Here is a 57,209-nt window from a genome sequence, read left to right on the forward strand (position 1 = left end):
CGCGGTCGTTTGTCCCGCCCGTGCACGTCAGCGCCTACCCGGGCGACGTGCGTAGGCAACCTGTGAGGTCCTACCGGAAAAACCCTGGTGCGGGCCACCCCTCGGAATGCGCTAATGTATTCCACGCAGCGACCGCCAGACGGTCCGACGCAATCCCGCATAGCTCAATTGGCAGAGCAGCCGGCTGTTAACCGGCAGGTTATTGGTTCGAGTCCAATTGCGGGAGCCATCGACAGCGCCCGCCGGTCCACCGGCGGGCGCTGTCGCGTATCCGGTCCGCCCCGGCTCACTCGCTCCCGGTCCGGGCCCAGAACTCCTGCCAGGACGGCCACTTCTCGGGCAGCTGCGCATCGGTGATCATCGGGTTGTCGGGGAAGTGGAAGCGCCCCGGCACGGCCAGCGGATGCTCCAGCACATCGGCGGCGTAGAAGGCCTCGGGCTTGCGGCTGCGGAAGTACCAGCGCCCGTCACGCCGTTCGTAGCGATCCCGATACTGCATCGGCATCACCACCCACAGATCGCCCACCTCGTGCTCGGGACGGCAGTACACGACACCCGTCGCGTGGTCCTCGTCGACCAGGTCGATCACGTGGTTCCCGATCAGGTGGAAGGTGATCCCGTACGGCCGCAACACCGGATCGAACCACTCGGCGAGCGCGGCCCGACCCACACCGCCCGCCCCCGTGCGCACGTCCGGCACGAACAGGTCGGCCAGCGCCGGCACGTCCCGGCTGTCCAGCGCCAGCGCGTAGCAGGCGGCCAGTTGGCGAATCTGCTCGTACGCCTCCAGGCGATCGAGCCGGGTGGTGATCGAATCCGACATGCTGCCTCCGTAAGCTGACGGTCAGTCAGATATCACGGTGTCAGACGACCGACCCGGACCACGCCCCGGGTCGGCCCGTCGAGACGCCCACCCCGTGGGGAGCGCGCGCATGGTCGACGTCGGCATCTATCTGGACCTGCGCAATCCGGTCGAGTGGCGACAGGACTGGTCCCGCCTGTACGCCTTCACGCTGGAACTGTGCGAGGAGGCGGACCGGCTCGGCGTGCACTCGATCTGGACCACCGAGCACCACGGCTTCGACGACGGCTATCTCAGCCAGCCGCTCACCCTGGCCGCCGCGATCGCCGCGCGCACGAAGCGGGCCCGGATCGGCACCGGCGTGACCATCGCGCCGCTGCGCCACCCCGCGCACCTGGCCGAGGAGGCCGCGATCGTGGACCTGGTCAGCGGCGGGCGGCTGGAGCTGGGCATCGGCACCGGCTACCGCAGGCCCGAGTACGACCTCTTCGACCGAGGCGACCTGCTCGCGACCCGATTCGGCGCCACCGACGCGAGCGCGCGCGAGATCCGCAGGTTGTGGGAGACCGGCACGATCAGCCCGCCGCCCGTGCAGCGCCGGCCGCGGATCTGGCTCGGCTACCAGGGGCCGCAGGGCGCGCGGCGGGCCGGACTGCTCGGCGAGTCGCTGCTCACCGCGAACCCGGCGATGGCCGCGCCATATCTGGACGGCCTGCGCGCCGGCGGCCACGATCCGGCGTCCGCGCGGATGGCCGGGCTGCTCAACGGCTGGATCACCGAGGACCCCGAGCGGGACTGGCCGGTGGTCTCCCGCCACCTCGCGCACCAGTGGGACGGTTACCACCGGTACGCGGCGGAGGGCACCGGGGCCGAGCCGCCGCGCCCGATCGACCCGGACCGCTGGCGGGCACGCGGGTTGTCCGCGGCGCCCGGCCACTTCCTGCACGCCACCCCGGAGGACGCGGCGCGGGAGATCCTGGCGTACGTGGCCGATACGCCGATCGAGACGGTGTGGTTCTTCGCCTCGCTGAGCGGGATGACCGAGGACATGGTCCGCGCCCACGTGAGCACGCTGTGCTCCCGCCTGGCGCCGCTGGTGGCATAGCGCCGCGCTTTGCCCTCGGCACCGCGCCCCCGCACCTCGCCCCCGGCGCCCGTCCCCTCGCCCCCGGCGCCATGAGGGGCGCGGGGGCGAGGAAAGCGGCGGGCGGATCGCGCCTGTGGCACGGACGATCGACTGTCTGCGATCGACGGCGGGATGCGAACGGTTTCGGGCAGGATGAGACCACGCCCGCGAGGATCCCCCCGGGCGTTGGTCGGGCCTGACCGGTTATGCTGCGTCAGGCTGTCCGGCAGCGGACGGCAAGGGGCGGTAGCTCAGCTGGTTAGAGCAGGGGACTCATAATCCTCTGGCCGTGGGTTCGAGTCCCACCCGCCCCACCCGTTCTTCTCGGCGCCGTCGAACGCCGACCGCATTCGTGCTCTCATGCCGTGCCCTCGTGCCGTGTGTTTGTGTGCCGGCTCGTCCCACCCGATGTCTTGGTTGCTGTGTGTTGTCGGGCGACTCTTTTCCGTAGTCGAGTCAGAGCTTAGCGGGCTCCTGCTGGATTCCGGGAGTGAAATCACTCGAACGGGCTATCCCCACGTATATCCCTGGCGGGACGTCACCTCGGCGAGCGTGCGCTGGCCGGACGCGCTCGGGTGGAACCAGTCCCAGTGGCTCACGTCGTTCTTGCCGAACCGCTGGGTGTTGACCACGCCGCCGTCGTAGCGGCAGTTGGCCCAGGTCGAACACACCTCGCGCAGCTTGGCGTTGTACGCGGTCACCCGGTCGCGGACCCGCTGTCGGCGGTCCAGCGCGTCGGGCTTGGTGGACTGCGGGTCGTCCAGCATCGACTGGCACACGTTGCCCACCGACCACACCGTGCGGGCCAGGAACTCGTCGTGCCCGGTCTCCCACATGCGACCCAGGTCCGGGATGCTGACCACGAGCACACGCGTGTTCGGCAGGCCGCTGCGCAGGATGCCCAGCGCGTCGCGGAACTGGCTCTCGTAGGTGCCCGGCGAGGTCATCTCGTCCACGGTGTGCCGACAGGCGTCGTTGGCGCCGATCAGGATCGTGACGTAGTCGACCCGCTGGCCGACCGCCTGTCGGGCCTGGCCCGCCAGATCGGTCATCTTCGCGCCGGTCTTCGCGTTGTTGAACACGGCCTCGGCCGGCAGGCCGAGCCGCTTCGCGTGGCTGTTCACATCGGCCGAGGTGCCCGTGGCCCACGACTTCTCCGGGCAGTCCTGGAGCGGTGAACAGGTATCGAACCCTCGGGTGATCGAGTCGCCCAGGGCCGCCATCGAACGGGGCCGGGGTGGCACGGTCGCGGTGGGCGGTTTCTCGGGTGCCGGCGACAGCACCTTGCCGTTGGGCTGTTCGGCCGAGGTCGGGTTGCCGGGTGTCGGGGTTTGCCCACCACTCGGCCCGGCAATAAGTCGATCCCCGGCAGCCGCCGGATCGGCCTTGTCGCCGTCGCCCGAATCCATGCAGGAGGACAACGTCAACAACGCCGCGACCATCATCGCGGTTGCCGCCCCTACTCGTCGTTTCCGACCCACGCCGCCCCCTCCGCCCCCTAGCATCGACACGACGATGTCCATCGACGGTATGTCACTCCTTCGTGTGAAGGCCGACAATGCCGGGAGTGGCGTCGTCGACGGCCGGGCACGTTGAGTGCAGTGGCTCACCATTCCGAGACGGTGAGTAACGAATTGTTCCTTCACATCGGACAATTGCCCACATGTGATTACGGACAGCAACTGGTGCCTGTGGTACATCCGTGGTCTGTGGGGCACAATGGAAAACCGGGATTCGAACAGGCAGTCCGAGACAAGGCTTGAGGCCGCTGGGGAAGGCGAACCTCGTCCTTGAAGCCTGGAGGTCCCGGTGACGACACGTGGAGTTCTGTACGTGCACTCCGCGCCGCGTGCGCTGTGCCCGCACGTCGAGTGGGCCGCAGCGGGCGTTCTTGGCGTGCGCGTGAGTCTGGACTGGGTCCGCCAACCGGTGGCGCCCGGGATGTTGCGGGCCGAGCTGTGCTGGCAGGGCGCGCCCGGTACCGCGTCGCGCCTCGCCTCGGCGTTGCGCGGCTGGCACCTGCTGCGCTTCGAGGCAACCGAGGAGCCCTCGGCCAACGCCGAGGGGGAGCGCTACAGCAACACCCCCGAGCTCGGCATCTTCCACGCCGTCACGGGGGCGCACGGCGACATCCTGATCCCTGAGGACCGACTGCGCGCGGTGCTCGGTCGGGCGGCGCGGGGCGAGGTCGATCTGCGCTCCGAGGTGGAGAAGCTGCTCGGCAAGCCGTGGGACGACGAGTTGGAGCCCTTCCGCTACGCGGGCGAGGGCACCCCGGTGCGGTGGCTGCACCAGGTGGTCTGAGCACGCGGGGGATCCCCGAGACGAAGACATGCGTATAGACATACCGATACGAGCGGCCCTCCCGAATCATCCGGAAGGGTCGCTCGCTTCTCCTGCTTGGGATCGAGAGCGGCCGGCGGAGCGGGTCGCCGGCGGATGCGCCCCGGGGGTACGGCGGGACGAACGATCGCCCTGGCGTGGGTGATTCGTCCCTCTTGTGGGTTGGCTCGGGCCGGTGGTCGCCGGTACGCGAGTACTCCCGAGCACGTCGATCACCGGGTCGGCGGCGCCGGGCTCGGCCGCGAACATTCGTGCCCCCGCCGCGAGATCCGCGACGGGGGCACGAACGGGTGTGCGACGGTGGGGCCTTACTCGAAGCTGCGGAAGGCGACCACGACGTTGTGCCCGCCGAAGCCGAACGAGTTGTTCAGCGCCGCGATCACGCCGTCGGGCAGCGTGCGCGGCTCGCCCCGCACGATGTCCAAGTCGACCTCGTCGTCGAGGTCGTCGACGTTGATCGTGGGCGGCGCGAGGCGGTGGTGCAGGGCGAGAACGGTGGCCACCGACTCGACCGCGCCGGTGCCGCCGAGCAGGTGACCGGTCATCGACTTGGTGCTGGTGACGGTGACCTTGTCGGCCGCCGCGTCGCCCAGCGTCGCGCGGATCGCCTTGAGCTCGGTGACGTCGCCCGCCGGGGTCGAGGTGCCGTGCGCGTTCACGTGCACGATCTCCTCCGGCTCCAGGCCGCCGTCCGCCAAGGCGAGCGCCATCGCGCGGGCGATGTCGCGGCCGGTGGGCTCGGGCTGGGCGATGTGGTGGCCGTCGGAGCTGAGCCCGGCGCCCGCGACCTCGGCGTACACGCGGGCCCCGCGGGCCGCCGCGTGCTCGGCGCTCTCCAGGATCAGGACGCCGGCGCCCTCGCCCATCACGAAGCCGTCACGGCCCTTGTCGTACGGACGGGACGCGCGCTGCGGCTCGTCGTTGCGCTTGGACATCGCCATCATGTTCGCGAACGCGGCCATCGGCAGGGGGTGGATCGCGGCCTCGGTGCCGCCGCAGACCACCACGTCGGCGCGGCCCGAGCGGATCATCTCCAGGCCGTAGGCGACCGCCTCGGCGCCGGACGCGCACGCGCTCACGGGGGTGTGCACACCGGCCCGCGCGCCCAGCTCGATGCCGACGTTGGCGGCCGGGCTGTTGGGCATGAGCATCGGCACGGTCAGCGGGCCGACCCGGCGCGGGCCCTTCTCGTGGAAGGTGTCCCACGCGTCGAGCAGGGTGGTGACGCCGCCGATGCCGGAGGCGATGACCACACCCAGGCGGGTCGGGTCCACCACGAGGGCGTCCGGGGCGTCCTCGGGCGCGGTGTTCTTCGCGGCGTAGCCGGCGTCGAGCCAGGCCTCGCGCGCGGCGATCATGGCGAACTGGCCGGAGCGGTCCAGGCGCCGCGCCTCGACCTTCGGCATGACCTCGAGGGGCTCGACCGCGATCCGCGCGGCGAAGGTGACCGGCAGTTGCTCGGCCCATTCCTCGGTCAGCGCCCGCGCGCCGGAGGTGCCCGCGAGCAGCGCGGACCACGTGGTCGCGACATCGCCGCCGACCGGCGTGGTCGCACCCAGACCGGTGATCACCACGGCCCGCGTGGCGTCGTTGCGCTCGGTCGACTTCACTGTCTTCTCACTCTCACGCTGTGGGTTCGGGCGGCCGGCGTGCCGAGGGTGCGGCGATGCCGGGGCCCGTGGTGTGACTGCGACGGACCGGGCCGGACGCGCGAACGCGGTCCGGCCCGGAGAACGACCGGCGCTACATCCGACCTAGGCGGCGGCCTTGACGATGTAGTCCACCGCGTCGCGGACGGTCTTGAGGCCCTTGACGTCGTCGTCCGGGATCTTGACCTCGAACTTCTCCTCGGCCGCCACGACGACCTCGACCATCGACAGCGAGTCCACGTCCAGGTCGTCGATGAAGGACTTGTCCAGCTCGACCTCGTCCTGGGGGACGCCGGCGATCTCGTTGACGATGTCGGCGAGGCCCTCGAGGACCTGCTCCTGGCTAGCCATGATGCTCCTTGATTGGAATCTTGCGGTGACGTGAAGCCGTACTGCTCGTCCGATCGGCGCCTCGCGGCGACCGACGGGGGACTACGGAAGCGTAATGACCTGCCCCGCGTACACGAGGCCGGCCCCGAATCCCATGATCAACGCGGTCCCGCCGCTGACCGCTTCGCCGCTTTCGAGCATGCGCTCCATGGCGAGCGGGATGGACGCGGCGGAGGTGTTTCCGTTCTCGGCGATGTCGCGGGCGACCGGCACCTCGGGGGGCAGCTTGAGCGCCTTGATCATCGCGTCGGTGATCCGCATGTTGGCCTGGTGCGGGATGAACGCGTCCAGGTCCTCGGCCTTGACGCCGGCGGCGTCCAGGGCCTGCTCGCAGACCTTGGCCATCTCCCACACGGCCCAGCGGAAGACCTTCTGGCCCTCCATCTTGAGCGTGGGGAACTCCTGCTCGCGGTCGTCGCGCAGGTCGTTCCAGTCGACGGTCTGGGTGATCGCCTCGGCCTGGGAACCGTCCGAACCCCACACCACGGGGCCGATGCCCGGGGTGGTCGAGGGGCCGATCACCACGGCGCCCGCGCCGTCGCCGAAGATGAACGCGGTGCCCCGGTCGGACAGGTTGGTCAGGTCGCTCAGCCGCTCGACGCCGATCACCAGGACGTACTCGGCGCTGCCGCCGCGGACCATGTCACTGGCGAGCGAGACGCCGTAGCAAAAGCCCGCGCAGGCCGCGGAGACGTCGAACGCCGCCGCCCGGCCGCCGCCCGCGCCCAAGCGGTGTGCGATCTCGGTGGCGATCGCCGGGGTCTGCTTGAGGTGGGTGACCGTCGAGACGATCACGCAGCCGACCTGCGAGGCGTCCAGACCCGCGTGCGCCAGGGCCTTGCCGGCCGCCGCGACGGACATCTCGGCGACGGTCTCCTCGGGGGAGGCCCAGCGCCGGGTCCGGATCCCGGAACGGGACTGGATCCACTCGTCGGAGGAGTCGATCCGGTCCACCAGCTCGGAGTTGGGCACGATCCGGGCCGGGCGGTAACCGCCGACGCCGAGGATGCGCGCGTGCGCGGCTCCGGCGCGGGGGGTGATGGTTGCGGTCACGCGTGGTCCTCCCGTACGGGTTCGAGGCCGGGTGGGTTCGCGGCCGGGTGCAGAGCGGGTGTCGCGACGGGGGTCACGACGGGCTCTGGGGGCCGGTCGGGCCGCCGTGCGCCTCGACCAGCTTCCGGGCGGCCTCGAGGTCGTCCGGAGTCTTCAGCGCGACCGTCTCCACGCCCGGCATGGCGCGCTTGGCCAGAGCGGTCAGGGTGCCGGCCGGGGTGACCTCGATCAGGCCGGTCACGCCGAGGTCCTTCATGGTCTCCATGCACAGGTCCCAGCGGACCGGGTTGGAGACCTGGCTGACCAGGCGCGCGACCACGTCGTGGCCGTCGCTCAGCACCGTGCCGTCGGCGTTGGACAGGAAGGGGACGCTCGGGTTGCGCACGCTCACGCCCGGGACCAGTTCGGCCAGGCGGTTCACCGCCGGTGCCATGTGCTCGGTGTGGAACGCGCCGGCGACGGCCAGCGGTCGAAGGCGCGCCTTCTCCGGCGGGTCGGCGGCGAACGCGGCCAACTGCTCCAGCGTGCCGGCGGCGACGATCTGGCCCGCGCCGTTCATGTTGGCCGGGGTCAGGCCGTGCTCCGCGATCTTGGCGAGCACCGTCTCGGGGTCGCCGCCCAGGACCGCGCTCATCCCGGTCTGCGTGACCGCGGCGGCGGCGGCCATCGCCCGGCCCCGCTCGCGCACCAGGGTCAGCGCCGTCTCGGCGGAGATCACGCCGGTGGCGGCCGCGGCGGTCAGCTCGCCGACGCTGTGGCCGGCGGCGGCGCGTACCGAACCGGGGACGTCGTCGGGCCGCGGGAACAGCGTGAACGCGGCCACCAGACCCGAGGCGACGAGCAGCGGCTGGGCCACCGCCGTGTCCCGGATCTCGTCGGCGTCGGCCTTGGTGCCGTAGTGGATCAGGTCGAGGCCGGTGACGGCCGACCACCAGCGGAGCCGGTCGGCCACGCCGTCGAGGTCGAGCCAGGGGGCGAGGAATCCGGGCGTCTGAGCGCCCTGTCCGGGGGCGACGAGTACGAGCACGAGGTCAAGCCTCTCTCCTGCGAGGGGTGGCAACCCCTTATCGGCAGGGACGAAGATCCGATGGTGACTTTGTTGGGTTCGTACAAATAGGTGCCGACTAGCTCTCGATCGCGGCCAGTCGGCCGAGGATCAGCGAGACCTGGAGGGTGAATGCGGAACGGGTCTCGGTCGGTACCAGGCCGGTGACGTCCACGACGCGTCGCAGCCGGTAGCGCACGGTATTGGGGTGGACGAAGAGCATCCGGGCGGCTCCTTCGAGACTCGCCGCCTGCTCCAGGTAGACGGAGAGCGTCTCCAGGAGCGCGGAGCCGGCCGCGTGCAGGGGTATGTAGATCTCCTCCACCAACTGCTCCCGGGCCTCGTCGTCTCCCGCGAGCGCGCGCTCGGGCAGGAGATCGTCCGCGGAAACCGGGCGCGGCGCGTCGGGCCAGGCCACGCACGCGCGGTGCCCCGACATCGCGGCCTGGGCGGAGCGTACGGCGGCCAACAGGTCGGGCACCTGGGGGCCGACCACCACCGGACCGGGGGCGAACTGGCCGATCAGCGACCGGGTCGCGCGGATCGGGTCGTCGGTGCCGCCGAGGATGACCACGAGCCGCTCGCCCTGCACCCCGGTGAGCACGTTCAGTCGGGCGTGTCGGCCCGCCCGGTGGATGCCGTCGACGACCTCCTGGGCGTCCGCGTCCGGGGCGTTGCCCACCACGACCATGACCGAGTCCGGCGAGCCCCAGCCGAGTGCCGAGGCCCGGGACAGGATGCCCTCGTCGGCCTCGCCGCGCAGCAGCGAGTGCACCACCAGGGCCTCCAGGCGGGCGTCCCACGCACCGCGCGTCTCGGCGGCGTGCGCGTACACCTGCGCGGTGGCGAAGGCGATCTCCCGGGAGTACAGCAGCAGCGACTCGCGCAACTCCTGTTCGTAGCCGGGCGCGGCCAGGGTGGCGATCTCCGCCTCGACCACCTCGATGGTGGTGCGGATCAACTCGACCGTGTGCGGCAGCGTGATGGTGCGGGTCAATTCGCGCGGCGCGGTGCCGAACACGTCGGCGCTGACCTTCTGCGGGGTCTCCGGATGCCGGAACCACTCGGTGAACGCGGAGATGCCGGCCTGGGCCACCAGGCCGATCCAGGACCGGTTGTCGGCGGGCATGTTCCGGTACCAGGGAAGCGCCTCGTCCATCCTCGCGAGCGCCGCGCCCGCCAGGGCGCCGGCGGACTTCTCGAGCCTGCGGACGGTCGCGGCACGAAGGTCGGGTTGGGGGCTCACGGGCCCATTGTCCTCTGCCCACCGGCCGACTCCGCCGCCGGCTCGCGCGGAGCTGCTTGTTGGGCGCTTCGCGCCGGCTCGCGAGGGACTACTTTTCTGCCCTCCCGCTTCGCTCCTCCGCAGAAAAGCGGCCCCTCGCTCGGGGCCGGGTGTCCCTCCGCTTCGCTCCGGGCCACCCAGCCCAAACTTGGCGGCTCCGCCGCTCTCCGCGCTGCGCGTCGATCTCGGGGGCGGCCTGAGGCGTGGGCGCTGACGCGCCTCGGGGTGGTGGGCCGACGGCTCGGATGTTTCGGGGGGCGGGGCGCGGTCATGCGGGGGCGTGGAGGGTGGTGGTGCGGCGGGATCGGTCGTTGTGGGCGCCGGTGAGGACTGCGGTGTGGACGGCTCGGGCCAGGCGGGCGCCCCAGATCGAGCGGGGGCCGGCGAAGGGTTCGACCGGGGCGTTCGGGTGGGGGATGGCGGCGGCTATGCAGATGGCGTCCGAAGGGGTGCCGGTGCATTGGTGGCCCGCTTCGAGGAGGGCTTGGACCTTGGCCTCGGTGGCCGTGGCGATCGCGTTGACCAGTGCCGCGTCGGACAGGGGGACCGGGATCGCGGCGATGATGTTGATCGTGCCGGGGGGCGGGGTGCCCGGCACGCCCGGGCCGGGGGCGGCGGCCCAGGTGGGGATGCCGATTCCGGTGGTGGCCAGGGCCTCGACGCCCTCGTCCGCGCCGTGGGTCCACGCGGTGACGTCGGCGGCGGTCATCAGGCCCACGCCGGGGCCGGTCAGGCCGAGCGAGGCGGCCACCTCGGCCAGGTGGGCGGCCGGGTCCATGCGGTCGTAGCCCGGGCGGACCTGGAGGTTGAGCACCCATGCGCGTTCGCCGATCCCGCCGCCGAGCAGGGCGGAGGAGATCATCCGATGCGGCCCGGCGCGCCAGAGCAGGGCCGGGCGACGGGTGCCGTCCTCGTCGCGGACGGGCCGCTCCGGGGTGAGCAGGGCGGACGGGGTCGGGCGCGGGTGCGGCGGTGCGGTCACGGGGCCTCCTCGGCGGTGTCTCGGGCCGGCCGGCGAGGGCGGACCGGGTGGACGCGGGGGCGGCCGTCCGGGCCCTGGTCGACGGTGACGGTCGCCTGGTAGTGCTCGGCGATCGTGTCGGGGGTGAGGACGTCGGCGGCCGGGCCGGAGGAGACCGCCCGGCCGCCGACCAGCATCAGCAGGCGGTCCGCGTACTGGGCGGCCACGCCCAGGTCGTGCAGCGTGGTCAGGACGGTCAGGCCGTCGGTGATCCGCAGCGTGTCGACCAGTTCCAGGACCTGCTGCTGGTGGCCCAGGTCGAGCGCGGTGGTCGGCTCGTCCAGGAGCAGCACCGGCGCCTGCTGGGCCAGGGCGCGGGCCAGCACCACCCGCTGCCGTTCGCCGCCGGAGAGCCGGCCCACGTCGCGGGCGGCGAATCGGCCCAGGTCGAGGCGGTCGATCACCTCGCTCGCGATGGCGCGGTCGCGGCGGCCCGGGCGGGCCAGATAGCCCAGGTGGGGGGTGCGGCCGAGGAGCACGTACTCGTGGACGGGCATCTGGTCGGGCACGACCGGGTTCTGGGCCGTGTAGGCGATGGTCCGGGCCAGCTCGCGGGCGGAGAGGCCGCGAACGGGGCGGCCCGCCACGGTGATCTCCCCCACGTGGGGGAGCAGGCCGGCGACAGCCTTGAGAAGGGTGGACTTGCCGGCGCCGTTGGGGCCGATCACCGCCACCCACTCGCCGGGCTCGACGTCGGCGCGCACGTCGCGCAACACCGGGACCCCGTCCCGGTCGACCCCGGCCTCGCGCAGCGACAGGCGCGCGCTCACACGTCCACCTTCCGGGTGCCGCGCAGCACGAGGACGAAGAACGGCGCGCCTACGAACGCGGTGACCACGCCGATCGGCAGTTCGCCGGGCGCGGTCAGGGTGCGGGCGAGCACGTCGGTCAGGACCAGGAAGGTGGCCCCGCACAGCAGCGACATCGGCAACACCCGCCGATAGCTGCCGCCGACGAAGCGGCGCACGAGGTGCGGCACGACGATGCCGACGAAACCGATCAGGCCGCTGATCGCGACCGCCGACGCGGTGGCCAGGGACGCGGCGAGCAGCACCACGAGCCGGACCCGGCCGGCCCGCACGCCCAGACCCGCGGCCTCCTCGTCGCCCACCGACATCACGTCCAAAAGGCGGCCGTGCAGGATCAGCACCACCGTGCTGAGCAGCGCGTACGGCAGGACCATGCGCAGATCGGCCCAGCCGATCCCGGACAGCCGGCCGAAGATCCACGAGTAGATCCGGCGCAGCTCGTCGGTGTTGGCGGACTGGACGTAGGTCTGCGCGGCGGCCAGGAACTGGGCGACCGCCACCCCCGCCAAGACCAGGTTCGCGGTGCCGCCGGAGCGGTTCGCGCCGGCGCCGATGGCATACGCGAGCAGCACCCCGCCCATCGCCCCGACGAAGGAGGCCAGCGGCACCACCGGCACGCCGCCCACGCTGTCCCCGTGCGCGTACACGATCACCAGCGTCGCGCCCAGCCCCGCGCCGGACGCGGCGCCGAGCAGGTACGGGTCGGCCAGCGGATTGCGGAAGACACCCTGATATCCGGCCCCGGCCAGGGCGAGTAGACCGCCCACGGTCACCGCGGCCAGCACGCGCGGCAGCCGCAGGTCCATCAGCACGGCGTGCTGCACCGGGGACAACCCGTGGTCGACGTGCACGAGCGGCAACTCGTCGAGCAGCGCGAGCACCACCCCGCGCGCGGGCAGGTCGGCCGCGCCCACGATCAGACCGAGCACGACCGCGCCGACCAGCGCGGCGCCCGAGCTGAGCAGGGGCAGCAGTGCCGGCCGGCGTCGGATCGCCGCAAGGTCCCGCATGGGCGGGCCGTCAGCCCTTCGCCGCACCGGCCTTGGTGACCGCGTCCGCCACGGCCCGGACCAGGTCCACCACACGCGGACCCCAGCGCGAGGCGACGTCGTCGTCCAGCGCGACCACACCGCCGTTGCGCACGGCCCCCAACCGGTCCCAGCCCGGGCGCTTGGCCACCGTCTCGGCGCTCTGGCCGCCGCCCTTGGCGTCGGCGAGGAAGATCAGGTCGGGGTCGGACTGCACCAGGGCCTCGGCGGACAGCTGCGGGTAGCCCGAACCGCTCTTGTCCGCCTCGTCGGCGATGTTCTTCAGACCGAACTGCGCGTACACCTGTCCGATGAAGGTCTTCGAGGTCGAGGTGAACAGCGTGTTGTCCAGCTCGTGGAAGTAGGTCAGCGGCTTCGCCGGCTTGGGTGTCGCGGCGACGACGGCCGCGATGTCGGCCTTCATCTTCGACGCCACCTCACCCGCCTCGCGGCTGTGGCCGGTGGCCACGCCCAGCGTGTTCAGCTGCGCGTAGGAGTCCTCGAAGGTCTTCGCGGCGGGCGTCAGCACCACCGGGATCCTCAACTTGTTCAGCGCCGCGACCACGCCGTCGGTGTCGTCGGTGGTCACCACCAGGTCGGGCGTGTAGTTGCTGATCGCCTCGACGTTCGGCTTGAAGCCGGACAGCTTGGTCTTGGGCGCGTTCGCCGGGAAGTTCGACTGGTCGTCGACCGCGGTGACCTGGCCGCCCGCGCCGATCGCGTACAACATCTCGGTCGCAGTCGGTGCGAGCGAGACGATCTTCTTCGGCGCGGCGGGGATGGTGACCTTGGCGCCGCCCGAGTCCACCGTCGCGGGGAACGCCTTGGCGTCGGGCCCCGACCCGGTGCCGGCGCCGGACGCCGCCGGCGTGCCCTGGGACTTGTCGTCCTTCGAGTCGTCCGAGCCACCGCACCCGGTGAGGACGAGCGCGCCGAACAGCAGCACGGCGGCGGAACGCAGCAGGGGTACGGATCTCAACGGAAGCTCCAGGTCCACGGGACGCGGCAGGCGTCGGGACCCGTGGGGACGGATCGCCCCTCCTGCGAGGCCGATGTCGTCGGCGCGGACGAGGCGACCCGGCTCGGCCGCGACCCCGGGGAGCGGGGTGGGCCATCACGGTTGCGGGACAGCGCCGGGATCACACCGGACTTCGCTGCGTTCGACGCCGTCGGCGACAAACCGGTCGCCGACGCGCGAACGATATCAACGCCCTCGTTCACCCTCGGTGATTGGGGGTGGTTTGCCGCCCTCGCCCACGCGGTCCGGCGCCGCCGCCGACTTGACCGACGCGTGAGACCGGGGGCTTGCTTGGAGTGCGCTCGAACTCCGTAGCGTTTCCGTCATGCCCGTCCCACCGGGGCGGGCCTCCCACCGGAGGCTTCTCGATGTCGGTACAGCAGACCCGGCCGTCCGCGGACTACGAGGTCGGCAAGTACTCGATCGGCGAGGTGGCCGAACGCACCGGTCTGACCGCGCACACGCTGCGCTGGTACGAGCGGATCGGCCTGATGCGGCACGTCAGCCGCCAGCGCCCCCGGACGGGAGGGGACGGTAACGGGCAGGGGAGTCGTCGTCGCTACAGCGACCACGATCTCGACTGGCTGGAGTTCGTCGGCAAGATGCGCCTGACCGGGATGCCGGTCGCGGACATGCTCCGGTACGCGGAGCTGGTCCGCCAGGGCGATCACACCCGGCGCGCGCGCCGAGAGCTGTTGGCGGACCACCGCGAGGAGGTCCGCAACCGCATCAGCGATCTCCAGACCTGCCTGCTCGTCATCGACCACAAGATCGAGATGTACGCGGACGCGGAGGCGAGCAACGACGATGAGCACTCTCAAGCTGGGTGAGCACGGCCCGGAGATCTTCCCCCAGGGCCTGGGCTGCATGGGCATGAGCGCCTTCTACGCGGGCGCCGAGCACGACGAGTCGGTGGCCACCCTGGAGCGGGCCCTCGACTTGGGGGTCGACCTGTTCGACACCTCCGACGTCTACGGCCCGCACACCAACGAGGAACTGCTCGGGGCCTTCCTGGCCGAGGGCGACCGGCGCGCCCGGGTCACCCTGGCCACCAAGTTCGCGATCAGCTACACCGCCGACGGCGCGCGGGAGATCCGCGGCGACGCGGCCTACGTCAAGCAGGCCGCCGAGGCCAGCCTGCGCCGGCTGCGCACCGATGTGATCGACCTGTACTACATGCACCGCCGCGACGTCCGGGTGCCGATCGAGGAGACGGTCGGCGCGATGGCGGAACTGGTCCGCGAGGGCAAGGTCCGGCACCTGGGCCTGTCCGAGGTGACCGCGAAGGAGCTGCACGCGGCGGCGGCCGTGCACCCGATCGCCGCCGTGCAGTCGGAGTGGAGCCTGTTCACCCGCGACATCGAGGAGAGCGTGGTGCCCGCCGTACGTGAGGTCGGCGCCGCCCTGGTGGCCTACTCGCCGCTCGGCCGGGGCTTCCTCACCGGTGCCTGGGCCAGCGCCGAGACGCTGCCCAAGGGCGACTTCCGCCGGCTCCAGCCGCGCTTCACCGGCGACAACGCCGCGGCGAACGCGGCGATCCTGGCGCCGCTGCGGACCATCGCCGAGGCACACGGCGTCACCCCGGCGCAGGTCGCGCTCGCCTGGGTGCAGTCGCGCACCCGGGCCTGGGGCCTGTCGGTGGTGCCGATCCCCGGGACCACCAAGCGGCACCGCCTGGAGGAGAACGTCGCGGCGGTCGACCTGGTTTTGACCGACGCCGAACTGGCCGCGCTCGAACCGATCGCCGGACAGGTCACCGGTGGGCGCTACCCGGACATGGCGGGCACCTTCAACGACCGCGACTGAGCCGAACTCCCGGCACGCGCTGAGGCCGCCCCGAGCGGGGCGGCCTCAGCGGCGGCGGCCCTCGCGCTCCAGACGGTCCACCACGTGCTGCCGCAGCAGGCCCTCGAACCCGGACTCGCGGATCCGCCGGGCCAGCGCCGTCGGCGTGGTGTGCAGGGCGGTCGCCGCCGCGTCCAGGGCCCAGCCGTGCGCGTGCAGCGTGGAGAGCAGGTGGCCCCGACGGACCTGCGCCGCGGACAGTCGAAACGTCTTGCAGTAGGCGAGCCGCCCGTCCCGGTGCACGATCCGCTCGCCGATGTGGTTCTCCTCGTCGAGCCGAAACGAGGGCAGGAAGCGGGACAGCTCGAACGGCCCCAGCCGGTAAACCGACTCGCTCGTGTAGGCGCCCTCGCCGGTGAGTCCGGACAACATCAGCTGGTGGAACCGCTCCCAGGCCCCGGCCTGCCCCGCCGCCGCCCGGCGCAGGTCGGCGAGCGAGGACACCCGCGCGGCCTCGATCCCCACCACGAAGTCCGGCACCGCCTCGACGTAGTTCGCGTAGTGGAACAGCACCTCGCCGTACAGGTCTTCGAGCAGCGTCGCGTGCAGGGCGCGGTAGTCGGACGGATGCGGCACCACGAACACGCTCGCGAGCGTGTCCGCGACGTAGAGCGCGACCCCGCACTGGTCCCGATGGATCTCGAACACCTTGAGCGCGTCGGCCAGTCCGCGCACCGCGTATCCGCAATACGCCTCCTCCATCCGCGGCGACAAACCCTCGCGGACGGCCCGATCGGTCCACTCCTCCCACACGATCGAGGGCCCGCCGAAGTGCAGCGCGAGATACCCCTCCATAGCCAGGTGCATCGGCAGGAAACGCAGCCGATCGTTGTTCACGCCGCGGGCCATCCGGCGCAGCGCGCGCCGGCCCGGCATCTTCATCCGCGCGTTGCGCGGCGTGACCGGGCGCTCCTGGAGCTGGGTACCGAACGCCGCCGTTCGATCCCCGTCGGGATCCCACGACGCGACGAAGGCGTGCGGAATGAAGGAGTGGTAGTAGGTGCCGTCGCCGACCTCCACGATCGAGGGATCACCGACCTCGTAGACCCGCCGGTCCAGCCGCAGGCCGACCAGCGGCTCCTCGCGTACCAGCGGCACCACTCGCACCGCGCCCCACACCTGCGCGGGCCGGGCGATCAACCCGGTCGCCGCGAAACCGCCGTTCACGCCGCCGCCTTCCGGGACCGGAACCGGTCCTGACGATCCGCCAGGTAGCGGCGCAGCTCGGCGAACCCGGCCCGCCCCTCGGCGAAGCGGGCCAACTCCACCAGCGCCGGCACGTCCTCGGCGTCGCGCACCCCCACCGTCGGCACGCTCGCCGACAACCGCTTCACGTCGAAGCCCTCCGCGTCGTACACCGGGTTCAGATGCACCACGGCGGTCGCCCCCGTCGGATCCAACCGCTCGCGCCACACCCGCAACACCTCGGCGGCCAGCCCCGGCGGGCTGTTGTCCCAGCCGTCCGAGACCACGATCAGCCGGTCCGGGGCCAGTTCCAGCGCGTCGATCACGCGCTCGCCCAGCGGCGTCGGCCCGCTCGGCCGCACCAGCAGCGGGTCGTGTGTGCCCGAGGTCCACAACCCGGTGAACTCCTTGGCCAGCGCCTTGAGCAGGAACCGACACGCGAGCGCCACGGCCAGCGGGCGCTGCCGCTTCGCGGTCGAACCGAACGACGAGAAACTGTCGTCGAGCACCGCGACCACCCGCCCCCAGGTGCCTGCGGCGGGGCCCGCCACGCGGCGTGCGGAGACGGTCATCGCGTGCCGCAACTCGTCGTGCCGGGCCGCTCGTTCGGCCTGCGACAGGGACAGTACGTACGACGCGAGCCGGGTCAGCGGCATCGTGGTGAGATCGGCCCGGACCGCCGCCACCCCGGTCCGCTCGGCCGCGTCCTGCAGGCGCAGGCGCTCCAGGCGGGTCAGCTGCGGGGCGATCTTCTCCAGGAAGGTGGCCCGCTTGATGCCGTGCATCGAGGCCAGCCCCTCGGCCACGCTGTACGGCAGGTCGTAGAGCGCGCGCTGCGCGTAGTGCGCCTGTCGCCACGTCTCGAACAGCGGCGTGCCGAACGCCGACACCTTCCGGGGCGAGCTGAACAGGAACGTCCCGGTCTCGGCGGGCACTTCCAGATGCGCGTGCCGCATCGTCGCCTTCACCCCGGTGCGGTACTTCACCGCGTCGAAGACCGGATCGCGGCGCTGCGCGGTCCAGTCGCGCATGATCGCCCGGGTGCGCCGGTTGTTGACGCCGCGTCGGGCCAGCTCGCGAAACAGCCGCCAGACCCGCTGAGGGGCCATCAGTTCCAGCCGGCGGGCGATCAGCTCACCCTCGCGGCGGCGCACCTCGGGGGTCAGGTCGCGGCTGCTCACCAGCAGGTTGCGAACGATCAGCGCGGCGTTGAAGTCGTTGATGTCCAGGGCCAGCGACGCGGCGTAGAGCTCGCGGTAGTTGCCCAGGATGTATTCGTGCAGGAACTCCACCGACAACCGCTGTGCGGTCGCGTCGTCACGGAACTCGCGCTGCCCGGTGGAGGTCACCGCCGCGTTGACGAACATCACCACGTCCTCGCACGCGACCAGGTCCCGGCGGTCCACCACGCATCCCCTCGGCCCGACGAAAAGTGGATGCCGGCCGGGGAATGGAGGAGCGAACAGCGAAGTGACGCTTAAGAGGCGATTCCGAAAGTCGCAAACCGAAGTCCCGCGGCCGGCCCGGAAAGTCTAGACCGGGGTGATCCCGAAGGAGCGGGAAATAACGGCCGAGGCCCCGATCCGCGCACGGATCGGGGCCTCGGCCGCACTATCGGCAGGTCACCGGCGGGTCAGGCGTCGCCGCCGACCGTGCCCACTCCGGCCGCCTTGACGTCCAGGAGCTGGTACTGAGCGATGGCCTTGGCCACCACGCCCGGGTCGATCTCGCCCCGGCGGGACAGCTCCGACAGCACACCCACCACGACGGACTCGGTGTCCACGTGGAAGAAGCGCCGGGCCGCGCCGCGGGTGTCGGCGAAGCCGAAACCGTCGGTGCCCAGCGACGCGAAGTCGGCCGGGACCCAGCGCGAGATCTGGTCCGGGACGGCCCGCATCCAGTCGCTGACCGCCACCACCGGGCCGGGACGGCCGTCGAGTACGCGGGTCACGTACGGGATGTGCGGCTCGGCCTCGGGGTGGAGCAGGTTGTGCTCCTCCGCCGCGACGGCGTCGCGCCGCAGCTCGTTCCAGGACGTGACCGACCAGACGTCGGCGACCACGTTCCAGTCCTGGGCGAGCAGCTTCTGCGCGTCCAGCGCCCACGGCATGCCGACACCGGAAGCGAGGATCTGGGCGCGCAGCGCGCCCTCCTTGGCGGGGCCGTCCTGGTAGAGGTACAGGCCCTTGAGGATGCCGTCCACATCGACGTTCGCGGGCTCCGCCGGCTGCGCGATGGGCTCGTTGTAGACCGTCATGTAGTAGAAGACGTCCTCGGCGTTCTCGCCGTACATCCGCCGCAGACCGTCCTTGACGATGTGCGCGATCTCGTACGAGAAGGCCGGGTCGTACGCCACACAGGCCGGGTTGGTCGAGGCCAGCAGCTGCGAGTGCCCGTCCGCGTGCTGGGTGCCCTCGCCGGTCAGCGTGGTGCGACCGGCGGTGGCGCCGAGCACGAAGCCGCGGCTGAGCTGGTCGGCCATCTGCCAGAACTGGTCGCCGGTGCGCTGGAACCCGAACATCGAGTAGAAGACGTACACGGGGATCATCTGCTCGCCGTGCGTCGAGTACGTCGAGCCCGCGGCGATCAGCGACGCCACACAACCGGCCTCGGAGATGCCGTCGTGCAACATCTGGCCCTGCGCCGACTCCTTGTACGACAGCAGCAGCTCCCGGTCGACCGAGTCGTAGGTCTGCCCGTGCGGGTTGTAGACCTTCGCGGTCGGGAACATCGCGTCCATGCCGAAGGTGCGGTATTCGTCCGGCGCGATCGGCACGAAGCGCTTGCCGATCTCCGGGTCGCGCATCAGGTCCTTGAGCAGGCGTACGAACGCCTGCGTCGTGGCGACCGGCTGCTTCGAGCCCTTCTTCAGCACGCTGTAGACCGGGTCGCCGGGCAGCTTGAGCGCCTTGGACCGGTCCAGCCGCTGCGGCAGCGAGCCGCCGAGCGCGGCGCGCCGCTCGCGCATGTACTCCATCTCCTCGGACTTCTCACCGGGGTGGAAGTACGGGGGGAGGTCGGCTTCGAGCTGCTCGTCCGAGATCGGCAGGTAGAGCCGGTCGCGGAACGCCTTCAGGTCCGACTTGGTGAGCTTCTTCATCTGGTGCGTGGCGTTGCGCGACTCGAAGTTCGGGCCGAGCGTCCACCCCTTCACCGTCTGCGCCAGGATCACCGTCGGCTGGCCGACGTGCTCACGTGCCGACTTGAAGGCCGCGTAGACCTTGCGGTAGTCGTGCCCGCCGCGACCGAGCTTTTGGATGTCCTCGTCGCTCAGGTCCTGCACCATGCGGCGCAGCCGCGCGTCGTCGCCGAAGAAGTGCTCGCGCACGTAGGCGCCGGACTCCACCGCGTAGGTCTGGAACTGGCCGTCGGGCGTCGTGTTCATCTTGTTCACGAGCGCGCCGTCGGTGTCCTGGGCCAGCAGCGGGTCCCAGTCGCGGCCCCAGACGACCTTGATCACGTTCCAGCCGGCGCCGCGGAAGTACGACTCCAGCTCCTGGATGATCTTGCCGTTGCCGCGCACCGGACCGTCGAGTCGCTGCAGGTTGCAGTTGATCACGAAGGTGAGGTTGTCCAGCTCCTCGCGCGCGGCCAGGCCGATGTTGCCGAGCGACTCCGGCTCGTCCATCTCGCCGTCGCCGAGGAAGGCCCAGACGTGGCTGCGCGAGGTGTCCTTGATGTTGCGGTTGTGCAGGTAGCGGTTGAACCGGGCCTGGTAGATCGCCCCGAGCGGGCCGAGGCCCATCGAGACGGTCGGGAACTCCCAGAACTCCGGCATCATCCGCGGGTGCGGGTAGCTGGGCAGCCCGTTCGGCGCGGCCGACTTCTCCTGCCGGAAGCCGTCGAGCTGGGCCTCGCTCAGACGTCCTTCCAGGAAGGCACGTGCGTAGATGCCCGGCGACGCGTGTCCCTGGAAGTAGATCTGGTCGCCCGACTCCCCGTGGTCCTTGCCGCGGAAGAAGTGGTTGAAGCCCACCTCGTACAGGCTCGCCGAGGACGCGTAGGTGGCGATGTGACCACCGACGCCCAGGCCGGGGCGGTTGGCCCGCGACACCATGATCGCGGCGTTCCACCGCACGAACGCACGGATGCGCCGTTCGATGTTCTCGTCGCCGGGGAACCAGGGCTCGCTCTCCGGGGCAATCGTGTTGATGTAGTCCGTGCTCCGCAGGCCCGGCACGCCGACCTGACGTTCACGGGCCCGTTCGAGCAGCTTGAGCATGATGTATCGGGCTCGCTGGCGGCCCTGCTCGTTGATGACTGCGTCCAGCGACTCCAGCCATTCCCCGGTCTCGTTCGGATCGATGTCGGGGAGCTGGCTCGGGAGGCCGTCGCTGATGATCGAGAAGCGCTCTCGTCCGGAAGCCACGCTGTTCCTTCGCCTTATCGGTAGATGGGGACCCTCCCCGCGAGAGCGGGGTCGACCACCCTGAGCGGTGTCGCGCCGTCCCCATCGTGGTACCCGGACGTCGGATCCGTCATCTCTACCGACCGGTAATGGACCGGCGGGGTGCCCGCCTGCGTCTCATCCACCGATCATGTACCGAGCCCGGTCCGTGTTCGGTTACCGCGACAGGAGCGGAGCTGCCCTGATCGTCCGGCTGTCACCGGACGCTCCACGCGGCGGTTCGCGATTGCGGGGTGATGCAACCGTGAACCTCCAAGACCTTACGCCGACTGTCTTACGCACAGCGCACTGGCGTAGTTCCCTGGGAGGGTGTGAGTGGTTTCGCACCCGTTCGACAGGGAGGTCAGGGCTGATGCGGGCACGAATTGGCGACCGGCTCCACGTGCACGGGAACACGGTCGGCCGAGGCGATCGATTCGGGGAGATTATCGAGGTCAGGGGCCCGGACGGCGGGCCGCCGTACGTGGTGCGGTTCGAGGACGGGCACACCGGTCTGGTGGTCCCCGGCGCCGACGCGGTCATCGAGCGGGTCGGGGGCGCGGATCCGGCCGCGGGACGGCCCCGGCGCACCTGGTGAGCTTTCGTCTGTCAGGCTGGCCCTCGAATACGTTGCGTGATCCATGCCCGTCGGGGGTAGCTTCCGCACTACATGGGTGTGGCGTTTGCGCGAGTACGTGACCTGGGTACTTGCGCGAACAGCCTGGCGCGTGTGGACTTACGCGCGTGAGCCCCGAAGCGTTGTGGGGCCGGACAAGGGAGGTTGATTCGTGAGCGCGACCGCGGACCACGCGGAAGAGCGGGCCAACTCGGCCGTTCGACTTGGGTTCCAGCCCGGACAGGTGGTCCAGGAGCTCGGTTACGACGACGACGTGGACGAGGAGCTGCGCGAGGAGATCGCGGAACTCACCGGAAACGAACTCGTCGATGAGGACTACGAGGATGACGTTGCCGACGTCGTCCTGCTGTGGTTCCGGGAGGACGACGGCGATCTCGTCGACACCCTCGTGGATGCCCTCGCCACGCTCACGGATGGCGGCCATATCTGGCTGCTGACCCCGAAGACCGGCCGGGACGGATATGTAGAACCCTCGGACATCGGTGAAGCCGCGCCGACGGCGGGATTGGCCCGCACGACGAGCTTCGGCGCCGTCAAGGACTGGTCGGCGACCCGTCTGGTGTCGCCCAAGGCGGTGCGCAGCGGCAAGAAGTGACTCGACGCCACTGCGGTAAGCAGACGAAGAGACCCCGGTGCGGTGACAAAGGTCACCGCACCGGGGTCTCGGCTGTTCGGGGTCGTCCCGGCGCCTTCGGGTCAGGGGCGGGTTCGGGTGAGGGTGGGGAGCAGGGCCGTTATGCGGCCGACGCCGCCGAGCGCGGCGGCGGTCAGGCGCAGGGCCGGGCCGCCGGGCAGGCCCGGGACGTGGTCGAGCAGGGGGGCCAGGGACAGCAGGCCCGGGAGGTTGTGCGGTTTCAGGTCGCGGCGGGCCAGGAGTGCGGGGACGGGGCGGCGGCCGGCGGAGGCGTCCAGGAGCAGGGCGGCGGCGCGGGCCTCGACGGCGGGCAGGTTCGGTCGACCGGGCGGGAGCGGGAAGACCTCCCAGCCGGTGCCGGCCGCGCCGGGGGCGGCGAAGCCCCAGCCGCCGCCGGGCACGGCCAGTCCGGTGCGGGCCCGGACGCGGTGCCGGGCGGCGAGCGCGCCGGTGATGTCGGCCAGGGCCAGGACGCCGGCGTCCAGCAGCTCGGGCTGCGGTTCGTCCGCACCGCAGGGGGCCAGGTCGAGCGCGTGTACGGCCAGCTCGTAGGCGATCGCGCCGAGCTGGGTGAGCAGCGGGACCGGGCCGACCTGCGAGCCGGTGCGGGCCAGGGCCAGGGACGGGTCCTCGGTGGTGGCGTCGAAGGCGGCGACCAGTCGGACCCGGCCGTCGTCGAGCGCGGCGAGCAGTTCCTCCCGATCGGCGTCGCGGTGGGCCAGGACCAAGCGCGCGTTGACCTCGTCCTGGTGCATCGGCGCCGCGTCCGGGGCCCGTCGGCCGCTCGCCTCGGCCAGCAGGCGGGCGAGCAGCGGGGCCTCGGGCCAAGACGCGAGGTGGGTGATCACGGCGCGGCCGTCCCAGCCCGGCAGGCGGGACGGCGCGTCGAGGTCGACCCGGTCGGCCAGGTCGCGGAAGGCGTCCCAGGCGGCCAGGGCCCGCGTGCGCTGCGCCTCGGCGGGCATGGAGGCGGTGCCCCACGGGCCGCTGACGATCTCGATCGAGGACATGCCCGCATACTGCCCGCTCGCCCGACCGCCGAACGCCGACCCCCCACCCGCCCGTGCCGGCTCCCACGCGCCATCGGGCTAGGCTCGCCGGCGCGAAGCGGACGTTGCCCGGGACGAGGAGATGCGCACGATGGCCGTGGAGATCGGTAGCGAGGCCCCCGACTTCGAGCTGCGGAACCAGCACGGTGAGGGTGTGCGGCTCGCGGACTTCCGGGGGGAGAAGAACGTGCTCCTCGTCTTCTATCCGTTCGCGTTCACCGGCGTGTGCACCGCCGAGCTGGGCGCGCTGCGCGACGAGCTGTCCGCTTTCCAGAACGACGATGTGCAGGTGCTCGCGCTCTCCTGTGACGCGCCGTTCTCGCTGCGGGTGTTCGCCGAGGCGGAGGGCTACGGGTTTCCGCTGCTCTCGGACTTTTGGCCGCATGGCGCCGCGGCTCGGGCGTACGGGGTCTTCGCCGAGGACAAGGGGTGCGCGTTGCGGGCGAGCTTCGTGATCGACCGGGGCGGGGTGATCCGCTGGAGCGTGGTCAACGCGATGCCCGACGCGCGGGACCGGACGGAGTACCACAGGGCGCTCGCGGCGCTGTGAGGCGAGGTTCGCCGGCCGGTTCGCGCGTAGCTCGGGCCGGGGCGGGTACCCGTGCCGCGGCGAGACCTCCCGCCGGTCAGGAACTCATGACTAGGATCGGCGCGTTGTCACGTCGTAGGCGAAAACCCCGGGGCACCCGTTGCTCCATGAACTTTTTGGAGGACTCGTGGGCGTCAGCCTGAGCAAGGGCGGCAACGTCTCGCTCTCGAAGGAGGCTCCCGGCCTGACCGCCGTTCTCGTCGGCCTGGGTTGGGACGTGCGTACGACCACCGGCACGGACTTCGACCTCGACGCGAGCGCGATCCTGCTCAACGGAAGCGGCCAGGCGCCGTCGGACGGGCACTTCGTCTTCTTCAACAACCTGAAGAGCCCGGACGGCTCCGTCGAGCACACCGGCGACAACCTCACCGGTGAGGGCGAAGGCGACGACGAGGCGATCAAGGTCAACCTCGCGGGTGTCCCCGCCGATGTCGAGCGGATCGTCTTCCCGGTCTCGATCTACGACGCCGAGACGCGGCAGCAGAGCTTCGGCCAGGTCCGCAACGCGTTCATTCGCATCGTGAACCAGGCCGACAACAAGGAACTCGCCCGGTACGACCTCACCGAGGACGCGTCGACCGAGACCGCGATGGTGTTCGGCGAGCTGTACCGCAACGGCGCGGAGTGGAAGTTCCGCGCGGTGGGCCAGGGCTACGCCTCGGGCCTGCGCGGCATCGCCAAGGACTTCGGGGTCAACGTCTGACCCGGGCGCACATGATCGACGCCCGCCGACCGCTCACCGCGGTCGGCGGGCGTTCGTCGTCCCGGACCGGTCGGGCCCGCGCCGGGGGTTGTCGAAATGTGCGCCTGTGCATGTCCAGAGCTGTGCAAAAAGGGGGCCCCGGCGGGTCGGGGGCGTGGCAAGGTTGAACGCGAATGTACGACGATCAGGAGGATTCGATGGGGGTCACCCTCGCCAAGGGCGGAAACGTCTCGCTGAGCAAGGCCGCACCCAACCTCACCAATGTGCTGGTGGGTCTGGGCTGGGACGCGCGCGCCACCACGGGCGCCTCGTTCGACCTGGACGCGAGTGCGCTGCTGTGCGGTGGGGCGGGCAAGGTGCTCGGCGACGACTATTTCGTTTTCTACAACAACCTGAAGAGCCCCGAGGGGTCGATCGAGCACACCGGTGACAACCTCACCGGTGACGGCGACGGCGACGACGAGGTGATCCTGGTCGACCTGACGGCCGTTCCGGAGCAGGTCGAGAAGGTGGTTTTCCCGGTCTCCATCTACGACGCGGAGATGCGCGGGCAGACCTTCGGCCAGGTCCGCAACGCCTACATTCGGATCGTGAATCAGGCGGACAACAACGAGCTGGCGCGTTACGACCTGACCGAGGACGCGTCAAGCGAGACTGCCATGATCTTTGGAGAACTTTACCGTTACCAGGGGGAGTGGAAGTTCCGCGCAGTAGGGCAGGGGTACGCTTCGGGCCTGCGGGGGATCGCACTCGACTTCGGCGTCAGCGTGCAGTGAGTACGCGCTGACGGTGTGTCAGGGTCGGTCACCCGGTGGGGCCGGCCCTGACGCCTTTCCCGAGGACTCTCGGGCGGGGGATGAGGGCCGGTCTTCCTGATGACCCGCCCGGAGATTGCAATCCCAGGTAGATAAGGACCTCATCCGTGGTAATCCGTACGTTCGGCTGGTCGTTCGCGGTGACGGCGGTCGGTCTCGCCGTCGCCGCCTATTTCTGGGGAGCGACCGGATTCGGCATCGTGCTGATCCTGTCGATCCTCGAGATCTCGTTGTCTTTCGACAACGCTGTAGTAAATGCCACGATCCTCAAGAAGATGAATGCCTTCTGGCAGAAGATGTTCCTGACGGTCGGCATTCTCATCGCCGTCTTCGGCATGCGTCTCGTCTTCCCGCTGCTCATCGTGAGTCTCACCGCGGGGATGAGCCCGGCGGATGTGGTGGACCTCGCGTTCCACGAGAACAAGATGATCGACGGCATGACCTACGCCGATCACCTGGACGAGGCGCACCCGGCGATCGCCGCCTTCGGTGGACTGTTCCTGCTGATGATCTTCCTTGACTTCATGTTCGACGAGGAGCGCGAGCACCACTGGGTCGGCCCGCTGGAACGGTTCACCGGCAAGCTCGGCAACTTCGACGTGCTGTCCACCCTGATCGCGCTGGTCACCCTGGTGGTCGTGGCGCAGTCGCTCGCACCCGCGCACAAGGAGGGCACGGTCATGGTGGCGGGCGTGCTCGGCCTGATCGCGTACCTGGCCGTCGGCGGGCTCTCCGACTACTTCGAATCGCACGGCACGCTCGGCGAGATCAACGCCGAGGAGGACGAGGACGAGGACGCCGAAGAGGGCGCCGGGGCGGTCCAGGCCGCGCGCAGCGGCCCGAACACCGCGCAGCTGGCCGCCGGCAAGGCCGCCTTCTTCATGTTCCTCTACCTCGAGGTGTTGGACGCGTCGTTCTCCTTCGACGGTGTGGTCGGCGCGTTCGCCATCACCCAGGACCTGCTGATGATCACGCTGGGTCTGGGTATCGGCGCGATGTACATCCGGTCGCTCACCGTCTACCTGGTGCGCCAGGGCACGCTGGACGACTACGTGTACCTGGAGCACGGCGCGATGTACGCGATCGGCGCGCTCGCCGGCATCCTCCTGGCGTCGATCAAGTGGGAGATCCACGAGGTGATCACCGGCGTGGTCGGGGTGGGCTTCATCGGCGTCGCGCTGATCTCCTCGATCGTCCGCAACAAGCGGATCGGGCACGTCCCCGGGCAGAACGGCGAGGCCAAGACCAAGGCCGGGGTCGTCTAACCACCCGGCGGCACGTCCCGCGGGCACGACCGGTACCGCGTCCGAGCATCCGTCGGGCGCGGTACCGGTTTTTTCCGGCCCGGTTATGTTGTGTACTGAAGCCGCCACCACGCGTACGCGGGCTCGGGATCAGGGGAGGGCTTGATGCCGCTTTTCGACTGGCGTCGGGGATTGATCGAACGCGAGCCGGACCACGGCGGGCACAAGGTCGCGCTGACCCGCTCGACGCCCGAGGTCTCGCTGACCCAGGCGGGCTCGGCGACCGGCACGCTGCGGGTCAACCTGCACTGGAACCCGCAGGTCGAGCAGGCACCGCCGCGGCAGCGCAGCGGCGGGCTCTTCCGGCCGCTGGCCGTGCAGTCGCCGCCGCTGCCGCAGAAGATCGACCTCGACCTGGGCTGCATGTGGGAGATGTCCGACGGCTCCAAGGGCGTGGTCCAAGCGCTCGGCAACCTGTACGGGCAGTTCAGCCAGCCGCCGTACGTGCGCCTGGACACCGACGACCGCTCCGGGTCGGCGTCGGGCGAGACGTTGTTCATCAACATCGACCAGGCGCGCAACGTGCGCCGACTGCTCATCTTCGTCTACATCTACGAGGGCATTCCGGCGTTCGACCAGGTCAACGGCGTGGTCACGCTGTTCCCGAACGCGGGTCTGCCGATCGAGGTGCGGTTGGACGAGCACGCGCGCGAGGCGCACACCTGTGCGGTGGCGGTGGTGGAGAACCACGGCGACGACATCGTGGTCCGCCGCGAGGTCCGCTACGTGCACGGCTATCAGGCCGAGCTGGACCGCGAGTACGGGTGGGGTCTGCTGTGGGCGCGCGGCTACAAGTGAGGCGCGGGCACCGGTGATCCGGTGCGCCGGGTGACCCGGTCCGTCGGCGGACCGGGTCACCCGTGCGCGGGGCGGGTCAGCCCTGGAACTGCGGGCCCTGCGGCGGCGAGTCCAGGCGGCGCAGCTGCGGCGGGCCGCCGTGGCCCTGGGGCGGGGTGCCCTGGTGCGGCTGCGGGGGCATGCCCATGCCCTGCGGCGGGGTCATGCCCGGCTGGTACTGCCCGGGCGGCTGCGGGGCGCCGTGCGAGGGCGTGTACGGCCCCGGCGGCTGCGGAGCGCCGTGTGCGGGCGTGTACCGACCCGGAGCCGGGAGCTGCGGGCCGCCCGGCGGCATGTGCATCACGCCCGGCGGTGTCTGGAACGCGACGCCGTGCGAGGGGGTGCCGGGAGGCTGCGCGAAGCCCTGCGGCGGGGTGCCGCCCGGGCCGGGCGGCGGCGGTACGGGGGCGCCGGCGGAGGGTGTCTGCGGGTAGCCCGGGGGCCGGCCGCCGAACGTGTGCGGGGCCGGCGGCGGCGGGATCGTCGGGCCGTCGTGGCGCGGCGGAGGCGGCAACGAGGGGCCGCCGTACGGCGCGTTGCCCGAGACGGGCAGCACGCCCTGGGGCGGCGCCGGCTGCTGCCCCGCAGGCGGGGCGGGCACGGGGCCCCGGTCGTATTGCGGCAGCACGGCGGTGGGCGCCGCGTCCTGATAGGTCGGCTGCGGCTGCGGCGCCGGGGGGTTGCCGAAGACCGGGGCCGGCGGCGGCGCCGGTGCGGTGGGCGGCGACTGGTGCACCGGCGGCAGCGGCACGGGAGCCGGGGCCGGCGGGGCGCTCGCGGGGGCCGGTTCGTCGTCGACGCTGATCCCGTAGTCGGTGGCCAGCCCGGCGAGACCGCTCGCGTAGCCCTGGCCGACCGCGCGGAACTTCCACTGGTCGCCGCGCCGGTAGATCTCGCCGAACACGAACGCGGTCTCGGTCGTCGCACCGGTGATCGGGAAGTTGAGCATCTCGCGTCCGCCGTCGACGTCGTACAGTCGAAGGACCAGACCGGGCACCGCGCCGATCGTGCCGCCGTCGGCGGACGCGGCCACGATCACGTGGCGGACATCCGGGGCGAGCGCGGCGACGTCCACGCGGACGCCGTCGGTGCAGCGGTCGGGGGCGGTGTTCTTGCCCTCGTGGACGACCGTGCCGGAAGGGTGTCTGGGCTGGTTGTAGAAGACGAAATCGTGGTCGCCGCGCACCTTGTCGTCCGCGCCGAGCAGCAGGGCCGAGGCGTCCATGTCCGGGACACCGGCTCCCGGCCGCCATTCGAGGACCACGCGCACGGACCGGGCGGGGAGGGCCGTATTCGCTCCCTTGGACATCACCTGGGTCATGTCCCCATCCTGCCGTCCCGACGGAGTCGGGCTCAACGTGGGTCGGGGCCGTGACGATTGTGTGAACACATGGTCCTATAACCGGATCGTACGTCTTCGATTTTGCTTTTCGGTTACCGTAGGCAGCACCTGCCGGCGGCTCACCGGCTCGGCGCGTAATGCGCCTTTCGATACATCCGGGGCGGGTACGGGTTCCCTTCCCGACGCGCCTGTGCCATCACCACCGACGGTCGAGGGGGATCAGATCACGATGCGGCATTTCGGCTACCTGGACGATGCGGTCCGCGACCATCTGTTCCACCGCGAGCCGCAGACGTTCGACCGGGACAGCGATGCCGGCGTGCTCGCCTCGGCTCTCGGCGCGACCCTGTACAGTCCCGCCACGCGCGCGACGCTCGCGACGGACATCGCCAAGCAGGCCGCCCGCGGGGTGACCTCGATGGTGCTGTGCCTGGAGGACTCGATCGACGACCGCGAGGTGGTCGGCGCCGAGCAGAACCTGGTCGAGCAGTTGGCCGCGTTCGCCGGCTCCGGGGCCGAGGGGCCGCTGCTGTTCATTCGGGTCCGCCACCCCGAGCAGATCACCGACCTCGCCGAGCGGCTCGGCGACACGCTCGGCGTGCTGACCGGCTTCGTACTGCCCAAGTTCGAGCCGGACAGCGGCGCGCGCTACCTCAAGGCACTGGACGAGGCGATCACGATGAGTGGTCGCCGACTGTTCGCGATGCCCGTCCTGGAGTCGCCGTCGATCGCCTACATCGAGCACCGGCGGGCCGTGCTCGCCGAACTCGCCGAGCTGATCGCCGCGCACCGCGAGCGCATCCTGGCGGTACGGATCGGGGCCACCGACTTCCAGTCCGCGTACGCGCTGCGCCGCTCGCGCGATCTGACCGCCTACGACGTGCACCTGGTGGCCCAACTGATCGGCGACATCGTGAACGTCTTCGGTCGGGCCGACGGCACCGGACACGTGATCAGCGGGCCGGTGTGGGAGTACTTCCCGCAGGGCGAGCGGCTGTTCAAGCCGCAGCTGCGGCGCACGCCGTTCGCCGAGGCGGAGGACCCGGAGGCGGTCGAGTTGCGCACCCGGCTGATCTCCGCCGACCTGGACGGGCTGATCCGCGAACTCGAACTGGACAAGGCCAACGGCCTGCTCGGCAAGACCGCGATCCACCCCAGCCACGTGGCGGTGATCCACGCGATGTCGGTGGTCACGCACGAGGAGTACTGCGACGCCGGCGACATCCTCGCGGAGAGCGCGGCCGGTGGCGGGGTGCTGCGCTCGGCGTACACCAACAAGATGAACGAGGTGAAGCCGCACCGCGCGTGGGCGCAGGCGGTGATGCGCCGGGCGCACGCGTTCGGTGTGGCCCGCGAGGACGTCACGTTCGTGGACCTGCTCGCGGCGGGGGTCATGGAGTGAGCCGGCGGCCGGGGCAAGACGTTCCGGCGGGATCGGTCGATACGGGGCAACAAGGGAAGCGGGTTCGTGCGTGACGCAACATCGGATGGAAACCTGGTCGGGAGGGCTGGGCGGGTCGGGCGGGCCGAAGGCATCGGGCGGGTCGACGGATACGGCGGCCTGGTCGGGGAGTTGGGTCGCCGAGCGGCTCGACGTGGCGCTCGCCGGGGACGGGCTCGACGCGCTGGTCGGCCTCGCGCTGCGGCGCAACCCGCGCCGGGCCCACCTGCTGGTGTCCACCGTGTTGGGCAAGCACGTCCCGCAACTGCCCGAGGTGGTGCACGACGCGGGCCGCGACCTGGGCATGCGGGTGGCGCGTGTGCTGGCCGACGAGCCGACGCCGGTGGTGCTCGGCTACGCGGAGACCGCCACGGGCCTGGGGCACTGCGTGGCCGAGGCGCTGCCGGGGGCGGCCTACCTGCACTCCACCCGGCGTCCGGTGGCCGGGGTGGACCGGTTCGGCTCCTTCGAGGAGGAGCACTCGCACGCCACCTCGCACCTGATCCTGCCGCGTGATCGGGAACTGCTCTCCGGAAGCGGGCCGTTGGTCCTGGTGGACGACGAACTGTCCACCGGGCGCACGGTGTCCAACACGATCCGGGCACTGCACGCGGTCGCGCCTCGGGCGCACTACGTGATCGCCGCGCTGATCGACGTGCGCGGTCCCGCCGACCGGGCCGAGTTCGAGGTCTTCGCGGCCGAACTCGGCGCCCGGGTGGACGTGGTGGCGCTCGCGGCCGGCACCGTCGACCTGCCCGAGGACGTGCTCGCGCGCGGCACCGCGCTGGTCGCCGCGCACGAGGCCGGCGGGCCGGCGGACGAGCCGCCCGGCACGGTGCGCACCCTGGACCTGGACTGGCCGGCCGACCTGCCCGACGGCGGGCGGCACGGGTTCACCCAGGCCGACCAGGACGCCCTGGAGCGGGTCCTGCCCACCCTCGGCGCGGCGCTGGCCGGGCAGGTGGTGGGCCGGCGGATCCTGGTCCTCGGCTTCGAGGAACTGATGTACACGCCGCTGCGGTTGGCCCGCGCGCTGGCCGAGCACGTGCCGGCCGGGGTCGAGGTGCGCTACTCGACCACGACCCGCTCGCCGGTGCTGGCCGTGGACGATCCGGGCTACGCGATCCGTACCCGATTGCAATTCCCCGCCCACGACGATCCGGCGGACGGGCCCGGCGAGCGCTACGCGTACAACGTCGCGGCCGGCGCCGACCCCGAGCGGCGCTTCGACGAGGTGCTGATCGTCGTCGACTCGGTCGCCGACACTCCCGAACTGCGCGCGCCCGGCGGGCTGTTGGATGCGCTGTCCCGGGTCACCGACCACGTCGGTCTGCTCGTCGTCCCCTCCTTCACCCCCGAGGTGCGCAGGTCATGAACCACCAGTCCGCGAACGATCGGCCCGGTGCGGCCGGACCCGACACCGGGAAGCTGCCGGAGCCGCTGTACGGTCCCGCTTTCTCCTCCTACGCCGCCGACGAGGTCGCCTGGCTGCTCAAGGACCTGTCCGCGGTCGAGCTGGAAGCGCCGCTGGAGGAGCGCGAGGAGGCGATCCAGCACGCGGGCGCGCACTACGCCGAGTCGTTGCCCATCGAGTACCAGCCCTCGCCCGAGTACCAGGCGCTCTTCCACGCCGCGCTGGACGCCTCGGCGGAGCGGATCGCGCACGCGGTCGGCGTGGTCACCGAGACCATCCTCGCCGAGCGCGGCCGGGACGCGGTGCTGGTCTCGCTGGCCAGGGCCGGCACCCCGGTGGGCGTGCTGATGCGCCGCTGGGCCCGGCGCGCGCACGGCCTGACGCTGCCGCACTTCGCCGTGTCGATCGTGCGCGGACGCGGCATCGACACCACCGCGCTGCGTTGGCTGGGCCGCGAGTTCGACCCGTCGCGGATCGTCTTCGTGGACGGCTGGACCGGCAAGGGCGCGATCACCCGCGAGTTGTCCGACGCGCTGGACGTGACCGCGGCGACCACCGGCATGCGGTTCGATCCGGAGTTGGCCGTGCTCGCCGACCCGGGCTCGTGCGTGCGTACCTACGGCACCCGGGACGACTTCCTGATCCCGTCCGCGTGCCTGAACTCGACGGTGTCCGGGCTGGTCTCGCGCACCGTACTGCGCGACGACCTGATCGGGCCGGACGAGTTCCACGGCGCGAAGTTCTACGCCGAACTGGCCGACGCGGACGTGTCCGGGCTGTTCCTGGACGCCGTCGCCGAACGGTTCGACGCGGTCGCCGAGGACGTGGCGCGCGACCAACCCGTGCTCGCCGCGAGCGACCGCACGCCGACCTGGGCCGGATGGCGCGCGGTCGAGCGGATCGGCGCCGAGTACGGGATCGAGAACATCAACCTGATCAAGCCCGGGGTCGGCGAGACCACGCGGGTGCTGCTGCGCCGGGTGCCGTGGCAGATCCTGGCCCGCGAGGGGGTCGGCGCCGAGCTGGACCACGTGCGGATGCTCGCCGCCCAGCGCGGGGTGCCGGTGATCGACGTGGACGACCTGCCGTACTCGTGCGTGGGTCTGGTCAAACCGGGCTTTCGCCGGGACGGGAGTGGCGCGTGAACGTGCTGGTGGCCAGTGACCTGGACCGGACCCTGATCTACTCGAAGGCCGCCGCGCGGCTGGGGTTGGGCCCCGAGGAGCCGACGCCCGAGCTGGTGTGCGTGGAGGAGTACGAGGGCGCGCCGATGTCCTTCGTCACCCGCCGGGCGAGCGAACTGCTGGCCGAACTCGCCGAGCACAGCACGTTCGTGCCCACCACGACGCGTACCCGGGAGCAGTACGGGCGGATCGTACTGCCGGGCCGGGCGCCGGAGTTCGCGATCTGTGCCAATGGCGGCCACCTGCTCGTGCACGGCGAGAGCGACCCGGACTGGCACGCGGGGGTGCGCAAGACGCTCGCCGCGAAGGCCGCGCCGCTGCCGGAGGTGATCGCCCACCTCGAAGTGGTCGCCCGACCCGAGTGGACGCTCAAACTCCGGGTGGCCGAGGACCTGTTCGGCTACCTGGTGGTGGAACGCGCGGCACTGCCGCCGGAGTTCGTGCCGGAGCTGACCGAGTGGGCGAACGCGCGCGGCTACGGCGTCTCGCTCCAGGGACGCAAGCTCTACCTCGTCCCGGACGCGCTGACCAAGGGCGACGCGGTGCGCGAAGTGGCCCGACGGGCCTCGGCCGGCGTGGTGTTCGCGGCCGGCGACTCGCTCCTGGACATCGAACTGCTGCGGGCCGCGGTCGCCGGGGTGCGGCCCGGGCATGGCGAACTGGCCGACAGCGACTGGTCGGCGCCGCATGTGGAGGCGTTGGCCGCGATGGGACTGTCCGCGGGGGAGCGGATCGCGGAGTGGCTGTTGGAGCGGAGCCGGAGTCGGATTCGGCCGGTGGTCGGCGCGTAGGGCGCCGGTGCTCCGGCGCGGCGGGTTGCCGCATCTGTTCCGGAGGATCGGGGCCGGGGCCGGTGGGGCGCGGTTGAATGGTGCGCGACGAGGAGGAGGGGCCGTCGTGGGACCTGCCGAGTGTGTCGTGTGGTGGGCCGAGCCGGATCCGGACGCGGTCGCGCGGGCCTGGTTCGACGCGGCCGAGCGGGCCAGATACGAGCGGTATCGCCGACCGGCCGACCAGGCGAGGTTCGCCACCGCGCGGGCGCTGGCCCGACAGGTGCTGGCGGCCCGGCTCGACGTGGCCCCGGGCGAGGTGCGCTTCGACACGACCTGCCGGCTCTGCGGGTGCGCCCGGGGCAAGCCGAGGGTGGCGCACGGCCCGGCCGGGCTCGACTTCTCCATCTCGCACGCCGGGGAGCGGGTCGTGCTCGCGGTGGTCGAGGGCGCCGAGGTGGGTGTTGACGTGGAGCGGATCGCGACCGTCGAGGGCACCCTGTCCGGTGCCGAATTGGCCGCGCAGGACCGGCTTCCGGCGCGCCTGCGGGCGGCCGACGCGATCACCCGGTGGACCCGCAAGGAGGCGCTGCTCAAGGTGTACGGGCTCGGTCTGACCGTCGATCCGCGCCGGTTGACGGTGTCCGGCGCGGGCGAGCCGCCCCGGTTGCTGGACTGGCCGGACCCGCCGGAGGCGGCGGGGGTGCCGGGCGACCTCGCGGCGATCGAACGGGACGGGGTACATCCGCACCGCGGGCAGGATGCGGTGCGGATGTACGACCTGGCGCCGGGCGTCGGCTACGCGGCGACGGTGGCGCTGCGCGGGCCCGGGCCGGACACGGTGCGCGAGTGCTGGGTGGACGCGGTGGCGGTGCCGGGTGGGGTGGTGCCGGGCGGGGTGGCGCCGGATCGGTCAGACGCAGGCGCCGCGGACGGTCAGTAGTTCGGCGCGGGCGTGCAGCTGTCGGCCGCACTCCATGTCGAAGGTCAGCTCGAAGCCGTCGCGCGCGGCGCGCACCCGGGTCAGCGCGACCTCGGTGAACCGGTCGAGCGCGCCGCACAACTCGTGCATGACCACCCCGGTCGAGGACAGGCCGAGCACCGTGCCGTCGCCGAGGGTGACCAGGTCGCAGCCGCGGTTGCCGGTCGCCGCCTGGGCGTCGGTCACCCGCAGCGGACCGCGCCCGAGCGAGTGCAGCCAGCTGACCGCCCGGCGATGCAGCACCGCGCGCTCCTCCTCGTAGGCGACGGCCATCATGCGGTGCATGTCGGTGATGTCGTCGGTGTGCAGGGGCAACACCGGGGCCGTCTGCGGAGCCCGGCGCAGCGCGCGCAGGCAGGGCGGTGCCAGGACGAGGAGAAACACGAACAGGAGCATCAAGAGCACGGGCATGTGCGACTTCCCGGTGTCAGCATCGTGGTCGCCGGCGCGGCGCGCGGGATCCGTCCCCGTGAATCGGGACCAAGGTCTCGAAGTCGGCCGGTCCGTCGACTTTAAACCTTGAATTTCGGGAAAGTGGCCACCGGTGCCGATTCTTTACCCGACTGGTCGAACATGGCGACGAAATCACTACGTGGAGTTGCCGATGGTGCGCCGACTGCGGAAAATGTCAGCTTTTGGGCAACGGATGATTGCTGTGCGTAGTGTCCGGGTTTGGCGTCAGTGCGGGCCGGGGCCCGCCCGGTCCTCGCGGATCACCTGCACGGTGGCCGCGACCTCGGCGCGGATGTCCCGGGTCTCGCTGAGAAAGCGCCACCAGTCGGGGCGGGGCTGCTCCGGCTCCGCGGCGATCGCCTCCAGGCGGTACACCAGCGCGTCCAGCCGGCGGGCGTAGCGCTCCTCGGCGTTGGCCCGACCGCCGAGGGCGAGCCGCTGGGCGTCGCGCAGCGCGAATCGGGTGCGCTCCAACTCGGCCTCCGGGTCGCGGGCCACCTCTTCGAGGGCGTGCAGCCGGTCGTTGACTGAGGCCATCGCCTCGTCGGCGTCCTTGAGGGTGGCCCGGGCGGTGGCCAGCCGGCTGACCGCGTCGGCGTACTCGCCGCGCCCGGCCGCGGCGCCGGCCTCCTCCAGGCGGCTGCGGGCCACGCCCAGGGACTGTCGGGTGCGCGCCGGGACCTGCTCCAGGTCGACCCAGCAGGACTGTACGTAGTCGCGGCGCAGTCGGTGCAGGGCAGGTTCGATCGTGCCCAGGCGGGATTCCAGCGCCTGGGCACGGGTGCGCAGTGAGGACAGCCGGTTGGTGACCTCCTCGCGCTGCCTGGGCAGCCGCTCGGCCTCCGCGCGCAGCTCGCCGGCCGCGGTCTCGATCCGCCGGGCCACCTCCAGCGTGCCCGGGATGCCGAGCGCGGCCGGGCCCCGGTCCAGCTCGGTCAGATCGGCGCGTACGGCGGCCAGTCGGGTGGTGAGCGTGGTCGAGCCGAGGCCGGCCCGCTCGGTCGCGGCGACCGCCTGTTCGGCCTCGGCGGCGGCGCGGCGGGCCCGGTCCACGGCGGGGGGCAGTTGGCCGAGCGCCTGTTCGGCGTCGGCGAGCAGCGGGCCGAGCGAGGTGCCGAAGCGGTCCAACTCCTGGCGCACGGCGTCGAGCCGGCTCGCCACCTCGGCCAACTCCCGCCGGGCGGACTCGTATTCGTCGGTCTCCAGCTCCACGTCGAGCGGGTGCCGGTCCATCAGCGCGATGTAGGCCGCGCTCGCCTCGTCGATGCGCAGGCTCACCGCGGCGAAGCTGCGCAGCGCGTCCTCGGTGCCGCGCGCGCCGCGTACGGCTCGGACCGTCTCCAGCGAGAGCATCATGTCCCGCTGGGCGGTGTCCAGCTGGAGGAACGCCTCGCCCGCCGTCTCGCGCGCGGCCAGCGCGGCCGAGCGGGCGGCCTCCTTGCGCCGGCGCCACGGGCGGGTCTCGCCGCCGGCGAACGCGCCCGGGAGCAGCGCCAGGAGCAGCGGCGCGAGCGTGATCGACAGGGGAAGGCCGCCCCCGAGGGACCGTCGTGCGGATCCGACCACCACGCCTGCTCCCGTCACCGTGTGAACTGTGCGCACTCCATCCTGCCCATCCTTCCAGGTGCTGTCCGATGGAGGTCCACCAACCGTCCCTTCGGCGCGTGTCCGGGGTCGGACGGGGCGCTTGGGGGCGATGTGGGGGGTGGGCCGTCGGGCCTGGTGGATGGGCGGGTGCGTGGGTGCGTGGGTGCGTGGGTGCGTGGGCGTGGCGGGCCCGGCGGCCCGTTGTGGGCGACCGCCGGGCGGAGCGTGACGGGGCCGTACCGGTGGGTGCTTCGGTCAGAACGTCACGTCGGAGCAGGAGTAGAACGCGTTGTCGGTGTCGTCGATGTCCCAGACGGCGAAGATCAGCGCCCGGCCGGTGCGGCCGGCCGGGAGGGTGCCGGTGTGCACCTGGTGCGCGGCGGGCTGGGCACCGTGGTAGGGGACGGTCAGGAACGGGGTGCTCTCGATCTGGGCGCGGCTGATCGGAGTCGCGGGATTCCAGGTCGGCTTGGTGATGTAGTAGCGGAACGACGTGGTCGAGTGTCGGGCCTCGATCTCCCAGGTGAAGCTGAACGAGGCGCCGGAGGTGAGCGGGGTGGCCGGCCAGGTGCCGTTGCGGGGGTTGTCGAGCGGGGCCCAGCGGCCGTCCGCGCCGGCGCACAGCTGCCCGTCGGGCGGTCCGCCCGCGGGGTAGCCCTTGGGACCCTCGACGCTCTGCGGCTCCCACTGGATGTCGCCGCAGCGCTTGACCTTGCCCTCGCCGCACAACGCGGAGCGGCTGGCCGGGTTGGAGATGTACCCGTGGGCGGAGGCCGAGGACGCCGGCAGCAGGAACGGCAGGGCGAGCACCGAAGCGCTCAGCGTGGCCAGGATGGTGCTCTTGCGCATCGAACTTCTCCTCGTGAACGAAGTCGTGCCGGGACGGGCAGACTCGTTCGGACGCGGCCTCGAAACGGTCCGCGCGCGTGCGCACGTGCGCCGGAGCGCGGATGTCGCGAGTCGATGGGACGTCGACATCCGCATCCGAACGTGGAACCACACGATCCGGGTGCGGATCGTGTCGGGTGCGACCTGCGCGAGTCGCGTGCCTTCGTTACCGGGGGCGCTCTTTCACGCTAGAAGCGGTGATTCCGGTCGGTCAATGGTCTGGACCATGTGCGGCACAAATTGGCTAATCCGGATCGGGGTCGTCGTCGGGCGCGATGGGGCGGCGGCGTCGGGCACGGGTTCAGCCGGCCGGGTCGGGGATCGGGACGGCCGGGCCGGAGACACGGATGCGGGGGTCGTGTTCGTCGAGGTCGACGGTGAGTACGCCGGGGCGGCCGAGGTCGTCGCCCTGGTGCAGGGTGAGGGTGGCCCGCGCGGGGACCAGGGACAGGGCGCGCAGGTAGTGGCCGAGGGCCGCCGCGGCGGCGCCGGTGGCCGGGTCCTCGATCACGCCGCCGACCGGGAACGGGTCGCGGACGTGGAAGGTGTCCGCCGAGGTGCGTCGGACCAGTTGCAGCGTGGTCAGGTCGCGGGCCCGCATGAAGGCGGCGAGGCCGTCGAAGTCGTAGTCCAGGTCGGCCAGGCGGGACCGGGTCGCGGCGGCCAGGATCAGGTGGTGGGCGCCGGCGTAGGCGTAGCCGGGCGGCAGTTCGGGGTCGAGGTCGTCGGCGCTCCAGCCGAGGAGGGCCAGCGCCTCGGCGACGTCGGCGGCCGGGGCGGGGGTGTGGTGCGGCTCGACGCTGGTGAGGGTGGCGCGGAGCCGGCCGTCGGGGCCGGGGGTGACGTCGACCGGGACGAGGCCGGCCGGGGTGGTGAAGGCGAGCGGGCCGGTGCCGATGCGTTCGGCGAGGGCGATTGCGGCGGCGATGGTGGCGTGGCCGCAGAAGGAGACCTCGGCGAGGGGGCTGAAGTAGCGGACGGTGTAGGTGCGGGGGGTGGTGGGGTCGGCCTCGGTTTCGGCTGGGGTTTCCGTTGCGGCTGCGGCTGTGGTTGTGGGTTCGGGGCGGGCTTCGGTTCGGGTGAGGAACGCTGTTTCGGAGTAGCCGAGTTCGGCGGCGATCGTGAGCATGTCCCGGTCGGTCAGGGCGCCGGCGTCCAGGACCACGCCGGCGGGGTTGCCGCCGTTCGGGTCGGTGGAGAAGGCGGTGTAGCGAAGCGGGGTGGCGGCGGTGGGCGCCGGGTCCGATGTCGTCATGTCGCAGGGCAACGTTGCCGGGTGGCGGGACGATTCCCGGGGCCGCCGGTGGGTCGCGGAGTCAGGCGTGGGCGGCGAGTTCCCAGAACGCGCGCATCACGGCGGGCGGAGTGGGGCCCGCGAGTTGCACCTGGGTGAAGAGGATGGCGGTGCTGCCGGTCGCCGGGACGATGTGGGCCGTGGTGCCGGTGCCGCCGACCCATCCGTAGCGGCCGGGAACGTTCCACGCGTTGACGGCCTCGATGTCGACGGAGCCGCCGAAGCCCCACCCCTGGCCCTCCAGGAACAGGTCGGTGGCCTTGCGCTGCGCCGGGGTCAGGTGGTTGGTGGTCATCCGGCGGATCGACTCCGGGGAGAGCAGACGCCGCCCGGCGACGGTGCCCTCGGCGAGGAGCAGGCGGGCGAAGGCGTGGTAATCGTCCACGGTGGAGACCAGGCCGCCTCCGCCGGACGGGAAGGCGGGTGGTGTGCTCCACTGGCCGGTGGGGCCGTCGACGGTGCGGAGGACGCCGTCCGGGTCGGCGAGGTGGCAGGTGGTGAACCGCCCCAGGTCGGCGGGCGGTACCGCGAAGCCGGTGTCGACCATGGCGAGCGGCTCGAACAGTCGTTCGGCGAGGAATTCGGGCAGCGGACGACCGGCCGCCCGGGCGATCAGTACGCCGAGGATGTCCGAACAGGTGTTGTAGAGCCAGGCCTCGCCCGGCTGGTGGAGCAGCGGGATGTCGGACAGCCGGGCCATCCACTCGTCGGGCGCGGGGACCTGTTGCGGCTGCGGCGGACCCTGGCCCAGCTTTTCCATCAGCGGGGCGAGCGCGGGCAGCGAGAAGTCGCTCGGGAAGCCGTAGCCGGCCCGGAAGGTGAGCAGGTCGAACACGGTGATCGGGCGATCGGCGGGGACCACGTCGTCGATCGCGGCGGTGGGCGTGCGGACCACGCTTCGGTCGGCCAGTTCCGGGAGGAGGTCGTCGACCGGGTCGTCCGGGGCGATCCGGCCGTCCTCGATCAGCATCATGGCCGCGGCGGCGACGACGGGCTTGGTGAGGGACGCGATGCGGAAGATCGAGTCCCGGGCCATCGGGGCGGTGCCGGCGGTGTCGAGGGAGCCGGCGGCCCGTACCTCGACGCGGTCGCCGCGGGCGATCAGGGCGACGGCGCCCGGGAGTGTTCCCTCGGCGATGTGGGTTTCGAGCAGCGTTCGCAGGTCGTCGGGGGTGTTCGGGTTCATCGGGTGGGCTCCTCGGGGGCGACGTGCGGGTCGGCTGCGTGTGCGCGGCGGTCTCCGTACCGCCGAAAGGCAGACCCCGCAGGGGGTGCGGAATCATCGCTCCGGTACGGGCGAATCGTGGGCGGATGGCCGGTGGGTCGTGGGACACGGTGGGCGGATCGGTACGGACCGTGTGCCTCGGGGCGACGTGGGGTGCGGTTCGATACCGTGGCTTCGGGATTCAACTGCCTTGACGTGGAACGTACTTCATGTTCCGGGCGAAGTTCCGTGACGCGCCGGGGGGTCCACTGCGTTCTATCTAGTGGGTGAGCGGGCGGCATGGGGCGCGGTCCGGTGGGTTGCCGGTCGCGCTCCGTGGTCGCGCCCGTATCCGGTACGGAAGGGAACGGAACGGCACGGCCGCCCGATCCGAGCGGGGCGCGGGCGACCTGCCGACACCGGCTCGGGGTGGGGCACGACACGTGGTGGAACGGATGTCTAGGAGACAGCAGGCCGATGGGATCCCCGGGTTCTGAGGAGCAGCAGTTGGCCGCCGCGATGCGCGGGGCGGCGGCCGAATTGGTCCCACCTGCGGGGTTGGTCGCGGGCGGGATCACCCGGGGGCGACGGATGCGCCGGGCGCGTCGGATGCGGATCGGCGCGTCGGCGCTGGCGGTGGTGGCGCTGGGCGGGACCGCCGCGGTGGTGCTCCCGGGGATGGACGACGGCCGGTCGGCGGTACGGGCGACGTCGGGGCCCGCGGGCGTGCAGAGCGGTGCGCCCGGGCCGAGTACGAGCCCTCCTCCCGACCCGGCGGCCATTCCGCCGCCGGGCAAGGAAGCCGTCTCCCCGCAGGAGATCGCGCGGATCCTCCGGCAGACGCCGCTGGGCGGCAGCATGCGGGACCCCAGCGGGGCCGGGATCGTGCCGAAGACGGGGGACCCGACTTCGGTGGGTGCGTTCGCCGTGATGCTGGTGGTGACCAACAAGGGAGCGGCGACGCTCACGGTGACGGTGCAGGCGAGCGGTCAGGATCCCGCGGGTGACGACTGCGCGGCGGTACGGAAGGTGTACCGCCTCTGCGATGTCTTCGTGGAATCCGACGGTACGCACGGCTACCTCGCGCAGACTCGGCCCGAAGGTCAGACCGTCGACCCCGGCGGCAAGGAACCCTCGGCATGGGCCGCGCAGGTGATCCGCCGCGACGGCGTGCGGGTTTCGGCGACGGCGACGTCGAGGGTCGACGCCGGGAGCGTGGGGATAGGGATGCCGGGGTACGCGATCGTGCCGATCAAGCAGCTTCGGGACATCGTGATGTCGCCGAGTTGGGCGCTCTGGGTCGATCCGGAGGTCAATCTGGCCGCGCGGGCGAAGATGCTCGATTTCCGGGCGCAGGCCCCGATCGGCACTCCTCGGACACCGCGGAATCGGGACCTGCCGGGCAGCACCGCGCCCCCGGCCGTGCCGACGGGTGAGCCCTCGCAGTTGCCGGACGCGGGTGGGTGGAGCGGGGGCGCGGGGCGGTAGGTGCCTGGTGCCTGGGGCGTTCAGCTCAGGCGGGTGCAGAGGAGGGCGTCCGGAGTGCCGGACGAGCCGACTCGGCGGGTGAAGGCGACGCCGGCCGCGTACTCGTCGGCGTTGCACTGACCCTTGTACGCGCCGGGGGCGAACTCGCCGCCTGTGCCGTCGGGGCTGTTGGTGCCGCCTGTGCCGTTGGTGCCGTTCGCCGGGCGGTTGTCGCCTCGGTCGAACCACAGGGTGCGGGCCCGGGTGCCGAGCGGGGCGCCGGCGGGTCGGGTGCACAGGGTCGCGGAGACGGTCGCGCCGCGCACGCTGTACCCGGTGATCGCCATGCCGGTGGGGCACTGGAGTTTGGTGTAGCCCGTCGCCCAGTCGTCGCGCACGTACGATTCGTCGCGCACCACCGTGGTGTCGGCATCCGGCGCGCCGAGGTCGGGGCTGCCGATCGTGGTGCACAGGCCCCGGTTGCCGGTGTGGGCCAGGCCGATGATCCGCTCGCCGTCGGGGCATACGCCTTTGCGGGCACCGGAGTCCCAGTCCGGTCGGGCGCGCATGCGCAGGGACGGTTGGGCGTCGGTGCTGCCCAGGTCGAGCATGTTCCACCGGGCGGACGGGGCGATCGGGCCGGTGCGGCCGGCGGCGCCGATCAGCCTGGTCCAGGCGGCGGCGCGCCAGTCGTTCGGGTCGTCGAGGATGCCGCTGCGCACGCCGTTGGGGTCGTAGCGCAGGAGGGCCCAGGAGTCTCCCCGGCCGTTGCCCTTCCAGCCGAGCAACGGCCAGTAGGCGAAGTCGAGATCGCGTGCGACGAGGTAGTCGGTGAAGTTGGTGAACCAGGCCCGCGCGGCCGGGTCGGTCTCCTCCGCGCCGGTGCCGAACTCGCTGATCCAGACGGGGGCGGTGTGGTGTTGCCCGTCGGTGGTCACGTATTGCGCCGATCGGTCTATCTCCGCGAACAGTTGATCACGCGTCAGGTCCTGGTAGCGGGCGTCGTGGGTCTCGCCGGTGCCGTACGCGCCGCTGTGGTTGGGGCCGGTGTACCCGTAGAAGTGCGCCGAGTAGACCAGCTTGTTCGGGTCGACGAGGGTGTGCGACAGGGTGCGGACCGGGGTCAGGGTCGGGCGGCCGTGCGGCAGGCCGTCGAGCGGGATGCCGGTCCAGTTGATGCCCTCGACGATGATCAGCAGATCCGGGTTGGCCTCGGTGAGGATGCGGTTGCCCGCCAGGAGGGAGGCGGCCTGCCAGTCCTTGTCGTTGCCCCGGCCCCAGTTCGGGTCGTCGGTGATGTTGCGGCGGACCTCGTTGTACAGATCGGCGCCGACGACCCGCTTGTTGGTTCGGTAGCGGCTTGCCATGGTGATCCAGTCGTCGGCCCAGTCGGTGGTGCTGCGCGAGGTGTTCCAGCGTTCGTTGCCGTCCAGGCCGCAGCACCAACGGGTGGTGCCGGTGTGGTTGTTCAGCACGACCGCGAAGCCGTCGGCGGTCAGTGCGGCGACCACGGCGTCGAAGACCTGGAGCGGGGTCTTGCCGCGCAGTTCCGGGTTGGCGGCGACCGCGGCGTCGGGCACGGGGGTGCTCGTGTGCACCATTTCGTTGGAGAAGGGCAGGCGGATGCTGTTGACGCCGACCGCGTGGAAGCCGGCCAGGATCGACGGCAGGCTCGCCCGGTCGAGCCCGAGCGGCATGCCGTTCGCGTTCTCGCCGCTGTGGTGGTTGGCGGGGTCGGCGATGTCGCCGGAGCCGTTCCAGGTGCCTTGGGCGCCGGCCCAGTTGGCGGAACGCATCTTGAACCGTTGGCCGTTGGCGTCGACGATCCAGCGACCGCTGGTGGAGAGGGGGGCGGCGGTAGGGGCGGATGGGGCGGATGGGGCGGCTGGGGTGGCGGCGTCGGCTTGGGTGGTGCTCAGGAGGCCGCCGGTGAGCGCGGCGACGGCGGCGCACGCGACGAGAGCGGCGCGGACGAGCGGTCGATGCCGGTTGCGGTGCATGAGTACCTGCCTCGGTCAGGGGTTTCGGGACCGCCCGTGCAACCGCCCTACAACGACAGCACCGGCAGCTCCGCCTCAACACCCGCATCCACGCGGCCCCGGCCCACCAGCCCGGCCCGCGAAGCAGCGGACGAGCCGCGCCCATGCCCGTGCACGGCCACAGCCGCTAGACCCTCCCACCCCACCCCGACGAACTCCAGCCCCACCCAGCCCCCCAAGCCACCCGCCCCAGACAGCGCCCCGCCCCCTGGGCCCCGCCGCCCCACCACGTGACCACCCCCACCCCAACCCGGCACGACGCACCCCCACAGATTCGGTAGGCTGTCCTCTCACATCCGGGCGCATAGCTCAGTTGGTTAGAGCACTGCTCTTACAAAGCAGGGGTCGACAGTTCGAGTCTGTCTGTGCCCACCGGAAATCAAGCCCAGGGGGGTCAGCCCGCTGACCTGGGCTTTTTCATGCCCCGGGTCGACGCCCGCGCCGCGCGGAAGGCCGCGTGGGGTGGCGTGCGTGCGCGATATCCGCGTGCGCGGCGGTTCCGGCACCCGCCGGCATCCGGCGGTATCGGCACCCGATTTCGGGGTGTCAGACGGATTCAAAACGGGACACAGTGTCCCTCTGTGGCGCCTCCCGTCACCATGCCATCAGCACTTGCGAAGTAGGGGTCGACAGTTCGAGTCTGTCTGTGCCCACCCTGTTTGACCTGCACGTTACCCAGTTCGGGCATTCATCCAACCAAATGGATGCCTCTTTGTCTTCAGCTGGGCCGTGTTGGGGCCGAGCGACACCAACGCAGTGCCTGCGTCTTCTCGCCGTAACTTGTCCGGATGAATCACCGCAACGGCAGCGTCGATGGCGCGAGCGAGGATCTTGCCAGCCTGGGGAAGACCGGCAGTTGGCACCCGGGACACCGGCCCCGCCGCGAAGCGCGGCAGTGCCTGGCCCCTGTCTCCGGCGGCCCGCTGAGCGGCGCCAAGACTGCCGAAGTCCGACGACGTCCCGTACAGCCGGAGCCTTTTGCCGGCCAGGGACATCCTTCTGGGTGCGGCGACTACCCGGCGAGGTCGGTCCCCTGGGTCCGCCCGCCCAGATCCGCGCGGTCGAGGCGGGCGATGAGGGCGGGTTTGCGCGCGTGTTCGTCGCGGATGCGGGTGATCCCGCCCGTGAAGTCGTCAGTGGTTCCCTCCCGCTGGGCGAGTTCACGCAGATCTTGGAGCAGTTCGACGGCTTGGTCGTACTCGCGCGGCTTCTTGGCCGCGATCAGCGCGTCCACGCGCAGCCACACGCTGTCCACATCGGCGGCCAGGGCGGTGAGGCACCGCTCGCGTTCCTGTGCAGCCTTCTCGGCGCGGCGCTGCTCGGCCGCGGCGCATTCACGGCGGTCGGCCTCCTCATGGCGTTGGCGCCGTTCGGCTGCGGCGTTCAAAAGCTGGGCGACGGTGCGCCCCGCCGCGGCGGGCTCGGCCGGGCCCCGGTACCGGCGCAGCAGTTCGGTTCGGACGTGGACATCGCTGCCTTCGGCGACGCGCAGCAGGTAGTCGTCCTTGTCGGTATCGGGCAACGCGGCGATCCGGTCCCGCAATTCGGCACCGATGGTCGGCTCGTCGCTACAGGCGGGGCTGACCTCGGCCGCGACGGCGAGCAGGTCGCCGTCCAGGCGCAGGAAGTCCGCCAGAGCCTGCTGCGGACCCGTCAGGGCGGACAAGCCGGCGGGCAGCGCGGGTTCGGGGACGCCGTCAAACTCGTCGTCGAAGGTGTCCTCATCGCGTTCCCAGGTGCCGATGCCGGCGAGCCAGGCCAGGTAGAGCGGGCGCAGGTCGCCGGCGGCGAGTTCGGCGCGCACACCGATGAGCCCGGACAGCGCGCCCTCCAGATCGTCGTCCCACTCGGCGTATTCGTCGTCGCTGGTGAACGACAGGACGGTGCTGCCCTTGTATTTCCAGGCCTCGGCCAGGGGCGCGACCTCGTAGCGTGCCGCGGTCTTCAGGTCGAGCAGTGCCGCAGGGAGTTTGAGCATCAGGTGCCGGCTGCCCCAGTTCGCGAAGTACAGGTGCGCGTCGTAGTAGCGCTCGACCAGGGTGCGCGGGCTCCCCTTGAAGTCGCCCCACTGGTAGTCGTTGACGAAGTGTGTGCGGCTCATCCGCGCCCGGGTGGACAGCGCCCGCACCGCGGCGAACTCCGCGTCGTCCAATGGCCGGTCGACCGCGACGAACTCGTAGTACTGGTACTCGCTCACCGCATCCTCGCCGTTGCTCAGCCGGTCCCGTGCCGGTATGCGGCGATCCACTCGGCGCCCTCAGGCGGCAGGTCGAGCAGCCCGACCGTCTGCCGGTGCCGGCCCGCGACGCACACCGCGACGATGCTGCCGTCCACGCTGAGGTCGACCTTCTTGACGACCACCGGGACGCCGAGCGCCGCGGTGGCGAACGGCACCGCGAGGTGCTCCTCGAGCATGGTGAACAGGCCGGTGAGCTGTTCGTCGTCGTTGTAGCAGTCGATGGTGGCCTCGGCCACCATCGCCTCCAGCGTGTCGCGGTCCGATCCTTGCATGGCCCGACCCTACCGCCGAGCGTCCCGCTCAGTCCTCGCGAAGCCGGCAGACGAAGGCGAATGGAGCGCGTCCGCCGTCGTGTTCGCGGAACGCACCGACCGCGCGGACACCCGTCGGGCCCGCTCCCCGCGCCTTGCGCAGGCGTGCAGCTCATGGGTGAGCGGTGCGGTACGCGTCCCAGACGGCGGCCCGCAGCCTGCCTCGGACTGGGACGTCGAGCCCCTGTGCGCGGGCCCACGCGCGGACCTGGGCGACCGCCGCCGTTCCCGGTGAGACCGACATGGCGGAGAGGCGGCGGTCCTCCGGCTGAGCCGTATCCCGTTCCGGTGGGGGCGTGCTGCCGAAGCCGCGGCGTTCGAGGAGCCTGCGGCGTTTGTGGTGCATGCGTTCCAGTAGCGGGACTTCGGGGTCAAGATAGTCATGGACCTCGACGTGGCTCTTCTTCGTTGACTCGGTGTCGCGCATGATCCGTCCGACCTGCTGGATCACGCGGCCTTTGAACGAGATGGGGCCGGCCAGGAACAGCGTGTCCAGATGCGGTGCGTCGAGTCCCTCTCCGGCGACCTTGTCGACATGGGCGGACGGCGGAGGGCACTTCGGCTCGGCGCCGGCACGCCGCCGACCGTTCGTATGGGCCGCGCCCGCACGCCTGCCCCCTGATCGGCGACTCAAGCCTCGGCCGGCCGCGAGGATCGGCGCGAGTTCGGCCCGGCGGATCGGGGGCAGGGATAGGTGGCTCCCCAAGGTGTGGACGACCTCGCCCGCCACCGGAACCTGCACCACCGGTCGACGACGAGGGACGAACCGCGACCGCCCCCGTGCGGGCCACGTCCGCCGCCTCGGGGGATGGTCGTACGGGTTTCCGCCGTCCTGGTGGGTGACTTCACGGAGGCAGACGAGACGAGGCACATGTCCGAACGAACAGCCGTACCCCAAGCCCGGCCGACGAAGGGGTCGTCGGCGGTGGAGGCGGACCGGATCGCGGCGGTGCGTCGCTACGACACCCTCGACACTCTCCCCGACGGCGCGTACGACCGGGTGGCGGCCCTCGCGGCACGGTTGTTCGACGTCCCCGTCGCGACCGTGACGATAGTCGACACCGATCGCATCCGATTCAAGGCCGTACACGGCCTGCCCGGCGTCACCGAGATCGACCGCGACCCGGGCCTGTGCGACTCGGCGGTGCTGAGCGACGAGACGCTGATCATCCCGGACACGCTGGTGGATCCCGTCGCGTGCTCGAACCCGATGGTGGCCGGACCCATGGGGGTGCGGTTCTACGCCGGCGCCCCGATCGTCACCGCCGACGGGCACCGGCTCGGCACCGTCAACATCCTCGACACCCGCCCGCGCGGCGTCGACGCCGCCGACGCGGCCACCCTCGCGGACCTGGCCGCGATAGTGCGCGACCAGCTGGAGTCGCGGTTGTCCGCGCTGAACGCCGTCCGGGCCGAGCAGGAGCGGCACCGGATCGAGCAGGACCGGCGCCGCGCGGAGGAGCAGGCGCGGCGGCGTGCGGAGCGGGACCGGGCCGCCATCGCCGCGTTCGCCTCCACGCTGCAACGGACCCTGATACCGCCGCTGTTGCCGGCGGTACCCGGGCTGGAGTCGGCCTGCCACTACCAGACGGCCTCGCCGCAGGAGGTGGGCGGCGACTTCTACGACGTCTTCCCGCTCGGCGCCCGGCGGTGGGCGTTCTTCCTCGGCGACGTGTGCGGCAAGGGCGCCGAGGCCGCCACGGTCACCTCGCTGACCCGCTACACCCTGCGCGCCGCCGCCCTGATCGACGCCGACCCCACCGCCGCGCTCCGCGCGCTCAACACCGCCCTGCTGCTGGACGCCTCGGTCGGCACCCGATTCTGCACCGCGATCTTCGGCATGCTCGATCCGCACACCGACGGCGGATTCACCGTCACGTTGGCCACCGGCGGCCATCCTCCCGCCTACCACCTCAGCCCCGACCCGGGCGCGGGCGTGCGGGTGGAGACGGTACGGGCCGAGGGCGGCATGCTCGTCGGCGCGTTCGCCGAGGCCACGTTCGCCTCTCGCACCCTGCATCTGGCCCACGGCCAGGGCCTGCTCCTGTACACCGACGGACTCACCGAGGCCCGTACCGCCGCAGGCGCCAGACTCGACCAGGAGGGCCTGACCGCCTTCCTGGCCCTGCGCCCCGGCCCCCTCACCGCCGGGGCCCTCGTCGAGGACACCGTCGCCCTCCTGGGCACGCTGCCCGACGCCGACCGCGACGACGTCGCCCTGCTCGCCCTGTCCGTCCCCGCCCGCGACACCGTGGCGGCCTCGGGCAGCACCGCGACGGCCCACAGCTCCACCCCCACCGCCGCCACCGTCATCGGGCCCCAGCGCCGACACCGGTGAACCACCTGGGTCTTGCCGGTCGCCGCTTCATGACGGACCGATCGCCTTTGATTGCGCCGGACAGCCGAACTTCCGTTCTGCTGAAGGGCGTTGCCAGGGGGGAATCGTGTTGAGGAGGGAAGCCGACGGTGTCGGGTGGCATGTGGCTCGCGCGGCCGCGAAGGGGCGGGCGGTGCCCGCGCCGATGTTGGGACTGTTCTGGACGTCCGTGGCGCGCCCGGCCTGCGGTGACGCGGTGCGGCAACTGGTCGTGGAGGGGGTCGAGGGGGAGTTCGCGCGGCTCGGAATTCCCCTTCGGCGGCTGATGGTCACCGGCATCGATGGTGGCCGGCCCTTCACCGACTCGACGTTGGATCGACCGTTCAAGGAGCCGGGTACGGCGTTTCGGGAGATTCCGTTGTCCGTGATGGCCCATGCTCCGGTGTTCGAGGACGACGTGGTCATGGGTGACGACGATTGACCGCGGGCGTGCTTGGAGCGGTCAGGGATTCGATGTGGGTTGTGCCGCTGTCGGTGAGGACCTCGGTGAGGGTTTGGGCCGGGCGGATCGGGGTGAAGGTGGTTTCGCCGGTCGGGGTGGTGCGGTAGCCGTGGATGGCCGGGCGGGGGAGCGAGTTGTAGGAGAAGTGGGTGGACAGGGAGTAGGCGCCCGTGTCGTGGAGGGCGAGGATGTCGCCCGGTTCGAGTACGGGCAGGTCGCGGGCGATCGCCGAGAGATCGCCGGCGAAGCACAGCGGGCCCGCGATGTCGTGGGGTTCGGTCGGGCCGGACTTCGGCCGGCCCTTCGCGTCGAACGCGTCGATGCGGATCGGCCACGCCTCGGGCATCGACATGGCGCGGGTGAGGATCTGGCCGCCCGCGTGGGTGACGGCGATGCGGCGGCCGCCGGTGGTCTTGGTGTATTCGACGATCGACGCGACGGTCCCGTTCTTGGCGAAGATCGAGCGGCCGAACTCGGTGATCAGGTCATAGCGGCCGTCGAACAGGGTCGGTACGACCCGGCGCAGCTCGGCGACGTAGTCGGCGAAGGTCGGCGTGTCGGTGTCGTCGGCGAAGTTCACCGGCAGGCCGCCGCCGATGTCCAGACCGGTGACCCGGCGCTGCCCCACCTCGCCGTTCACCCGCTCGGCCAGCGCGTGGGCCGCCGCCACACCCTCGGCCATCAGCGACAACGGGCAGCCCAGCGAGCCGACATGGGTGTGGATCCGGGTCAGCCACGGGTGGCGGACGAACGCCTGTACGACCGCCTCGGTCGCGCCCTCGTCGCGCAGCGCCACGCCGAACTTCGACGTCGCCGTGGCCGTACTCGTGGAGTCCACCGAACCGCGCCCCACCTGGGGATTGACCCGGATCCCGAGCGGCGCGGGCGCGGGCCCACCGGCGAGCAGGGCGTCGACGCGGTCCAGTTCCTGGAAGTTGTCCACGTTGAGCGCGATTCCGTGGGCGAGGGCGAACTCCAGCTCCGCGACGGTCTTGATCGGGCTGTCGTACACGATGCGCTCGGGCGGGAAGCCGGCCGCCAGCGCCAGCCGCAGCTCGCCGGGTGAGGCGACCTCGCAGTCCATCCCTGCGTCCGCCATCAGCCGCATCACCGGGGCGAGGGCGCACGCCTTGGCCGCGAAGGCGTGCCGGACCGGGGCCGGGGAGAAGGCCGCGTGCAGCTCGGCGACCGTGCCGAGCAGGCCGTCCACGTCCAGCAGCCCGACCAGCGGTTCGGCCGCGCCCAGCAGCCCCTGCCGCACGGCCGCCGCCACCGCCGCGTCCCGGGCCGTGCGCCGCCGCCGAGCCGCATCGGAAGTCGTCTCCACCGGATCTCCTCGTCGCTGGTCGCTGGTCGCTGGTCGCTGGTCGCTCGTCACTCGCCGCGCGCCCGCGCCCACCTCGCGGGCACCTCCGTCGCGAGGGAGGGCATTGCCGCCGCCCTGCCGGACGCCCACACGCCCAGCATCCCCACTCCCGCCGCGTCGAACATCGTCGAGCGCGACGAACCGTCGGCTCGACGTTGTGGCGGGCGACGACCGCGTCCTGCGTCTTCCCCGCGCTCGTTTCGGCGGCGCGGCTCCGCGGTGGCCCGCATCGGCCCGCCCCGCGCGACCCACCCGCGCGGGCGGATCCGGTGCCCCGTTCGCGTCAGCATTCGGTTGCGTCGTGTGGTTGCCCGGCGTGACCCTCGTTACTACCGTGTTTGTTGAGTCTTCAAGGGACTCGACGTCACGCCGCGATTCTCGGCCGCGGCCGGACCGTTCAGCGCCGCCCCGCCCCGTCGGCCCCCGACCCGCCCCGCCCGGTCGGCACCGCACCCGCGCCCGCGCAGCCCCTGTACCCCGCCGCGCCCGCACGCCCCCGCACACTTCCCGGAACTCCGTCCCTATTTGTCAAAATCCGTCACCATCCGTCCCCACCGGTCTCCGGGCCCGTCCTCGCCCGGAGCGCAAGGAGAGTTCGATGACCTCCATATCGGGCACGCCCCCCGCCTCCGCCACGTCCCCCGACCTCCTCGACTACCTGGTGATCGGCGCCGGCCCCGCCGGGCTCCAGATCGCGCAGTTACTCCAGGCCGCCGGACACGGGTACCGGGTCCTGGAGAGTGGCCGCACTCCCGGCACCTTCTTCCGCACCTTCCCGCGGCACCGCAAACTGATCTCCATCAACAAGGTGTACAACGGCACCGACGATCCCGAACTGAACATGCGGATGGACTGGAATTCACTCCTGTCCCCGGATCCCGAGCTGTTGTTCACCCGGTACAGCAAGCGCTACTTCCCGCACGCCGACGATCTCGTGCGCTATCTGGCCGACTTCGCCGCCGCATTCGACCTGGACATCGCCTACGACACCCGGGTCGAGCGGATCGGGCGCCGCACCGACGGCGGGTTCACCGTGACCGACCAACGGGGGACGCGACACGACGCCCGGCGTCTGATCGTGGCCACCGGACTGACCCGGCCCAACACCCCGAATATCCCTGGCATCGAGACCGCCGACGACTACTCGACGGTGTCCGTGGACCCGGAGGACTTCGTCGACCAACGGGTTCTGATCCTCGGCAAGGGCAACTCCGCGCTGGAGACCGCGGACAACCTCCTGGAGACCGCGGCGGTGATCCACGTGGCCGGGCCGCACTCCATCCGGCTCGCCTGGAACACCCACTTCGTCGGACACCTGCGCGCTATCAACGCCAACTTCCTCGACACCTACCAACTCAAGCTGCGCAACGCCGTGTTGGACGGCCGCGTGTTGTCCGTGGACAAGGGCGGCGACGCGGGGCGCTACCGGGTGCGGTTCGCGTTCTCGCGTGCCGACGAGGTGGTCAAGGAACTCCACTACGACCGGGTGCTGGTCTGTACGGGCTTCCGCTTCGACGCCTCGATCTTCGACCCGGACTGCCGCCCCGAACTCGTCATCGACGACCGGTTCGCCGCCCTGTCCCCGGCCTACCAGTCGGTGAACGTGCCCGGCCTGTACTTCGCCGGCACCCTGATGCAGCAGCGCGACTTCAAGAAGTCCACCGGAGGCTTCATCCACGGCTTCCGCTACGCCGTCCGTGCGCTGAGCCGCATCCTCGACGAGCGGTACCACCAACGACCCTGGCCGCAGCGGACGTTGCCGGCCACGCCCGTGGCGCTCGCGGATGCCGTGGTGGCCCGGGTCAATCGCAGCTCGGCGCTGTGGCAGCAGTTCGGCGTGATCGGGGACCTGATCGTGGTCGACCACGACGGGCGGGCGCACTACCGCGAGGAGGTGCCGGTCGACTACGCGCACGAGAGCCGATCGCCCGACGGCGGCGACTACTTCACCATCACCCTCGAGTACGGGCCCGACCACGACAAGGTCGACCCGTTCGACATCACCGTGCGCCGCACCGCGCAGAACTCGGTGGACGGTTCCATCGACGCCGCCTATCTGCACCCGGTGATCCGGCACTTCCGCGACGGTGAGTTGTCGGCCACGCACAACATGACGGAGAACCTGGAGAACGAGTGGGACCATCCGCAGGTCCACCACGCCCCACTCGTGGCCTTCCTGGCCCGCGAACTGGACCGGCGGCCGAGCCCGGCCGGGCGGTGAGCGGGGTGCGGTTCACCGTATACGACTTCGAGGAGGCCGCGCGCGCCCGACTGGATCCCGTATACGCCGACTTCATCGCGGGTGGAGCACGCGACGAGATCACCGTACGGGCCAACGAGGCGGCCTTCGCCCGACTGCAACTGCTGCCCCGGGTGCTGCGCGGCAGCGGCGAACGGGACCTGTGCGTAAGCCTGTTCGGCGGTCGCGCGCGCCTGCCGATCCTGCTCTCGCCGACCGCCTTCCACAAGCTGGTCGATCCGGAGGGAGAGGCGGCCACCGCCCGGGCCGCGGCCGCCGCCGGGGCGATCATGATCGTCTCCATGGCGTCCACGGTGGCGGTGGGCGAGGTCGCCGACGCGGCCCGCGCCGCCGCCGAGCCCGGCCAGGCGCCGCCGCTGTGGTTCCAGCTCTACCTCCAACCCGACCCGGGGATCACCGAGGCGCTGGTACGCCGGGCCGAGGAGGCCGGCTGTACCGCCCTCGTGGTCACCGTCGACTCGCCGGTGCTCGGCGCGGGCGAACGCAACCGGCGCAACGGCTTCCACGACCTGCCGCCGGGGATGCGCTGCGAGAACCTGGTGGATCTGCGGGACGGCGAGCGCGGGCACGTACGGCAGATCGCGATGTCCCCGGAGTTCTCCTGGGAACACGTGAATCGATTACGGCGGTTCACCGATCTGCCGGTCCTGCTCAAGGGTGTGCTGCATCCCGAGGACGCTCGGCTCGCCGTTCGGCACGGTGTCGACGGACTGCTGCTGTCCAACCACGGCGGTCGGCAACTCGACACCGTGCCACCGACGTTGGAGCTGCTGCCCGAGTTGGTCGCGGCGGTGGCGGGGCGCATCCCGATCGTGCTGGACGGCGGGATCCGAAGGGGCACCGACGTGGTCAAGGCGCTGGCGCTCGGCGCGGTCGCCGTGGGCATCGGCCGACCGGTGATGTGGGCGCTGGCCGAGGGCGGCGAGAAGGGCGTACGACGGCTGCTGCACCTGATGCGGGACGAACTCGACGACGCGCTGGCCCTGTGCGGCGCCTCCGGCCTCGCCGATCTGACGCCCGACCTGGTCCGGGTGCCGGGGTGGGGATCCGCGCCCGGTCCCACCGTGACGCCGGGGGCGGACACCCGATTCGGCGGGGTGGTCGCATGAGCGCGGTCGGTTGGTCGATTGTCGGTGCGGTCGTGCTCGCGGTGGCGGTGCTGCCCTACTGGTTGCCCGGGATCGTGGTCGCGCTGCGCGTCCGCATCTTCGCCCGGGCGGGCGGTGCGGACGGTGTGCGCGCGCCCGGACCCGAGGTGTCCGCCGAGGAGTTCAAGCGGGTGTACGGGCACCCGGCGGCGGATGGCCGCAGTCGTGGCGCCGCCCTGTCCGACCTGTTCTGGTACTGGCTGGCCCCAGGCCCGGAGGTGCACCAGGAACACCTGGAACCCGGGCCCCGCTACGACGACGTGGCCAGGACCACCCGACGGATCCTGGCGGGCATCTCCCGGGAGCAGTGGACCGAACTGGTCGGCCGCTGCACGCGCAATGTCCTCGACGAACTGGGCGGTGTCGATCCGACGCCCGGCGGGCCACGCGAACACCCGCGCGCCGCAAGGATTGTGCACGTGCGCCTGCGGGACCTGATGATGCCCGTCTGGGCCGAGGTCTACTACGAGGTGGTCTTCCGCGAGCCCTGCCCGCGCCACGTCCGAAACCTGATCACCGACCACGCGAACGACGTGGTCGACTCGATCAAGTGCCTGGGCCTTCGGCACATGGACCGGCGGGCCCGGCTCACCGACCACCTGCGGGCCCGGCTCGCCGACGACCCGCCGCCCGGGCCGCTGCCGGAATCGCTGGACCGGCGGGAGCAGGCGTACTACCTCCAGGGCACGTTCTTCAACACCGCCGTGGTGCAGATGTCGGAGGCGTCGGCCCACCTGCTGCTGGCCCTGGCCACACACCCCGACGTGCAGACCCGCCTCCAGGCGCCCGGCTCGGACCCGGACCACCTGGACCGGATCATCGACGAGACGCTGCTGCACTTCCCGCTCTTCGGCGTGGCCCACCGGATCACCTCGGGAGAGATCTCCCGGGAGGGACGCGAGCCCATCCCGACCGGTTCGGTACTGCTGTTCAACTATCCCGAGTATCAGGGCTCCCAGGGCCTCGCCTTCGACCCCGATCGGTGGCTGCGCCCGGATACCCGGCCCGTCGAGTACATCCCGTTCGGCGTCACCGCCAACCGCCCGTGCCCGGCCCGCGGCTTCGCCCTGCTCACCCTGCGGGTCGCGGCCGAGGAGACGCTGCGCCGCTTTCGGCTCGACTCCTCGGCGCAGCACACCCGTTCCCTGCCCAACCGAGGGCCATGCCTGCTCGTTCCGCGCACCGATCCGGCCGCCGCGAACCCGCGCCGGCCCCGGGTCCGGCTCGCGGTGATGCGCCTCACGGACCGATGGGCCGCCGTCCCGCGCAGCCTCACCCAACTCGTGCTCGGTGCCTACATGGTCCATGACGCCCGCCGACGGGGTTTGTGCCGCGCCTACTTCGGCGCCTCGCCCGCCGGTCCCGCGTCCGCCGGTCCCGCGCCTTCCGTTCCCGCCGGCCGATGAGGGGGGCGAGGCGATGACTCCGTCGGAACTCGCGCCCGTGTTCTTCCTGGCCGTCGTGGTGATCCTGCTGACGTGTCGGCTGGTCGTCCTCGTGGTGGGCCGATTCGGGCAGCCGCCCGTGGTCGGAGAGATGATCGCCGGGGTGCTGCTCGGCCCCTCACTGTTCGGGCTGGTCGCCCCCGGCGCCTCCGCAGAGGTGTTCCCGCCCGAGCTGAAGCCGGTGTTGTACGTGGCCGGCCAAATCGGCCTGGTGGCGTTGATGTTCGCCACCGGGTACGAATTCCGGGCGCACGCCGGGCGCGGACTGGCCGGCACCGCGGTCGCGGTCTCCGCCGCCGGGGTGGTGATCCCGCTGGTCCTGGGCATGGGGCTGACCCTGGCGGCGTACGGGCACGTGGGCATCTTCGTCGACGGGGTGTCGGTCTGGGTCACGGCGGCCTTCGTCGGGGTCGCCCTGGCGATCACCGCGTTTCCGATGCTGGCCCGGATCATCACCGAACGCGGCCTGTCCGGCACGCGGTTCGGCTCCCTCGCGCTGGCCTCCGGGGCCACCGACGACGCCCTCGCCTGGATCATGCTGGCGGGGGTGCTGGGCGGGGCATCCGGCGAGGTGCGACCGGTCGTCAAGACGATCGGCGGCTCCCTGCTGTTCGTCGTGGTGCTGTTCCTGTTGGGACGCCTGCTGCTCCGGTGGATCGTGGAGCGTCCGGGTCTCGGCGACGACACCCGGCTCCTGCTCGTCGTCGTGGTGCTGTTCTGCGCCGCGTGGTTCACCGACGTGATCGACCTCTACGCGGTGTTCGGCGCGTTCTGCGTCGGGATGGCCATGCCGCGCGGAGAGAACTCGGAGCGGCTGGTGCGGTCCACCCAGTCCGTGACCCAGGTGGTGTTCGTACCGATGTTCTTCACCTACTCCGGACTGAACACCCGATTCGACGTGTTCGCCGACCCGTCGGTGATGGTGTTCGGGGCGACGGCGGTGGTCGTCGCGGTGGTCGGCAAGTTCGGTGGCTGCTGGGCCGCCGCACGGCTGCGCGGGGAGCCTCGGCCGGTGGCCGTCCGGGTCGGTGTGCTGATGAACGCCCGGGGGCTGATGCAGTTGATCGCGCTCAACATCGGGCTTGCGGCGGGCATCGTCGGTGACGAACTGTTCGCCGCGTTGGTCCTGGTCGCCCTGATCACCACGGTCATGACGGTTCCGCTGTTGGGCCTGTTCGATCGGCGCGAGGCGGGCGCGCGGTCGCACGCGCGGGCGGGTCGGGAGGAGGAGGTGGTGGCGTCGGGTTGAGTGACCGGTGCGTGTGGCTCCGTGGATTGCAACGCGACGCGCAAGCGGGGGAGTTCGTGGCGAGGGCGCGGCCCGGCGGGAGTGCCGGGCCGCGCCCTGTGCGGGTGGTGTTGGTGGCGTTTGTGTCATCGCGTGGGGACGGCCTCGCCGGGGCGGAGGGCGGCGGCCCTTGCGATGTGCGTGCGTGTGGTGATGGTGGAGGATCAGCGTTTTGCGATGCTTCGGGTACCGGATCCGGCGTCGGTGCGGCGGCTGAGGAAATGTGCGACGGCCGCGCCCAGGCCGGCGAGGCCGCTGGTGGCTCTGGGTCTGCGGGCGAATCCGGTGAGACGGCTCTTCCGATCGAGCGGGGCCGGGGGTTCGGCTCGTTTGCTCCGGTTGACGCGCGTAACCTCCCGCTCGGGCTTGCCGGCCGGATCGGTGCCTGGGGGGCGGGGTGGTGCGGCGGGGGGCGCCGGGGAGCGGGCCGAGGTGTCGAGCGTGGGTGTGCCGAGGGTTTCCGTGCCGCCCAGGACGGTGCTTTCCCGGATCGCGGTCAACCGGGCCGCGCGTTCGGCCAACGCCCGTGCGTGTAGTTCGAGAAGGAGTCCCTGCGGAAGCTCGAACAGGCGCTCGTAGGCGAGCAGGAGCGGTTCGCCGGGCATGCGCCGGGCCTTCTCGAAGTCGGCGAACGCACTGTGCGAGCTGTATCCGAGAGACCGGGCGAGGGCTCGGAGGGAGAGTCCGCGCTCCAGGCGCAGGCGGTACAGGGTC

At 71.6% G+C, this 57,209-nt stretch carries 48 protein-coding genes, 3 tRNA genes and 1 pseudogene (1 of these 52 only partly in view); 25 read left to right on the top strand and 27 right to left on the bottom strand.

The features are described 5' to 3' along the window. The first annotated feature begins 153 nt into the window (after positions 1-153). Positions 154-229, top strand: a tRNA-Asn gene (locus tag ACH4XV_RS09860). Between the two features lie 57 nt (positions 230-286). Here ACH4XV_RS09860 and ACH4XV_RS09865 read toward each other — a convergent pair. Further along, positions 287-823: a nuclear transport factor 2 family protein gene (locus tag ACH4XV_RS09865; protein ID WP_395788114.1), complete on the bottom strand. Its 537-nt coding sequence runs from the start codon at positions 821-823 to the stop codon at positions 287-289. Between the two features lie 109 nt (positions 824-932). Between ACH4XV_RS09865 and ACH4XV_RS09870 the strand changes: the two genes are divergently transcribed. Together ACH4XV_RS09870 and ACH4XV_RS09875 are read left to right on the top strand one after the other, a co-directional pair. After that, complete coding sequence (locus ACH4XV_RS09870) at positions 933-1,907, top strand: LLM class flavin-dependent oxidoreductase (protein ID WP_395788116.1); 975 nt, start codon at positions 933-935, stop codon at positions 1,905-1,907. Between the two features lie 261 nt (positions 1,908-2,168). After that, positions 2,169-2,242, top strand: a tRNA-Ile gene (locus tag ACH4XV_RS09875). Positions 2,243-2,437: 195 nt separating this feature from the next. Here ACH4XV_RS09875 and ACH4XV_RS09880 read toward each other — a convergent pair. Next, positions 2,438-3,409: an SGNH/GDSL hydrolase family protein gene (locus tag ACH4XV_RS09880; RefSeq protein WP_395788118.1), complete on the bottom strand. Its 972-nt coding sequence runs from the start codon at positions 3,407-3,409 to the stop codon at positions 2,438-2,440. Between the two features lie 328 nt (positions 3,410-3,737). Between ACH4XV_RS09880 and ACH4XV_RS09885 the strand changes: the two genes are divergently transcribed. Next, positions 3,738-4,232 carry a DUF3145 domain-containing protein gene (locus ACH4XV_RS09885; protein ID WP_126642859.1) on the top strand — a complete coding sequence of 165 codons (495 nt, stop codon included), beginning with the start codon at positions 3,738-3,740 and terminating at the stop codon, positions 4,230-4,232. Between the two features lie 347 nt (positions 4,233-4,579). Here the strand turns inward: ACH4XV_RS09885 and fabF are convergent, their stop codons facing one another. The 9 genes from fabF to ACH4XV_RS09930 form a co-directional block, all read right to left on the bottom strand. Next, a complete protein-coding gene (gene fabF / locus ACH4XV_RS09890) occupies positions 4,580-5,881 on the bottom strand; it encodes a beta-ketoacyl-ACP synthase II (RefSeq protein WP_395788120.1) in 1,302 nt (433 codons plus the stop codon). A 144-nt stretch (positions 5,882-6,025) separates the two neighbouring features. Next, positions 6,026-6,271: an acyl carrier protein gene (locus ACH4XV_RS09895; protein WP_371863166.1), complete on the bottom strand. Its 246-nt coding sequence runs from the start codon at positions 6,269-6,271 to the stop codon at positions 6,026-6,028. A gap of 81 nt (positions 6,272-6,352) precedes the next feature. After that, positions 6,353-7,363 carry a beta-ketoacyl-ACP synthase III gene (locus tag ACH4XV_RS09900; protein WP_380036274.1) on the bottom strand — a complete coding sequence of 337 codons (1,011 nt, stop codon included), beginning with the start codon at positions 7,361-7,363 and terminating at the stop codon, positions 6,353-6,355. Between the two features lie 73 nt (positions 7,364-7,436). After that, positions 7,437-8,390, bottom strand: a complete 954-nt coding sequence (locus ACH4XV_RS09905) for an ACP S-malonyltransferase (protein WP_395788123.1) — start codon at positions 8,388-8,390, stop codon at positions 7,437-7,439. A 97-nt stretch (positions 8,391-8,487) separates the two neighbouring features. Further along, positions 8,488-9,654, bottom strand: a complete 1,167-nt coding sequence (locus tag ACH4XV_RS09910; protein ID WP_078975217.1) for a CdaR family transcriptional regulator — start codon at positions 9,652-9,654, stop codon at positions 8,488-8,490. Positions 9,655-9,961: 307 nt separating this feature from the next. Then, positions 9,962-10,675, bottom strand: a complete 714-nt coding sequence (locus ACH4XV_RS09915) for an adenosylcobinamide amidohydrolase (protein WP_395788125.1) — start codon at positions 10,673-10,675, stop codon at positions 9,962-9,964. Then, on the bottom strand, positions 10,672-11,484 hold the full coding sequence (locus ACH4XV_RS09920; RefSeq protein WP_395788127.1) for an ABC transporter ATP-binding protein: 813 nt from the start codon (positions 11,482-11,484) through the stop codon (positions 10,672-10,674). Before ACH4XV_RS09920 ends, ACH4XV_RS09915 begins: the two co-directional genes overlap by 4 nt. Then, positions 11,481-12,533 (bottom strand): FecCD family ABC transporter permease, encoded by a 1,053-nt coding sequence (locus ACH4XV_RS09925; RefSeq protein ID WP_395788129.1) that lies wholly within the window; start codon positions 12,531-12,533, stop codon positions 11,481-11,483. Before ACH4XV_RS09925 ends, ACH4XV_RS09920 begins: the two co-directional genes overlap by 4 nt. Before the next feature lie 10 nt (positions 12,534-12,543). Continuing rightward, the gene (locus ACH4XV_RS09930) at positions 12,544-13,530 is read right to left on the bottom strand and encodes an ABC transporter substrate-binding protein (protein WP_395788131.1); all 987 of its coding nucleotides are present in this window, start codon (positions 13,528-13,530) and stop codon (positions 12,544-12,546) included. A gap of 407 nt (positions 13,531-13,937) precedes the next feature. On the opposite strand from ACH4XV_RS09930, the gene ACH4XV_RS09935 reads away from it, so the two are divergent. Continuing rightward, on the top strand, positions 13,938-14,399 hold the full coding sequence (locus tag ACH4XV_RS09935) for a MerR family transcriptional regulator (protein ID WP_395788133.1): 462 nt from the start codon (positions 13,938-13,940) through the stop codon (positions 14,397-14,399). Beyond that, positions 14,377-15,375 carry an aldo/keto reductase gene (locus tag ACH4XV_RS09940; RefSeq protein ID WP_395788135.1) on the top strand — a complete coding sequence of 333 codons (999 nt, stop codon included), beginning with the start codon at positions 14,377-14,379 and terminating at the stop codon, positions 15,373-15,375. Before ACH4XV_RS09935 ends, ACH4XV_RS09940 begins: the two co-directional genes overlap by 23 nt. Positions 15,376-15,420: 45 nt before the next feature. On the opposite strand, the gene ACH4XV_RS09945 is transcribed toward ACH4XV_RS09940, so the two are convergent. The 3 genes from ACH4XV_RS09945 to aceE all read right to left on the bottom strand — a co-directional run bounded on the left by ACH4XV_RS09945 (position 15,421) and on the right by aceE (position 20,968). Then, complete coding sequence (locus ACH4XV_RS09945; RefSeq protein WP_395788137.1) at positions 15,421-16,581, bottom strand: ARPP-2 domain-containing protein; 1,161 nt, start codon at positions 16,579-16,581, stop codon at positions 15,421-15,423. Further along, a complete protein-coding gene (locus ACH4XV_RS09950) occupies positions 16,578-18,008 on the bottom strand; it encodes a hypothetical protein (RefSeq protein ID WP_395788139.1) in 1,431 nt (476 codons plus the stop codon). The genes ACH4XV_RS09945 and ACH4XV_RS09950 overlap by 4 nt, the downstream gene beginning before the upstream one ends. A 224-nt stretch (positions 18,009-18,232) precedes the next feature. Next, the gene (aceE, locus tag ACH4XV_RS09955) at positions 18,233-20,968 is read right to left on the bottom strand and encodes a pyruvate dehydrogenase (acetyl-transferring), homodimeric type (protein ID WP_395788141.1); all 2,736 of its coding nucleotides are present in this window, start codon (positions 20,966-20,968) and stop codon (positions 18,233-18,235) included. 391 nt (positions 20,969-21,359) lie between these two features. On the opposite strand from aceE, the gene ACH4XV_RS09960 reads away from it, so the two are divergent. Together ACH4XV_RS09960 and ACH4XV_RS09965 are read left to right on the top strand one after the other, a co-directional pair. Continuing rightward, a complete protein-coding gene (locus ACH4XV_RS09960; RefSeq protein ID WP_395788143.1) occupies positions 21,360-21,584 on the top strand; it encodes a DUF1918 domain-containing protein in 225 nt (74 codons plus the stop codon). 190 nt (positions 21,585-21,774) lie between these two features. Further along, the gene (locus tag ACH4XV_RS09965) at positions 21,775-22,218 is read left to right on the top strand and encodes a DUF3052 domain-containing protein (protein ID WP_379995360.1); all 444 of its coding nucleotides are present in this window, start codon (positions 21,775-21,777) and stop codon (positions 22,216-22,218) included. A gap of 101 nt (positions 22,219-22,319) precedes the next feature. Here ACH4XV_RS09965 and ACH4XV_RS09970 read toward each other — a convergent pair whose 3' ends face one another. Next, complete coding sequence (locus ACH4XV_RS09970) at positions 22,320-23,267, bottom strand: maleylpyruvate isomerase N-terminal domain-containing protein (RefSeq protein ID WP_395788145.1); 948 nt, start codon at positions 23,265-23,267, stop codon at positions 22,320-22,322. Between the two features lie 130 nt (positions 23,268-23,397). On the opposite strand from ACH4XV_RS09970, the gene ACH4XV_RS09975 reads away from it, so the two are divergent. The 5 genes from ACH4XV_RS09975 to ACH4XV_RS09995 all read left to right on the top strand — a co-directional run bounded on the left by ACH4XV_RS09975 (position 23,398) and on the right by ACH4XV_RS09995 (position 27,515). Next, positions 23,398-23,856: a peroxiredoxin gene (locus ACH4XV_RS09975; protein ID WP_395788147.1), complete on the top strand. Its 459-nt coding sequence runs from the start codon at positions 23,398-23,400 to the stop codon at positions 23,854-23,856. Positions 23,857-24,022: 166 nt separating this feature from the next. After that, positions 24,023-24,598: a TerD family protein gene (locus tag ACH4XV_RS09980; protein WP_126642884.1), complete on the top strand. Its 576-nt coding sequence runs from the start codon at positions 24,023-24,025 to the stop codon at positions 24,596-24,598. A 197-nt stretch (positions 24,599-24,795) separates the two neighbouring features. After that, entirely contained in the window at positions 24,796-25,374 is a 579-nt protein-coding gene (locus ACH4XV_RS09985; protein WP_126642955.1) for a TerD family protein, read from the top strand. A 146-nt stretch (positions 25,375-25,520) separates the two neighbouring features. Continuing rightward, the gene (locus ACH4XV_RS09990; protein ID WP_395788149.1) at positions 25,521-26,678 is read left to right on the top strand and encodes a DUF475 domain-containing protein; all 1,158 of its coding nucleotides are present in this window, start codon (positions 25,521-25,523) and stop codon (positions 26,676-26,678) included. Positions 26,679-26,822: 144 nt separating this feature from the next. After that, positions 26,823-27,515 (top strand): Tellurium resistance, encoded by a 693-nt coding sequence (locus tag ACH4XV_RS09995; RefSeq protein ID WP_078975205.1) that lies wholly within the window; start codon positions 26,823-26,825, stop codon positions 27,513-27,515. 76 nt (positions 27,516-27,591) lie between these two features. Here ACH4XV_RS09995 and ACH4XV_RS10000 read toward each other — a convergent pair whose 3' ends face one another. Beyond that, positions 27,592-28,875, bottom strand: a complete 1,284-nt coding sequence (locus ACH4XV_RS10000; RefSeq protein WP_395788151.1) for a TerD family protein — start codon at positions 28,873-28,875, stop codon at positions 27,592-27,594. A gap of 250 nt (positions 28,876-29,125) precedes the next feature. Here ACH4XV_RS10000 and ACH4XV_RS10005 point away from each other — a divergent pair, with 250 nt between their 5' ends. From ACH4XV_RS10005 to ACH4XV_RS10020, 4 genes and pseudogenes are all read left to right on the top strand, one after another. Further along, positions 29,126-30,298 (top strand): HpcH/HpaI aldolase/citrate lyase family protein, encoded by a 1,173-nt coding sequence (locus tag ACH4XV_RS10005; protein ID WP_395788153.1) that lies wholly within the window; start codon positions 29,126-29,128, stop codon positions 30,296-30,298. A gap of 85 nt (positions 30,299-30,383) precedes the next feature. Beyond that, positions 30,384-32,896, top strand: a pseudogene (locus ACH4XV_RS10010) (phosphoribosyltransferase). After that, entirely contained in the window at positions 32,893-33,726 is an 834-nt protein-coding gene (locus ACH4XV_RS10015; RefSeq protein WP_395788155.1) for an HAD family hydrolase, read from the top strand. The pseudogene ACH4XV_RS10010 and the gene ACH4XV_RS10015 overlap by 4 nt, the downstream one beginning before the upstream one ends. Positions 33,727-33,832: 106 nt before the next feature. After that, positions 33,833-34,648 (top strand): 4'-phosphopantetheinyl transferase family protein, encoded by an 816-nt coding sequence (locus ACH4XV_RS10020; protein ID WP_395788157.1) that lies wholly within the window; start codon positions 33,833-33,835, stop codon positions 34,646-34,648. Here ACH4XV_RS10020 and ACH4XV_RS10025 read toward each other — a convergent pair. The 5 genes from ACH4XV_RS10025 to ACH4XV_RS10045 form a co-directional block, all read right to left on the bottom strand. After that, a complete protein-coding gene (locus tag ACH4XV_RS10025) occupies positions 34,619-35,098 on the bottom strand; it encodes a hypothetical protein (protein ID WP_395788159.1) in 480 nt (159 codons plus the stop codon). The genes ACH4XV_RS10020 and ACH4XV_RS10025 overlap by 30 nt on opposite strands. 267 nt (positions 35,099-35,365) lie before the next feature. Then, entirely contained in the window at positions 35,366-36,724 is a 1,359-nt protein-coding gene (locus ACH4XV_RS10030) for a hypothetical protein (RefSeq protein ID WP_395788161.1), read from the bottom strand. A gap of 258 nt (positions 36,725-36,982) precedes the next feature. Then, positions 36,983-37,576, bottom strand: coding sequence for a lytic polysaccharide monooxygenase (locus tag ACH4XV_RS10035; RefSeq protein WP_395788163.1), 594 nt, complete (start codon positions 37,574-37,576; stop codon positions 36,983-36,985). A gap of 340 nt (positions 37,577-37,916) precedes the next feature. Next, complete coding sequence (locus ACH4XV_RS10040) at positions 37,917-38,870, bottom strand: PhzF family phenazine biosynthesis protein (protein ID WP_395788165.1); 954 nt, start codon at positions 38,868-38,870, stop codon at positions 37,917-37,919. A 61-nt stretch (positions 38,871-38,931) separates the two neighbouring features. Then, on the bottom strand, positions 38,932-40,095 hold the full coding sequence (locus ACH4XV_RS10045; protein ID WP_395788167.1) for a serine hydrolase domain-containing protein: 1,164 nt from the start codon (positions 40,093-40,095) through the stop codon (positions 38,932-38,934). A gap of 495 nt (positions 40,096-40,590) precedes the next feature. On the opposite strand from ACH4XV_RS10045, the gene ACH4XV_RS10050 reads away from it, so the two are divergent. Then, entirely contained in the window at positions 40,591-41,601 is a 1,011-nt protein-coding gene (locus ACH4XV_RS10050; RefSeq protein WP_395788169.1) for a hypothetical protein, read from the top strand. A 20-nt stretch (positions 41,602-41,621) separates the two neighbouring features. Here the strand turns inward: ACH4XV_RS10050 and ACH4XV_RS10055 are convergent, their stop codons facing one another. Continuing rightward, a complete protein-coding gene (locus tag ACH4XV_RS10055) occupies positions 41,622-43,580 on the bottom strand; it encodes a glycoside hydrolase family 5 protein (RefSeq protein WP_395788171.1) in 1,959 nt (652 codons plus the stop codon). A gap of 337 nt (positions 43,581-43,917) precedes the next feature. Between ACH4XV_RS10055 and ACH4XV_RS10060 the strand changes: the two genes are divergently transcribed. Then, positions 43,918-43,991 (top strand) — tRNA-Val (locus ACH4XV_RS10060). 640 nt (positions 43,992-44,631) lie between these two features. On the opposite strand, the gene ACH4XV_RS10065 is transcribed toward ACH4XV_RS10060, so the two are convergent. The 3 genes from ACH4XV_RS10065 to ACH4XV_RS10075 form a co-directional block, all read right to left on the bottom strand. Further along, on the bottom strand, positions 44,632-45,816 hold the full coding sequence (locus ACH4XV_RS10065; RefSeq protein ID WP_395788173.1) for a hypothetical protein: 1,185 nt from the start codon (positions 45,814-45,816) through the stop codon (positions 44,632-44,634). Positions 45,817-45,833: 17 nt separating this feature from the next. Next, entirely contained in the window at positions 45,834-46,130 is a 297-nt protein-coding gene (locus tag ACH4XV_RS10070) for a hypothetical protein (protein ID WP_395788175.1), read from the bottom strand. A gap of 151 nt (positions 46,131-46,281) precedes the next feature. Next, positions 46,282-46,914, bottom strand: coding sequence for a histone-like nucleoid-structuring protein Lsr2 (locus ACH4XV_RS10075; RefSeq protein WP_395788177.1), 633 nt, complete (start codon positions 46,912-46,914; stop codon positions 46,282-46,284). 126 nt (positions 46,915-47,040) lie between these two features. On the opposite strand from ACH4XV_RS10075, the gene ACH4XV_RS10080 reads away from it, so the two are divergent. Beyond that, on the top strand, positions 47,041-48,507 hold the full coding sequence (locus tag ACH4XV_RS10080) for a PP2C family protein-serine/threonine phosphatase (RefSeq protein WP_395788179.1): 1,467 nt from the start codon (positions 47,041-47,043) through the stop codon (positions 48,505-48,507). Between the two features lie 106 nt (positions 48,508-48,613). Next, positions 48,614-48,967, top strand: coding sequence for a hypothetical protein (locus tag ACH4XV_RS10085; protein ID WP_395788181.1), 354 nt, complete (start codon positions 48,614-48,616; stop codon positions 48,965-48,967). Here ACH4XV_RS10085 and ACH4XV_RS10090 read toward each other — a convergent pair. Beyond that, on the bottom strand, positions 48,948-50,366 hold the full coding sequence (locus ACH4XV_RS10090; RefSeq protein WP_395788672.1) for a diaminopimelate decarboxylase: 1,419 nt from the start codon (positions 50,364-50,366) through the stop codon (positions 48,948-48,950). The genes ACH4XV_RS10085 and ACH4XV_RS10090 overlap by 20 nt on opposite strands. A gap of 586 nt (positions 50,367-50,952) precedes the next feature. On the opposite strand from ACH4XV_RS10090, the gene ACH4XV_RS10095 reads away from it, so the two are divergent. Genes ACH4XV_RS10095 through ACH4XV_RS10110 form a run of 4 tightly spaced genes read left to right on the top strand, consistent with a single transcriptional unit; the run spans position 50,953 to position 56,456 of the window. Further along, positions 50,953-52,575 carry an NAD(P)-binding domain-containing protein gene (locus ACH4XV_RS10095; RefSeq protein WP_395788183.1) on the top strand — a complete coding sequence of 541 codons (1,623 nt, stop codon included), beginning with the start codon at positions 50,953-50,955 and terminating at the stop codon, positions 52,573-52,575. A gap of 5 nt (positions 52,576-52,580) precedes the next feature. Continuing rightward, on the top strand, positions 52,581-53,723 hold the full coding sequence (locus tag ACH4XV_RS10100; RefSeq protein ID WP_395788185.1) for an alpha-hydroxy acid oxidase: 1,143 nt from the start codon (positions 52,581-52,583) through the stop codon (positions 53,721-53,723). After that, positions 53,720-55,168, top strand: a complete 1,449-nt coding sequence (locus tag ACH4XV_RS10105; RefSeq protein ID WP_395788187.1) for a cytochrome P450 — start codon at positions 53,720-53,722, stop codon at positions 55,166-55,168. The genes ACH4XV_RS10100 and ACH4XV_RS10105 overlap by 4 nt, the downstream gene beginning before the upstream one ends. A gap of 13 nt (positions 55,169-55,181) precedes the next feature. Continuing rightward, complete coding sequence (locus ACH4XV_RS10110; protein ID WP_395788189.1) at positions 55,182-56,456, top strand: cation:proton antiporter; 1,275 nt, start codon at positions 55,182-55,184, stop codon at positions 56,454-56,456. 203 nt (positions 56,457-56,659) lie between these two features. Here the strand turns inward: ACH4XV_RS10110 and ACH4XV_RS10115 are convergent, their stop codons facing one another. Continuing rightward, on the bottom strand, positions 56,660-57,209 hold the 3' portion of the coding sequence (locus ACH4XV_RS10115) for a helix-turn-helix domain-containing protein (RefSeq protein WP_395788191.1). It continues 89 nt past the right edge of the window; the window shows 550 of its 639 coding nt (coding positions 90-639); its start codon lies beyond the right edge, outside the window; the stop codon is at positions 56,660-56,662.

The sequence above is a fragment of the Embleya sp. NPDC020630 genome, assembly GCF_044334985.1.
In the GTDB taxonomy this organism is placed as follows: Bacteria; Actinomycetota; Actinomycetes; order Streptomycetales; family Streptomycetaceae; genus Embleya.

Excerpts from the sequence above, each read along its gene's own strand:
- ACH4XV_RS09865 (WP_395788114.1), bottom strand. The coding sequence starts at position 823 with ATGTCGGATTCGATCACCACCCGGCTCGATCGCCTGGAGGCGTACGAG.
- ACH4XV_RS09870 (WP_395788116.1), top strand. The coding sequence starts at position 933 with ATGGTCGACGTCGGCATCTATCTGGACCTGCGCAATCCGGTCGAGTGG.
- ACH4XV_RS09895 (WP_371863166.1), bottom strand. The coding sequence starts at position 6,271 with ATGGCTAGCCAGGAGCAGGTCCTCGAGGGCCTCGCCGACATCGTCAAC.
- ACH4XV_RS09925 (WP_395788129.1), bottom strand. The coding sequence starts at position 12,533 with ATGCGGGACCTTGCGGCGATCCGACGCCGGCCGGCACTGCTGCCCCTG.
- ACH4XV_RS09935 (WP_395788133.1), top strand. The coding sequence starts at position 13,938 with ATGTCGGTACAGCAGACCCGGCCGTCCGCGGACTACGAGGTCGGCAAG.
- ACH4XV_RS09940 (WP_395788135.1), top strand. The coding sequence starts at position 14,377 with ATGAGCACTCTCAAGCTGGGTGAGCACGGCCCGGAGATCTTCCCCCAG.
- ACH4XV_RS09960 (WP_395788143.1), top strand. The coding sequence starts at position 21,360 with ATGCGGGCACGAATTGGCGACCGGCTCCACGTGCACGGGAACACGGTC.
- ACH4XV_RS09970 (WP_395788145.1), bottom strand. The coding sequence starts at position 23,267 with ATGTCCTCGATCGAGATCGTCAGCGGCCCGTGGGGCACCGCCTCCATG.
- ACH4XV_RS09975 (WP_395788147.1), top strand. The coding sequence starts at position 23,398 with ATGGCCGTGGAGATCGGTAGCGAGGCCCCCGACTTCGAGCTGCGGAAC.
- ACH4XV_RS09985 (WP_126642955.1), top strand. The coding sequence starts at position 24,796 with ATGGGGGTCACCCTCGCCAAGGGCGGAAACGTCTCGCTGAGCAAGGCC.
- ACH4XV_RS09995 (WP_078975205.1), top strand. The coding sequence starts at position 26,823 with ATGCCGCTTTTCGACTGGCGTCGGGGATTGATCGAACGCGAGCCGGAC.
- ACH4XV_RS10000 (WP_395788151.1), bottom strand. The coding sequence starts at position 28,875 with ATGACCCAGGTGATGTCCAAGGGAGCGAATACGGCCCTCCCCGCCCGG.
- ACH4XV_RS10005 (WP_395788153.1), top strand. The coding sequence starts at position 29,126 with ATGCGGCATTTCGGCTACCTGGACGATGCGGTCCGCGACCATCTGTTC.
- ACH4XV_RS10025 (WP_395788159.1), bottom strand. The coding sequence starts at position 35,098 with ATGCCCGTGCTCTTGATGCTCCTGTTCGTGTTTCTCCTCGTCCTGGCA.
- ACH4XV_RS10035 (WP_395788163.1), bottom strand. The coding sequence starts at position 37,576 with ATGCGCAAGAGCACCATCCTGGCCACGCTGAGCGCTTCGGTGCTCGCC.
- ACH4XV_RS10040 (WP_395788165.1), bottom strand. The coding sequence starts at position 38,870 with ATGACGACATCGGACCCGGCGCCCACCGCCGCCACCCCGCTTCGCTAC.
- ACH4XV_RS10045 (WP_395788167.1), bottom strand. The coding sequence starts at position 40,095 with ATGAACCCGAACACCCCCGACGACCTGCGAACGCTGCTCGAAACCCAC.
- ACH4XV_RS10050 (WP_395788169.1), top strand. The coding sequence starts at position 40,591 with ATGGGATCCCCGGGTTCTGAGGAGCAGCAGTTGGCCGCCGCGATGCGC.
- ACH4XV_RS10055 (WP_395788171.1), bottom strand. The coding sequence starts at position 43,580 with ATGCACCGCAACCGGCATCGACCGCTCGTCCGCGCCGCTCTCGTCGCG.
- ACH4XV_RS10070 (WP_395788175.1), bottom strand. The coding sequence starts at position 46,130 with ATGCAAGGATCGGACCGCGACACGCTGGAGGCGATGGTGGCCGAGGCC.
- ACH4XV_RS10080 (WP_395788179.1), top strand. The coding sequence starts at position 47,041 with ATGTCCGAACGAACAGCCGTACCCCAAGCCCGGCCGACGAAGGGGTCG.
- ACH4XV_RS10095 (WP_395788183.1), top strand. The coding sequence starts at position 50,953 with ATGACCTCCATATCGGGCACGCCCCCCGCCTCCGCCACGTCCCCCGAC.
- ACH4XV_RS10105 (WP_395788187.1), top strand. The coding sequence starts at position 53,720 with ATGAGCGCGGTCGGTTGGTCGATTGTCGGTGCGGTCGTGCTCGCGGTG.
- ACH4XV_RS10110 (WP_395788189.1), top strand. The coding sequence starts at position 55,182 with ATGACTCCGTCGGAACTCGCGCCCGTGTTCTTCCTGGCCGTCGTGGTG.